At 71.4% G+C, this 56936-nt stretch carries 53 protein-coding genes and 1 riboswitch (2 of these 54 cut by a window edge); of the genes, 31 read left to right on the top strand and 22 right to left on the bottom strand.

Features of this window, described 5'->3' with window-relative positions; translation table 11 throughout:
- Positions 1 to 227, top strand: the 3' end of a protein-coding gene (locus tag ACIO3R_RS28785; protein WP_363026040.1) for a LacI family DNA-binding transcriptional regulator. 793 nt of this gene lie to the left of the window's left edge; 227 of the gene's 1020 nt are visible here — the last part of the coding sequence; the start codon falls outside the window, past its left edge; the stop codon is at positions 225 to 227.
- 6 nt (positions 228 to 233) lie between these two features.
- On the opposite strand, the gene ACIO3R_RS28780 is transcribed toward ACIO3R_RS28785, so the two are convergent.
- Positions 234 to 1604, bottom strand: a complete 1371-nt coding sequence (locus ACIO3R_RS28780; RefSeq protein WP_402109873.1) for a citrate/2-methylcitrate synthase — start codon at positions 1602 to 1604, stop codon at positions 234 to 236.
- Between the two features lie 112 nt (positions 1605 to 1716).
- Here ACIO3R_RS28780 and ACIO3R_RS28775 point away from each other — a divergent pair, with 112 nt between their 5' ends.
- On the top strand, positions 1717 to 2877 hold the full coding sequence (locus ACIO3R_RS28775) for a citrate synthase/methylcitrate synthase (protein WP_402109870.1): 1161 nt from the start codon (positions 1717 to 1719) through the stop codon (positions 2875 to 2877).
- 20 nt (positions 2878 to 2897) lie between these two features.
- On the top strand, positions 2898 to 4016 hold the full coding sequence (locus ACIO3R_RS28770) for a CobW family GTP-binding protein (protein ID WP_402109868.1): 1119 nt from the start codon (positions 2898 to 2900) through the stop codon (positions 4014 to 4016).
- 18 nt (positions 4017 to 4034) lie between these two features.
- On the opposite strand, the gene ACIO3R_RS28765 is transcribed toward ACIO3R_RS28770, so the two are convergent.
- Positions 4035 to 6485: a DNA topoisomerase (ATP-hydrolyzing) subunit A gene (locus ACIO3R_RS28765; protein WP_402109865.1), complete on the bottom strand. Its 2451-nt coding sequence runs from the start codon at positions 6483 to 6485 to the stop codon at positions 4035 to 4037.
- A gap of 246 nt (positions 6486 to 6731) precedes the next feature.
- Here ACIO3R_RS28765 and ACIO3R_RS28760 point away from each other — a divergent pair, with 246 nt between their 5' ends.
- From ACIO3R_RS28760 to ACIO3R_RS28745, 4 genes are all read left to right on the top strand, one after another.
- The gene (locus ACIO3R_RS28760; RefSeq protein WP_402109863.1) at positions 6732 to 8102 is read left to right on the top strand and encodes a M16 family metallopeptidase; all 1371 of its coding nucleotides are present in this window, start codon (positions 6732 to 6734) and stop codon (positions 8100 to 8102) included.
- Between the two features lie 26 nt (positions 8103 to 8128).
- Complete coding sequence (locus ACIO3R_RS28755; RefSeq protein WP_402109982.1) at positions 8129 to 9511, top strand: M16 family metallopeptidase; 1383 nt, start codon at positions 8129 to 8131, stop codon at positions 9509 to 9511.
- 213 nt (positions 9512 to 9724) lie between these two features.
- Positions 9725 to 9892: riboswitch (cyclic di-AMP (ydaO/yuaA leader) on the top strand.
- A 12-nt stretch (positions 9893 to 9904) separates the two neighbouring features.
- Positions 9905 to 10747, top strand: a complete 843-nt coding sequence (locus ACIO3R_RS28750) for a M23 family metallopeptidase (RefSeq protein ID WP_402109860.1) — start codon at positions 9905 to 9907, stop codon at positions 10745 to 10747.
- Between the two features lie 174 nt (positions 10748 to 10921).
- Positions 10922 to 11632 (top strand): GntR family transcriptional regulator, encoded by a 711-nt coding sequence (locus ACIO3R_RS28745; RefSeq protein WP_385038289.1) that lies wholly within the window; start codon positions 10922 to 10924, stop codon positions 11630 to 11632.
- Positions 11633 to 11810: 178 nt separating this feature from the next.
- Here ACIO3R_RS28745 and ACIO3R_RS28740 read toward each other — a convergent pair whose 3' ends face one another.
- Positions 11811 to 12092, bottom strand: a complete 282-nt coding sequence (locus tag ACIO3R_RS28740; RefSeq protein WP_385030297.1) for an HPr family phosphocarrier protein — start codon at positions 12090 to 12092, stop codon at positions 11811 to 11813.
- Between the two features lie 183 nt (positions 12093 to 12275).
- Here ACIO3R_RS28740 and ACIO3R_RS28735 point away from each other — a divergent pair, with 183 nt between their 5' ends.
- From ACIO3R_RS28735 to ACIO3R_RS28715, 5 genes are all read left to right on the top strand, one after another.
- Positions 12276 to 15149 carry a GNAT family N-acetyltransferase gene (locus ACIO3R_RS28735; protein WP_402109857.1) on the top strand — a complete coding sequence of 958 codons (2874 nt, stop codon included), beginning with the start codon at positions 12276 to 12278 and terminating at the stop codon, positions 15147 to 15149.
- Between the two features lie 81 nt (positions 15150 to 15230).
- Positions 15231 to 15827 carry a DUF5998 family protein gene (locus ACIO3R_RS28730; RefSeq protein WP_385030291.1) on the top strand — a complete coding sequence of 199 codons (597 nt, stop codon included), beginning with the start codon at positions 15231 to 15233 and terminating at the stop codon, positions 15825 to 15827.
- Positions 15827 to 17014: an alkaline phosphatase family protein gene (locus tag ACIO3R_RS28725; protein WP_385030288.1), complete on the top strand. Its 1188-nt coding sequence runs from the start codon at positions 15827 to 15829 to the stop codon at positions 17012 to 17014. Before ACIO3R_RS28730 ends, ACIO3R_RS28725 begins: the two co-directional genes overlap by 1 nt.
- 91 nt (positions 17015 to 17105) lie before the next feature.
- Positions 17106 to 17756 carry a thymidine kinase gene (locus tag ACIO3R_RS28720; RefSeq protein ID WP_385030285.1) on the top strand — a complete coding sequence of 217 codons (651 nt, stop codon included), beginning with the start codon at positions 17106 to 17108 and terminating at the stop codon, positions 17754 to 17756.
- Positions 17757 to 17775: 19 nt separating this feature from the next.
- Positions 17776 to 17988, top strand: coding sequence for a hypothetical protein (locus ACIO3R_RS28715; protein ID WP_402109853.1), 213 nt, complete (start codon positions 17776 to 17778; stop codon positions 17986 to 17988).
- Here ACIO3R_RS28715 and ACIO3R_RS28710 read toward each other — a convergent pair.
- The 13 genes from ACIO3R_RS28710 to ACIO3R_RS28650 all read right to left on the bottom strand — a co-directional run bounded on the left by ACIO3R_RS28710 (position 17975) and on the right by ACIO3R_RS28650 (position 31242).
- Complete coding sequence (locus ACIO3R_RS28710) at positions 17975 to 18727, bottom strand: DUF6390 family protein (protein WP_402109850.1); 753 nt, start codon at positions 18725 to 18727, stop codon at positions 17975 to 17977. The genes ACIO3R_RS28715 and ACIO3R_RS28710 overlap by 14 nt on opposite strands.
- 97 nt (positions 18728 to 18824) lie before the next feature.
- Positions 18825 to 19817: a hydrogenase expression/formation protein HypE gene (hypE, locus tag ACIO3R_RS28705; RefSeq protein ID WP_385030347.1), complete on the bottom strand. Its 993-nt coding sequence runs from the start codon at positions 19815 to 19817 to the stop codon at positions 18825 to 18827.
- Between the two features lie 167 nt (positions 19818 to 19984).
- A complete protein-coding gene (gene hypD / locus ACIO3R_RS28700; RefSeq protein WP_385030276.1) occupies positions 19985 to 21088 on the bottom strand; it encodes a hydrogenase formation protein HypD in 1104 nt (367 codons plus the stop codon).
- Positions 21085 to 21381, bottom strand: a complete 297-nt coding sequence (locus ACIO3R_RS28695; RefSeq protein ID WP_385030273.1) for a HypC/HybG/HupF family hydrogenase formation chaperone — start codon at positions 21379 to 21381, stop codon at positions 21085 to 21087. Before ACIO3R_RS28695 ends, hypD begins: the two co-directional genes overlap by 4 nt.
- 47 nt (positions 21382 to 21428) lie before the next feature.
- A complete protein-coding gene (gene hypF, locus ACIO3R_RS28690) occupies positions 21429 to 23972 on the bottom strand; it encodes a carbamoyltransferase HypF (RefSeq protein ID WP_402109846.1) in 2544 nt (847 codons plus the stop codon).
- Positions 23973 to 23974: 2 nt separating this feature from the next.
- Positions 23975 to 24541 (bottom strand): hydrogenase maturation protease, encoded by a 567-nt coding sequence (locus tag ACIO3R_RS28685; protein ID WP_385030268.1) that lies wholly within the window; start codon positions 24539 to 24541, stop codon positions 23975 to 23977.
- 13 nt (positions 24542 to 24554) lie between these two features.
- Positions 24555 to 24674: a DUF6893 family small protein gene (locus ACIO3R_RS28680; protein ID WP_385030265.1), complete on the bottom strand. Its 120-nt coding sequence runs from the start codon at positions 24672 to 24674 to the stop codon at positions 24555 to 24557.
- Positions 24671 to 26074 (bottom strand): hypothetical protein, encoded by a 1404-nt coding sequence (locus ACIO3R_RS28675; RefSeq protein ID WP_385030261.1) that lies wholly within the window; start codon positions 26072 to 26074, stop codon positions 24671 to 24673. The genes ACIO3R_RS28680 and ACIO3R_RS28675 overlap by 4 nt, the downstream gene beginning before the upstream one ends.
- Before the next feature lie 34 nt (positions 26075 to 26108).
- On the bottom strand, positions 26109 to 26753 hold the full coding sequence (locus ACIO3R_RS28670; protein ID WP_385030258.1) for a DUF6084 family protein: 645 nt from the start codon (positions 26751 to 26753) through the stop codon (positions 26109 to 26111).
- Positions 26750 to 27403: a DUF5947 family protein gene (locus ACIO3R_RS28665; RefSeq protein WP_385030255.1), complete on the bottom strand. Its 654-nt coding sequence runs from the start codon at positions 27401 to 27403 to the stop codon at positions 26750 to 26752. The genes ACIO3R_RS28670 and ACIO3R_RS28665 overlap by 4 nt, the downstream gene beginning before the upstream one ends.
- A complete protein-coding gene (locus ACIO3R_RS28660; RefSeq protein WP_385030252.1) occupies positions 27400 to 28350 on the bottom strand; it encodes a NifU family protein in 951 nt (316 codons plus the stop codon). The genes ACIO3R_RS28665 and ACIO3R_RS28660 overlap by 4 nt, the downstream gene beginning before the upstream one ends.
- On the bottom strand, positions 28347 to 30140 hold the full coding sequence (locus ACIO3R_RS28655; RefSeq protein WP_385030249.1) for a nickel-dependent hydrogenase large subunit: 1794 nt from the start codon (positions 30138 to 30140) through the stop codon (positions 28347 to 28349). Before ACIO3R_RS28655 ends, ACIO3R_RS28660 begins: the two co-directional genes overlap by 4 nt.
- Before the next feature lie 46 nt (positions 30141 to 30186).
- Positions 30187 to 31242, bottom strand: a complete 1056-nt coding sequence (locus ACIO3R_RS28650) for a hydrogenase expression protein HypE (RefSeq protein WP_385030246.1) — start codon at positions 31240 to 31242, stop codon at positions 30187 to 30189.
- A 256-nt stretch (positions 31243 to 31498) separates the two neighbouring features.
- On the opposite strand from ACIO3R_RS28650, the gene ACIO3R_RS28645 reads away from it, so the two are divergent.
- Together ACIO3R_RS28645 and hypB are read left to right on the top strand one after the other, a co-directional pair.
- Complete coding sequence (locus tag ACIO3R_RS28645; protein ID WP_385030243.1) at positions 31499 to 31828, top strand: hydrogenase maturation nickel metallochaperone HypA; 330 nt, start codon at positions 31499 to 31501, stop codon at positions 31826 to 31828.
- A gap of 54 nt (positions 31829 to 31882) precedes the next feature.
- Positions 31883 to 32611 carry a hydrogenase nickel incorporation protein HypB gene (gene hypB / locus ACIO3R_RS28640; RefSeq protein WP_402109841.1) on the top strand — a complete coding sequence of 243 codons (729 nt, stop codon included), beginning with the start codon at positions 31883 to 31885 and terminating at the stop codon, positions 32609 to 32611.
- Between the two features lie 49 nt (positions 32612 to 32660).
- Here hypB and ACIO3R_RS28635 read toward each other — a convergent pair whose 3' ends face one another.
- The gene (locus ACIO3R_RS28635; RefSeq protein ID WP_402109839.1) at positions 32661 to 33437 is read right to left on the bottom strand and encodes a VOC family protein; all 777 of its coding nucleotides are present in this window, start codon (positions 33435 to 33437) and stop codon (positions 32661 to 32663) included.
- Positions 33438 to 33670: 233 nt separating this feature from the next.
- Between ACIO3R_RS28635 and ACIO3R_RS28630 the strand changes: the two genes are divergently transcribed.
- A complete protein-coding gene (locus ACIO3R_RS28630) occupies positions 33671 to 34501 on the top strand; it encodes a sulfurtransferase (protein WP_402109836.1) in 831 nt (276 codons plus the stop codon).
- A gap of 163 nt (positions 34502 to 34664) precedes the next feature.
- Here ACIO3R_RS28630 and sepH read toward each other — a convergent pair whose 3' ends face one another.
- Entirely contained in the window at positions 34665 to 35729 is a 1065-nt protein-coding gene (gene sepH, locus ACIO3R_RS28625) for a septation protein SepH (RefSeq protein WP_385351656.1), read from the bottom strand.
- Between the two features lie 496 nt (positions 35730 to 36225).
- Here sepH and ACIO3R_RS28620 point away from each other — a divergent pair, with 496 nt between their 5' ends.
- Complete coding sequence (locus ACIO3R_RS28620) at positions 36226 to 37311, top strand: hypothetical protein (RefSeq protein ID WP_402109834.1); 1086 nt, start codon at positions 36226 to 36228, stop codon at positions 37309 to 37311.
- A gap of 13 nt (positions 37312 to 37324) precedes the next feature.
- On the opposite strand, the gene ACIO3R_RS28615 is transcribed toward ACIO3R_RS28620, so the two are convergent.
- Both ACIO3R_RS28615 and ACIO3R_RS28610 read right to left on the bottom strand, forming a co-directional pair.
- Positions 37325 to 38647 (bottom strand): D-arabinono-1,4-lactone oxidase, encoded by a 1323-nt coding sequence (locus tag ACIO3R_RS28615; RefSeq protein WP_385036535.1) that lies wholly within the window; start codon positions 38645 to 38647, stop codon positions 37325 to 37327.
- On the bottom strand, positions 38604 to 39851 hold the full coding sequence (locus tag ACIO3R_RS28610) for an MFS transporter (protein ID WP_402109831.1): 1248 nt from the start codon (positions 39849 to 39851) through the stop codon (positions 38604 to 38606). The genes ACIO3R_RS28615 and ACIO3R_RS28610 overlap by 44 nt, the downstream gene beginning before the upstream one ends.
- Positions 39852 to 40010: 159 nt before the next feature.
- On the opposite strand from ACIO3R_RS28610, the gene ACIO3R_RS28605 reads away from it, so the two are divergent.
- Positions 40011 to 41138: a ferrochelatase gene (locus ACIO3R_RS28605; RefSeq protein WP_402109828.1), complete on the top strand. Its 1128-nt coding sequence runs from the start codon at positions 40011 to 40013 to the stop codon at positions 41136 to 41138.
- Positions 41139 to 41184: 46 nt separating this feature from the next.
- Positions 41185 to 42006: an inositol monophosphatase family protein gene (locus tag ACIO3R_RS28600; protein WP_402109825.1), complete on the top strand. Its 822-nt coding sequence runs from the start codon at positions 41185 to 41187 to the stop codon at positions 42004 to 42006.
- An 85-nt stretch (positions 42007 to 42091) separates the two neighbouring features.
- Here the strand turns inward: ACIO3R_RS28600 and ACIO3R_RS28595 are convergent, their stop codons facing one another.
- Complete coding sequence (locus ACIO3R_RS28595) at positions 42092 to 42265, bottom strand: hypothetical protein (protein ID WP_362966737.1); 174 nt, start codon at positions 42263 to 42265, stop codon at positions 42092 to 42094.
- A 395-nt stretch (positions 42266 to 42660) separates the two neighbouring features.
- Here ACIO3R_RS28595 and ACIO3R_RS28590 point away from each other — a divergent pair, with 395 nt between their 5' ends.
- From ACIO3R_RS28590 to ACIO3R_RS28575, 4 genes are all read left to right on the top strand, one after another.
- Positions 42661 to 43314 (top strand): response regulator transcription factor, encoded by a 654-nt coding sequence (locus ACIO3R_RS28590; protein ID WP_024490544.1) that lies wholly within the window; start codon positions 42661 to 42663, stop codon positions 43312 to 43314.
- Positions 43314 to 44555 carry a sensor histidine kinase gene (locus ACIO3R_RS28585; RefSeq protein WP_385036539.1) on the top strand — a complete coding sequence of 414 codons (1242 nt, stop codon included), beginning with the start codon at positions 43314 to 43316 and terminating at the stop codon, positions 44553 to 44555. Before ACIO3R_RS28590 ends, ACIO3R_RS28585 begins: the two co-directional genes overlap by 1 nt.
- Positions 44556 to 44959: 404 nt before the next feature.
- Entirely contained in the window at positions 44960 to 45256 is a 297-nt protein-coding gene (locus ACIO3R_RS28580) for a DUF4193 domain-containing protein (RefSeq protein ID WP_003965732.1), read from the top strand.
- Between the two features lie 13 nt (positions 45257 to 45269).
- Positions 45270 to 46235: a hypothetical protein gene (locus ACIO3R_RS28575; RefSeq protein ID WP_385036540.1), complete on the top strand. Its 966-nt coding sequence runs from the start codon at positions 45270 to 45272 to the stop codon at positions 46233 to 46235.
- 22 nt (positions 46236 to 46257) lie between these two features.
- On the opposite strand, the gene ACIO3R_RS28570 is transcribed toward ACIO3R_RS28575, so the two are convergent.
- A complete protein-coding gene (locus ACIO3R_RS28570; protein WP_385036541.1) occupies positions 46258 to 46716 on the bottom strand; it encodes a DUF3093 domain-containing protein in 459 nt (152 codons plus the stop codon).
- Positions 46717 to 46774: 58 nt separating this feature from the next.
- Here ACIO3R_RS28570 and ACIO3R_RS28565 point away from each other — a divergent pair, with 58 nt between their 5' ends.
- From ACIO3R_RS28565 to ACIO3R_RS28525, 9 genes are all read left to right on the top strand, one after another.
- A complete protein-coding gene (locus tag ACIO3R_RS28565) occupies positions 46775 to 47359 on the top strand; it encodes a PaaI family thioesterase (RefSeq protein WP_385036542.1) in 585 nt (194 codons plus the stop codon).
- Positions 47359 to 47892, top strand: a complete 534-nt coding sequence (dut, locus tag ACIO3R_RS28560; protein WP_363025978.1) for a dUTP diphosphatase — start codon at positions 47359 to 47361, stop codon at positions 47890 to 47892. Before ACIO3R_RS28565 ends, dut begins: the two co-directional genes overlap by 1 nt.
- Position 47893: 1 nt before the next feature.
- Entirely contained in the window at positions 47894 to 48667 is a 774-nt protein-coding gene (locus ACIO3R_RS28555) for a DUF3710 domain-containing protein (protein WP_385036543.1), read from the top strand.
- A gap of 339 nt (positions 48668 to 49006) precedes the next feature.
- Positions 49007 to 49096 carry a K(+)-transporting ATPase subunit F gene (gene kdpF / locus ACIO3R_RS28550; protein WP_037777601.1) on the top strand — a complete coding sequence of 30 codons (90 nt, stop codon included), beginning with the start codon at positions 49007 to 49009 and terminating at the stop codon, positions 49094 to 49096.
- Positions 49097 to 49103: 7 nt separating this feature from the next.
- Positions 49104 to 50768, top strand: coding sequence for a potassium-transporting ATPase subunit KdpA (gene kdpA, locus ACIO3R_RS28545; RefSeq protein ID WP_385036544.1), 1665 nt, complete (start codon positions 49104 to 49106; stop codon positions 50766 to 50768).
- 26 nt (positions 50769 to 50794) lie between these two features.
- Positions 50795 to 52891 carry a potassium-transporting ATPase subunit KdpB gene (gene kdpB / locus ACIO3R_RS28540; RefSeq protein ID WP_402109819.1) on the top strand — a complete coding sequence of 699 codons (2097 nt, stop codon included), beginning with the start codon at positions 50795 to 50797 and terminating at the stop codon, positions 52889 to 52891.
- A gap of 6 nt (positions 52892 to 52897) precedes the next feature.
- On the top strand, positions 52898 to 53575 hold the full coding sequence (locus ACIO3R_RS28535; RefSeq protein ID WP_385351682.1) for a potassium-transporting ATPase subunit C: 678 nt from the start codon (positions 52898 to 52900) through the stop codon (positions 53573 to 53575).
- A 107-nt stretch (positions 53576 to 53682) separates the two neighbouring features.
- Positions 53683 to 54420, top strand: coding sequence for an ABC transporter ATP-binding protein (locus ACIO3R_RS28530; protein WP_402109816.1), 738 nt, complete (start codon positions 53683 to 53685; stop codon positions 54418 to 54420).
- A gap of 171 nt (positions 54421 to 54591) precedes the next feature.
- Positions 54592 to 56936, top strand: partial view of an ATP-binding protein gene (locus ACIO3R_RS28525; RefSeq protein ID WP_385036548.1) — the 5' portion only. Its footprint extends 199 nt past the window's final position; the window shows 2345 of its 2544 coding nt (coding positions 1-2345); the start codon lies at positions 54592 to 54594; its stop codon lies off the right edge, out of view.

The following is a 56936-nucleotide window of genomic DNA, read 5'->3' as shown; positions in this document are numbered from 1 at the left end:
CCGCGGACGTCTCGGTCGTCGGGTACGACGACTCGGCGTTCATGAACTGCACCGAGCCGCCGCTGACCACGGTCCGCCAGCCGATCGAGGCCATGGGGCGGGCCGCGGTCGAGCTGCTCTCCGTGCAGATCGGCGGGCGCGCCGTGCCCTCCGACGAGCTGCTCTTCGAGCCCGAGCTGGTGGTGCGCGGCTCGACTGCCCAGCCCCCGCGCAACACTTCCCGCTGACCGTCGCTATTTTGCGCCTGGTGAGCCGTCTATTGCGACGGTGTTTCCGATGGCGTCGGGCAGCGGTCGGGGCGGCCGCGGTCCGGTGTACTGGCCGATGGGGCGCATCCGCAGCGGGCGCTCCCCGTACTCCTCCAGGGCATGGGCGATCCACCCCGCGGTGCGGGAGATCGCGAACACGGTCTCACCCGCCTCCGCCGCCATGCCCGAGGAGACGGACAGCACCGCGAGCGCCAGATCGACGTTCGCGTGCAGCGGGGTGTGGCGCGCGGCCGTGGTGACCACGTCGCGGGCCGCGGCCAGCGCGGGCGCTGCTCGCGGGACCTCCGCGAGCAGCGCGAACAGCGCCGTGGCCCGTGGGTCCTCGCCGGTGTAGAGCCGGTGGCCCAGCCCCGGTACCCGGCGCCCGGTGCGGAGGTGGTCCGCGACCACCGGGGCCGCGCCGCCCCGCTCCAGGGCCTCGGCCAGCATCCGGTGCGCCAGTCCGCTGGCCGCGCCGTGCAGCGGCCCCTCCAGCACCCCCAGCCCCGCCGACACCACCGCGTACGGGTGGGCCCGAGCGGAGGCCGCGACCCGGGCCGCCAGGGTGGAGGCGGCCAGATCGTGGTCGATCAGCAGTCCCAGGGCGGTGTCCAGCACGTCGAGTGACGCCTCGTCGGCCGGGCGTGCGGTGAGTTTCGGCCACAGTTGACGCGCCAGACCGGCGCCGGTGGACGCGTCCGCGCCGCCGTCCCCGGCTCCGTCCGCGTCCGTGCCGCCCTTCCTGCCCCAGGCCCCCGCCTCATCCGCGCCCACTGTCGGCAGTGCGGCCACCAGGGTCGGGATCAGACTCCGGGCGCCCCCCAGCACCGCCTCGCGCGACAGGTCGAAGCGCAGCGGATCGGCGGCGGCCGCGGCGACGACCGCCACCCGCAGCCGGTCCGTCGAACCGCTGTGCGCCGGCAGGGCGCCGACCGTCCGGCGGGCCGCGGCCAGCGCCTCGGGAGGCGCCGTGAAGTGCGTGCCCGTCCGCAGCTCGCCGGTCCAGAGCCACTCGGCGACCTCCTCGTAGGTGTGGCGCCGGGCCAGCTCCGTGGCGTCCACGCCCCGGAAGTAGTAGCGGTCGCTCTCGATGAGCGTGATGCCGGTCCGGAAGGCGAGCTCGCCTGCGGGGGGCGCGGGCTCCCTGCGTCCCGTACGCCGTGCCAGGGCGTCGACCTCCGCCGCGTCGAACGTGCTGCCCCGCCCGCCGGGCGCGCGGTTGCTGGTCAGCTGCCCCCGGCTCACGTACGCGTACACCGTCTCGGGCTTCACGCCCAGGCGCTCGGCCGTCTCCCGGGTGGTGAGCCGATGCGCCGTGGCCCCCGAACTGTCGCCCGCACCTGCTTGATCCGTCATGCTGCTCACGGTATCCATATTGATTCAATCAACATTGACAGATCTAAAGTCAAGCATGGACAGTCGAATCAATGTAAAGAGTCGCACCACCGGAATGTCCATGGAGGAAGCAATGACGACCATGACCGGCTCAGCCCCGCTCGACGTCCCCCGAGGCCTCGCGGGTGTCGTCGTCACCGACACGGCCCTCGGCGATGTCCGCGGCCGCGAGGGCTTCTACCACTACCGGCAGTACTCGGCGGTCGAGCTGGCCCGGACCCGCGGCTTCGAGGACGTCTGGTACCTGATGACCGAGGGCGAGCTGCCCGGTCCGGCCGCCCGCGCCGACTTCGCGGCCCGCACCGCCGCACTGCGCCGGCTGCCCGCGGAGGTACGTGACGCCCTGCCCGCCATAGCCCGCGCGGGCGCCGTCTCAGGTCCGCTGGCGGGGCTGCGCACGGCGCTCTCGCTGCTCGGTGCGTCGGCGGGCTTGCGCCCCGTGTACGACATCGACGCGGACCAGCGCCGTGCCGACGCGCTGACCGCCTGCGCCGCGGTCCCCACCGTGCTCACCGCCCTGCACCGGCTCGGCCGGGGCCTCGAACCGGTGGAGCCGCGCGACGACCTGCCGTACGCGGCCAACTACCTCTACATGCTGACCGGTTCCGTGCCGGACGCCGCCCGGGTCAGGGCCGTCGAGCAGTATCTGATCTCCACCGTCGACCACGGCTTCAACGCCTCGACCTTCACCGGCCGGGTCGTCGCCTCCACCGGCGCGGACGTCGCCGCATGCCTGGTGGCGGCCGTCGGCGCGCTCTCCGGACCGCTGCACGGCGGTGCGCCCAGCCGGGCCCTCGACACCCTGGACGCCATCGGGACCCCCGACCGCATCGACGGATGGATCCGGGAACGAGTCCTCGCCGGTGACCGGATCATGGGCTTCGGACACCCGGTCTACCGCACGGAGGACCCGCGCTCACGCATGCTCCGCGGCATCGCCCAGAGCTTCGGCGGACCGCTCGTCGACTTCGCCGTCGAGGTGGAACGGCAGGTCGAGGCGATCCTCGCCGAGCTCAAGCCGGGGCGCGAACTGCACACCAACGTGGAGTTCTACGCCGGAGTGGTCATGGAGCTGTGCGGGCTGCCGCGCGAGATGTTCACGCCGACGTTCTGCGCGGCGCGCGTGGTCGGCTGGAGCGCCAATATCCTGGAGCAGGCGGAGGACTCCAAGATCATCCGCCCGGCGGCCCGTTACGTCGGCCCGCCTCCGCCGCAGCCGGTCCCGGCCGCCTGACGTTCCCCGAAGGGCCCCCGTTGAACCCGTCGTCCCCGCCCCGCGGCCGGCAGATCCCGGTCATCGTCCTCGCAGGATTCCTGGGATCCGGCAAGACGACGCTGCTCAACCACCTGCTGCGCCACCGCGCGGGAAACCGGATCGGCGTGATCGTCAACGACTTCGGGTCCATCGAGATCGACGCCATGACCGTGTCCGGGCAGGTCGGCTCGACGGTCTCGCTCGGCGGTGGCTGTCTGTGCTGCGCGGTCGACGTGAGCGAGCTGGACACCTACCTGGAGACCCTCACCCGGCCCGCCGCCCGGCTCGACGTGATCGTCATCGAGGCCAGCGGGCTCGCCGAACCCCAGGAACTCGTACGGATGCTGCTGGCCAGCGACAACCCGCACATCGTGTACGGGGGGCTGGTCGAGGTGGTCGACGCCGCCGAGTTCGCCGCCACCCGGGAGCGCCACCCGGAGATCGACCGCCATCTCGCCGTCGCCGACCTGGTCGTGCTGAACAAGACGGACCGGGCCGGGGACGCAGGACTGCCGCGCATCCGGGAGGCCGTCGCGGCCACCGGCAGTACGGCGGCCGTCGTCCCCGCCACGTACGGGCGCATCGACCCCGAGCTGCTCTTCGATCCGGCGCTGCGGCCCGACAGCGAGGAGAGGGCCCGACAGCTGACCTTCGAGGACCTGTACCTGGAGGAGCGGGCCGCGGACGCCGGTGAGGAGCACCGGGACCATCTGCACGCGGCGTACGAGAGCATCGAGTTCACCTCCGACGTGCCCATGAGCCCCCGTCGGCTGATGGGATTCCTGGACTCCCGGCCGGAAGGCCTCTACCGGATCAAGGGGTTCGTCGACTTCGGCGCGGGGGACACGGACAACCGCTACGCGCTGCACGCCGTCGGCAGGTTCCTCCGATTCGCCCCGCAGCCCTGGAGCCGCGCCGAACCGCGGCTGACCAGCCTCGTGCTGATCGGTTCCGGCATCGACGCGGAGGCCCTGCGCAAGGAGCTGGCCGACTGCCGCGAGACCGCCCGGGAGCAGCGGGAAACGGCGCCGGACACAGCGCAGGACGCCGCACATGAGCGAAGCATGTGGGGCGTCCTGCGCTACGTGCAGCAGCCCGGCGACGACGCATGGCGCTGACGCACCGGGCCGGGCCGGCTACACCGGACCGGCGATCACCGCGACCGGGGACTCCAGGGGCGTCCCCGAACCGTCGCGCCTCGGGTCGGGCGCGGGCAGCGTGGCCGGTGCACCGTTCTTCTGCGCGGCGCGGGCGGGCGTCGGGCCCGCCCAGGCGAACGTCAGGACGTCCTCGCCCTTGAGGAACCGCTGACAGCGCACCCCACCCGTGGCCCGGCCCTTGCGCGGGTACTGGTCGAACGGGGTGTACTTGCACGTCAGCACGGAGTCGTCCAGCGTGCCGTGCGAACCGGCGACCGTGAACACCATGGCGTTCGCGGCCGGATCCACCGCGGCGAAGGAGAGCACCTCCGCGCCCTCCGTGAGCTTGACGCCCGCCATACCGCCGGCCGCACGGCCCTGCGGGCGCACCTGCGCCGCCGGGTAGCGCAGCAACTGCGCGTCCGAGGTGATGAAGACCAGGTCCTCCTCGCCGGTGCGCAACTCCACCGCGCCGACGACCCGGTCACCGTCCTTGAGGCCGATGACCTCCAGCTCGTCCTTGTTGGCCGGATAGTCCGGCACCACGCGCTTCACGACGCCCTGCAGGGTGCCGATCGCCAGCCCCGGTGAGGACTCGTCGAGCGTGGTGAGGCAGATGACCTCCTCGTCCGCCTCCAGGGTGAGGAACTCCGCGACCATCGCGCCGCCCGAGAGGTTGGGCGCCGCATGGGTGTCAGGCAGCTGCGGCAGATCGATCACCGCGAGCCGCAGCATCCGCCCCGTCGTGGTCACCACGCCGACGTCGCCCCGTGCCGTGGCGGGCACGGCCGACACGATCACATCGTGCTTGGCGCGCTTGGCGTCCTCGGCGAAGACGATCGGGTCGCCGTTGGCGGTACGGGCCAGCAGACCGGTCGAGGACAGCAGCACCCGGCACGGGTCGTCCGCGACCTCCAGCGGTACGGCCGCGACCTGCGAACCGGCCGACTCCAGCAGCACCGTACGCCGGTCGGTGCCGAACTTCTTGGCGACCGCGGCCAGTTCCGTGGAGACGAGCTTGCGCAGCTCGGCGTCCGAGTCGAGGATCGCGGTCAGCTCGGCGATCTCGGCGTTGAGCCGCTCCTGCTCGCTCTCCAGCTCGACCCGGTCGAACCGGGTGAGCCGGCGCAGCGGGGTGTCCAGGATGTACTGCGTCTGGACCTCGCTCAGCGAGAAGTGCTCGATGAGCCGGTCCTTCGCCTGCGCCGAGTTGTCGCTGGAGCGGATGAGCCGGATGACCTCGTCGATGTCGATCAGCGCGACGAGGAGGCCCTCGACCAGGTGCAGCCGGTTGCGGCGCTTGGTCCGGCGGAACTCGCTGCGCCGGCGCACCACGTCGAAGCGGTGGTCGAGATAGACCTCCAGGAGCTCCTTGAGGCCCAGGGTGAGCGGCTGCCCGTCGACCAGCGCCACATTGTTGATGCCGAAGGACTCCTCCATCGGCGTCAGCTTGTAGAGCTGTTCCAGGACGGCCTCCGGCACGAAGCCGTTCTTGACCTCGATGACCAGGCGCAGTCCGTGCGAGCGGTCGGTGAGGTCCTTGACGTCCGCGATGCCCTGGAGCTTCTTCGCCGAGACCAGGTCCTTGATCTTGGCGATCACCTTCTCCGGGCCGACGCTGAAGGGCAGTTCGGTGACGACCAGACCCTTGCGGCGTGCCGTGACGCTCTCCACGGCGACGGTGGCGCGGATCTTGAACGAGCCGCGGCCTCCCGCATAGGCGTCCTTGATGCCGCCGAGGCCCACGATCCGGCCGCCGGTCGGCAGGTCGGGACCGGGGACGAACCGCATCAGGGTCTCCAGGTCCGCGCCCGGATGCTTGATCAGGTGGCGGGCGGCGGCGATGACCTCGCCCAGGTTGTGCGGGGGCATGTTCGTCGCCATGCCGACGGCGATCCCGGTCGTGCCGTTGACCAGGAGGTTCGGATAGGCGGCCGGGAGGACGACCGGCTCCTGCTCCTGGCCGTCGTAATTCGACTGGAAAGCGACGGTGTCCTCGTCGATCGACTCCGTCATCAACGACGTCGCGTCGGCCATCCGGCACTCGGTGTACCGCATGGCGGCCGGCGGGTCGTCGTTGCCGAGCGAGCCGAAGTTTCCGTGTCCGTCGACGAGGGGGAGCCGCATGGAGAACGGCTGTGCCATCCGCACCAGGGCGTCGTAGATCGACGCGTCCCCGTGCGGGTGCAGCTTACCCATGACCTCGCCGACGACGCGGGCGCACTTCACGTAGCCGCGGTCCGGGCGCAGGCCCATCTCGTTCATCTGGTACACGATGCGGCGGTGCACCGGCTTCAAGCCGTCACGGGCGTCCGGCAGGGCCCGTGAGTAGATCACCGAGTACGCGTACTCGAGGAAGGAGCCCTGCATTTCGTCGACGACGTCGATGTCGAGGATCTTCTCCTCGAAGTCGTCCGGCGGCGGGGTCTTCGTGCTGCGGCGGGCCATCGCTGCTGCGACTCCTTCACGGATTCTGTTCGGGCAACCTCAGGTTCTGACGCGGACCATTGTGGACCGCCGCACTGACAACTCCGACCTCGACCCGTCCCAAAGGGGGTTCTCCACCCGTCCCGAGGGGTCCGGACACCGCTTTCCGGTGACGTGCGCGGCACGGGAACTTCGCCAGGCGTCGGTGCGCTTGCTTACAGTGGCAGGTCTCGCATCACATCCAGTATCGCGATCGAAGGGACGTACATGCCCATGGGTCACACGGCCACAGCCCAGGCCGGCTCCGGCGGCTTGACAGCGACCGAGCACCGTCTGGCCAACGGCCTGCGCGTGGTGCTCTCCGAGGACCATCTGACCCCGGTCGCCGCGGTGTGCCTCTGGTACGACGTCGGCTCGCGCCACGAGGTCAAGGGGCGCACCGGTCTGGCTCACCTCTTCGAGCACCTGATGTTCCAGGGCTCGGGCCAGGTCAAGGGGAACGGACACTTCGAGCTGGTGCAGGGCGCCGGCGGCTCCCTCAACGGCACCACCAGCTTCGAGCGGACCAACTACTTCGAGACGATGCCCACGCATCAGCTGGAACTGGCCCTGTGGCTCGAGGCCGACCGGATGGGCTCGCTGCTCGCCGCGCTCGACGAGGAGTCCATGGAGAACCAGCGCGACGTCGTCAAGAACGAGCGCCGCCAGCGCTACGACAACGTCCCGTACGGCACCGCGTTCGAGAAGCTGACCGCCCTCGCCTACCCGGAGGGCCACCCGTACCACCACACCCCGATCGGCTCGATGGCCGACCTGGACGCGGCGACGCTCGAGGACGCGCGGACCTTCTTCCGTACGTACTACGCGCCCAACAACGCGGTGCTCTCGGTCGTCGGCGACATCGACCCCGAGCAGACGCTCGCCTGGATCGAGAAGTACTTCGGCACCATCCCGTCGCACGACGGCAAGCAGCCGCCGCGGGACGGCTCACTGCCCGAGGTCATGGGCGGTGAGCTGCGCGAGGAGGTCCGCGAGGAGGTCCCGGCGCGTGCGCTGATGGCCGCCTACCGGCTGCCGCAGGACGGCACCCGCGCGTGCGACGCCGCGGATCTCGCGCTGACCGTCCTGGGCGGCGGCGAGTCGTCCCGGCTGCACAACCGCCTCGTCCGCCGCGACCGGACGGCCGTCGCGGCCGGATTCGGACTGCTGCGGCTGGCCGGCGCGCCCTCGCTCGGCTGGCTGGACGTCAAGACGTCCGGCGGCGTCGAGGTGGCGCAGATCGAGTCCGCGGTCGACGAGGAGCTCGCCCGGTTCGCCGAGGAGGGCCCCTCGCCCGAGGAGATGGAGCGCGCCCAGGCACAGTTGGAGCGCGAGTGGCTGGACCGGCTCGGTACGGTCGCGGGCCGGGCCGACGAACTGTGCCGGTTCGCCGTGCTGTTCGGTGACCCGCAGCTTGCCCTGACCGCCGTGCACCGGGTGCTCGACGTCACCGCGGAGGAGGTCCGGGCGGCCGCCAGGGCCCAGCTGCGGCCCGACAACCGGGCGGTGCTGGTCTACGAGCCGGTCGAGTCCGCGGAGCCCGCGGAAGACGCCGACGCCGCCAACGACACCGACGCGCACGAAGGAGCGGACAAGTGACCGACGCTGCCGCGACTGGAGTTTCGATGCAGTACCACCCGCAGCCCGCCCCCGGAGAGGCCAGGCCCTGGGCCTTTCCCGCACCCGAGCGCGGCGCCCTGCCCAACGGCCTCACGGTGCTGCGCTGCCACCGCCCCGGCCAGCAGGTCGTGGCCGTCGAGATCTTCCTCGAAGCCCCGCTGGACGCCGAGCCCGAGGGCCTGGACGGGGTGGCCACGATCATGTCGCGCGCCCTGTCGGAGGGCACCGACAAGCGCAGCGCCGAGGAGTTCGCCGCCGAGCTGGAGCGGTGCGGTGCCACCCTGGACGCCCACGCCGACCACCCCGGCGTCCGGGTCTCCCTGGAGGTTCCCGCCTCCCGGCTGGCCAAGGCGCTCGGCCTGGTCGCGGAGGCCCTGCGGGCACCGGCCTTCGCCGACAGCGAGATCGAGCGGCTGGTGAACAACCGGCTCGACGAGATCCCCCACGAGCAGGCGAACCCCGCCCGGCGCGCCGCCAAGCAGCTCTCCAAGGAGCTCTTCCCGGCCACGGCCCGCATGTCGCGCCCGCGCCAGGGCACCGAGAAGACCGTGGAGCGGATCGACTCCGCCGCCGTGCGCGCCTTCTACGACGCCCACGTCCGGCCGTCCACCGCGACCGCCGTGGTCGTCGGCGACCTCACCGGCATCGACCTGGACGCCCTGCTCGCCGACACCATCGGCGACTGGTCGGGCGACACGGCCGAGCCCCGCCCGGTCCCGCCGATCACCGCCGACGACACCGGCCGGGTGGTGATCGTGGACCGCCCCGGAGCGGTCCAGACCCAGCTGCTCCTCGGCCGGATCGGCGCCGACCGGCACGACAGCGTCTGGCCCGCCCAGGTGCTCGGCACGTACTGCCTGGGCGGCACGCTGACCTCCCGCCTGGACCGGGTGCTGCGCGAGGAGAAGGGGTACACCTACGGCGTGCGCGCCTTCGGCCAGGTGCTGCGCTCCTCCGCCGGGGACGCCGCCTCCGGGCCGACGGGCGCCGCGATGCTCGCCATCAGCGGCTCGGTGGACACGGAGTCCACCGGGCCGGCGCTGGAGGACCTGTGGAAGGTGCTGCGGACACTGGCCGCGGAGGGCCTCACGGACGCCGAGCGCGAGACGGCCGTGCAGAACCTCGTGGGCGTCGCACCGCTGAAGTTCGAGACGGCGGCCTCCGTCGCCGCGACCCTCGCGGACCAGGTCGAGCAGCACCTCCCGGACGACTACCAGGCGCAGCTGTACGCGCGCCTCGCGGACACCGGCACGGTGGAGGCGACGGCGGCCGTGGTCAACGCCTTTCCGGGCGACCGGCTGGTCACGGTCCTCGTCGGGGACGCCGCGCAGATCGAGGAGCCCGTGAGGGCTCTCGGCATCGGAGAGGTCTCGGTCGTCACCGGCTGACCGGACGCTCTCCCCGGTAACGGGACAAAAGGAAGGTCCTGGTGGATCGCTGACCGCCGGGGCCTTCCTCTTTTGTCCAGTTTTGCGGGAGAGGTTGCCTGTCTGCCCTGTGGGATGCGCTACAAATCCGCCTGTCCGTTTGGTGTGGGGAAGTGCCCCCGTTTAACGTCGGCCCGGCTGTCCGTCACTCGTATGCCGCATCCGTGACGTACCGGGCAGCCATCGCCGAGTCCCCGTCAGGCGCGAGCCGGGGGAGCCGGGGACCCACGCAGTCCCTGGGGTGAATCGGATGCCCATGCCTCGGTGAGGCCGGGGGATCCGTAGGAGACCTTCCTGCTCCGAACCCGTCAGCTAACCCGGTAGGCGAGAGGGAAGGAAAGGACCAGCCACTTCATGGCGTTCACCCGTGCCACCGGGAAGCACCGTGCCCCGAGCCGTCTGACGCGCTGCGGCGCGAAGGCCGTCGGCATCGCGACCCTGGCCACCACCGGCGTCATCGGCTCCCTGGCCTCCCCGGCCCTCGCCGCCGGCACCGAGACCCCCGACGCCGACGAGACAGGGCTCTCCCAGGTCATCGCCATCGAGGGCGACCTGGCCGACCGGATCGACGCGCAGGCGGACGCGCAGCAGCGCCAGGCCGACGCCGCCGCGAAGGCGAAGGCGAAGGCGGACGCCAGGGCGAAGGCCGAGGCGAAGAAGAAGGCGGACGCCAAGAAGAAGGCCGACGCCAGGGCCAGGGCTGCCGCGAAGGCCGAGGCCGCCGCCAGGGCCGAGGAGGCCCGCGCGAGCGAGGCGCGTGCCGCCCGCTCCGCCGAGCGCGCCCGGCTGGGCACCTTCCAGCTCCCCGTCGCGGGTTCCCACGTGAGCACCGGCTACCAGGCCGGCGGCTCCCTCTGGTCCTCCGGCAGCCACTCCGGCATCGACTTCCACGCCGCGTCCGGCAGCTCCGTCGTCGCCGTCGGCGCCGGTACGGTCGTCGAGGCCGGCTGGGGCGGCGCGTACGGCAACAACATCGTGCTCCGGATGACGGACGGCACGTACACCCAGTACGGCCACCTCTCCTCGATCGGCGTCTCCGTCGGCCAGGGCGTCGGCCAGGGCCAGCGGATCGGCCTCTCCGGCTCCACCGGCAACTCCACCGGACCGCACCTCCACTTCGAGGCCCGGACCACGCCGTCGTACGGCTCCGACATGGACCCGGTCGCCTATCTGCGCGCCCACGGCGTCACCGTCTGACCGACGGCGAAGCACCTCGGTGAAAGGCCCCGGCAGCCCGCCGGGGCCTTCGTCGTACCCAAAAGATATTCATGAATTTCCACCCGGCATCGGAAATGCGAGCGCATTGCAATAGAGTCACAGGACAGGCGTCGATCGGCCGCGTTCCGCGGGGATTAAGACGGAGGTTCGGACATGCGCATTCCGGCGCATTCGGTATGCACGGCAATCCGTGACGACATCGTCTCCGGTGTCTTCGAGCGCGGCAGCCGACTCACCGAGGAGGTGCTCGCACGCCGTTACGGGGTCTCCCGCGTCCCGGTGCGCGAAGCGCTGCGCACCCTGGAGTCCGAGGGCTTCGTGGTCACCCGCAGGCATGCCGGGGCCTGCGTCGCCGAGCCCGACGAGCAGGAGGCCGCCGATCTCCTGGAGGTCCGGATGCTGCTGGAGCCGCTCGGCGCGGCCCGTGCCGCCCAGCGCCGCACCGACGCCCACCTCAAGGTGCTGCGCGGCCTGGTCAGGCTGGGGCAGGAGCGGACCCGCCGGGGCGAGGGCGAGGACCTGCGGTCACTGGGCGGCTGGTTCCACGAGACCCTGGCCCAGGCCTCCGGCAGCCCCGGCCTGATCGCACTGCTCACCCAGCTCCGGCACAAGATCGCCTGGATGTACGCGGTCGACCAGCCGGCCCGCCCCGCCGACTCCTGGGCCGAGCACGGGGCCATCGTGGACGCCGTGGCGCGCGGCGACGCGGAACGCGCGCGGGCGCTGGCCGCCCAGCATGCCGAGCGGGCCACCGCCGCGCACCGGCTGCGCCGTCCCGACCGGCCGGGCGCCGCCGCCATCCCCCGCGCCGGCCGGGTGAGGACTTCGCAACATGTCGTAAACACCCCGAGCGGCCGGCATTAACAAGGGGGCCGTATACAAAGAGCAGGCATTCATTGGGGCTTTGTTCTTGCTGCCCTGAATTCCGATGCGCGGGTCTTTATCGGTGATCCGTCATTCCCGCGCACACGAAAGAGCCGCGACTCCCGGTCGGGGGTGTCGCGGCTCTTTCGCAAGAATTCCGGCGGTCGTGACCGCTGGGTCAGACGGTCTCCGGAAGCTCGTCGAGCCCCTCGGCGACCAGCTTGGACAGACGGTCCAGAGCGGCTTCGGCGTCGTCGGCGTCGGACGCGAGAACGATCTCCTCGCCGCCCTGGGCGCCGAGCCCGAGCACCGCGAGCATGGACGCGGCGTTCACCGCGTTGCCGTCGGCCTTGGCGATCGTCACGGGTATGCCGGAGGCCGTGGCGGCACGGACGAAGATGGATGCGGGGCGGGCGTGCAGGCCCTCGGCCCAACCGACGTTGACGCGGCGCTCAGCCATGGTTCTGCCCTTCACGAATCAATGGTTGTCTAGACCAGTCTCTCATGCAGTGCCCGATGCTCCGGCCGACCCGCGGCCCGGTCGAGTGGGTGCCGGGGCCCGGCCGTACCGTCGATCGGCCACCCCCAGACTGCCCCGGCCCCGCCCCCCACGCGACCGCTGACAGAGCCGTAGGCTTTGCCCATGGAGCCCTCTCCGGAGCAGAGTCCGCATCACGTCTACCCCGATCACTGGGAGGCGGACGTGGTGCTCCGCGACGGCGGCACCGCGCGGATCAGGCCGATCACCACGGACGATGCCGAACGGCTGGTCAGCTTCTACGAGCAGGTGTCCCCGGAGTCGAAGTACTACCGCTTCTTCGCTCCCTACCCCCGGCTCTCCGCCAAGGACGTCCACCGCTTCACCCACCACGACTACGTCGACCGGGTGGGACTCGCCGTCACGGTGGGCGGAGAGTTCATCGCCACGGTCCGCTTCGACCGGATCGACGCCACGGGCAGGCCCGCGTCGGCCCCGGCGGACGAGGCCGAGGTCGCCTTCCTCGTCCAGGACGCGCATCAGGGCCGCGGCGTCGCCTCCACGCTGCTCGAACACATCGCGGCCGTCGCCCGCGAGCGCGGCATCCGGCGCTTCGCCGCCGAGGTGCTGCCCGCCAACAACAAGATGATCAAGGTGTTCCGGGATGCCGGGTACACCCAGCAGCGCAGCTTCGAGGACGGCTCCGTCCACCTCACCCTGGACCTCGAACCGACCGCGGAGTCGCTCGCCGTCCAGCGCGCCCGGGAACAGCGCGCGGAGGCACGCTCCGTGCAGCGGCTGCTCGCACCCGGCTCCGTCGCCGTCATCGGCGTGGGGCGCACCCCCGGCGGCGTCGGCCGCACCGTCCTGCGCAACCTCCTGGGCGCGGGCTTCACCGGCCGCACGTACGCCGTGAACAGCGCCTTCGCCGCCGGCCAGGACACCATCGACGGGGTGCCCGCCCACCGCTCCCTCGGCGAGATCGGCGAACCCGTCGACCTCGCCGTCGTCGCCGTACCCGCGGAGCGGGTCCCGGAGGCCGTCGCGGACTGCGGCGAGCACGGCGTCCAGGGCCTGGTGGTCCTCTCCGCCGGATACGCCGAGTGGGGTGCGGAGGGCCGCGAACGGCAGCGCGAACTGGTGCGCCAGGCCCGCTCGTACGGTATGAGGATCATCGGTCCGAACGCCTTCGGCATCATCAACAACTCCGAGGCGGTCCGGCTGAACGCCTCCCTGGCACCGGAACGGCCCGCCTCCGGGCGCATCGGCCTGTTCACCCAGTCCGGCGCGATCGGCATCGCCCTGCTCTCCGGGCTCTACCGGCGCGGCGCCGGACTCTCCACCTTCATCTCGGCCGGCAACCGCGCCGACATCTCCGGCAACGACTTCCTCCAGTACTGGTACGAGGACCCGGACACCGATGTCGCCCTGCTGTACCTCGAATCGCTCGGCAACCCGCGCAAGTTCACCCGCCTCGCCCGGCGTACCGCCGCCGTGAAGCCGGTCGTCGTCGTGAAGGGCGCCCGGCACAGCGGCTCCACCCCGCCGGGCCACGCCGTACCCGTCAGCCGGATCCCGGACGCCACGGTCTCCGCGCTGATGCGCCAGGCGGGCGTGATCCGCGTCGACACGGTGACGGAGATGGTCGACGCGGGCCTGCTCCTCGCCGGCCAGCCGCTCCCGGCGGGCGGCCGTGTCGCGATCCTCGGCAACTCCGAGTCCCTCGGCCTCCTCACGTACGACGCCTGCCTGGCCGAGGGCCTGCGCCCGCGTCCGCCGCGCGACCTCACCACCGCCGCCACCCCGCAGGACTTCCGGGACGCGCTGGCCGAGGCGCTGGCCGACGAGGGCTGTGACGCGGTGATCGTGACGGCGATCCCGTGGGTGGGCGAGGACGGCGAGGCGGAGCCGGGCGACGGCGAGGTGCTGGCCACCGCCCTGCACACGGCCGCCGCCGCCGGGCCGGCCAAGCCGGTGGCCGTCGTCCACGTGGAGATCGGCGGCCTCGCGGAGGCCCTGGCCGCCGCCACCGGCACGGTGGCCCAGCAGCGCCCGGCCCCGGCGCCGGGACGGCCCTCGGCCACCCCCGCCGCCAGACCGGCCCCGCCCGGCGGAACGGACACCGCGCCGACGCCGACCGGCCCCGGGGAAGCACGCGCCGCCGGCCGGATCCCCGCCTACCCCGCCGCGGAACGGGCCGTCCGGGCGCTCGCGGAAGCCGTGAAGTACGCCCAGTGGCGACGCCAGGCCGCGGTCCCCGGCAAAGTCCCCGAGTTCCTCGACGACACCATCGACGAGCCGGGCGCGGCCGCCCGCATCGAGGCGCTGCTCGGCGAGGACCCCGATCCGCGCGGCAGGCCCCTGGCGCACGACGAGGCCCGCGAGCTGCTGGCCTGCTACGGCATCACCGTCCGGCCGACGCTCCCGGCACCCGACGCGGAGGCGGCCGTCGACGCCGCCGCACGGCTCGGCTACCCGGTCGCGCTGAAGACCACCGCACCCCATCTGCGCCACCGCGCCGACCTCGGCGGTGTCCGGCTGGACCTCGCCACCGAGTCCGCGGTGCGCCGCGCGTACGGCGAACTGACCGACCTCCTCGGCAAGCCCGCCGAGCTCCGGCCCGTCGTGCAGGCCATGGCCCCGCGCGGTGTCGACACCGTCGTACGGGCCACGATCGACCCGGCCGCGGGCGCCGTCCTCTCCTTCGGCCTGGCGGGTGCGCCCTCCGAGCTCCTCGGCGACACCGCCCACCGGCTCGTTCCGGCCACCGACCGGGACGCCGCCGAGCTGATCCGCTCGATCCGGGCCGCCCCGGTCCTCTTCGGCTGGCGCGGCTCGGCGCCCGTGGACACCGCGGCACTGGAAGAACTGCTGCTCAGGGTCTCCCTGCTGGTCGACGACCACCCCGAGGTGGTCTCCATCGCCCTGGAACCCGTCGTGGTCGCCACCCAGGGGCTGACCGTCCTCGGAGCGAGCGTCCGGCTGTCGCCGCCCCCGGCCCGCACCGACCTCGGCCCCCGCCGCCTCTCCAACTACTGAACCGCCCCGCTCCGCGCCTACCGGCAGGGAGGGCGGACAGGACGTCCCCGGCAGCCATCCGCCCCCCGTAGGATGGTCCGTATGGCTAAGACCGGTACGACGACCCAGGGGCTGCGCGCGGCGATCGAGCGCAGCGGCTACTACCCGGCCCTCGTGGCCGAGGCGGTGGAGGCCGCCGTGGGCGGTGAGCCGGTCGCTTCGTACCTGGTGCACCAGGAGACCACCTTCGACTCCAACGAGGTGCGCAGGCACGTCACGGTCCTGGTGCTCACGGACCATCGTTTCGTCGTCAGCCACACCGACGAGCAGAACGCCGACACCAGCTCCCCGACGCCCTACGCCACCACCTCCACCGAATCGGTCAAGCTCGACCGGATCTCCTCGGTCGTGGTCAGCCGTGTCGTGGCCAACCCGGAGAAGTACGTTCCCGGCACGCTGCCCCGCGAGGTCGTCCTGACGATCGGCTGGGGCGCGGTCTCCCGGATCGACCTGGAGCCCGCCGCCTGCGGCGACCCCAACTGCGAGGCCGACCACGGCTACACCGGCAGCTCCACCGCCGACGACCTGAGCCTGCGGGTCAGCGAGGCCGGCGACGGCCCCGACACCGTGCGCCAGACCCTCGCCTTCGCCCAGGCGCTCTCCGAGGCCACGGCCGCGACTGCGGCGGCCGGCCGCTGATGGTCCAGCCGGCCTGGCAGGACCCCGTCCTGCTGTCCGTCGACACCGCCCCGGTGCCCGAGTACGGCAGCGGCTCGCTCGCCGATCTGCTGCCCACGCTCGTCGCGGGACAGGGCGTGCCCGGTTTCAGCGCGGCGATCACCGAGCTGACCCCCGCCGACCGGAACTGCGTCTTCCTGATCGACGGCCTCGGCTGGGAGCAGATCCGGGCGCACCCGGACGAGGCCCCCTTCCTGCACTCCCTGCTGCCCACCTCGCGCGGCGGCACGGGCCGCCCGATAACGGCGGGCTTCCCGGCCACCACCGCGACCTCGCTGGCCTCGGTCGGTACCGGGCTGCCCCCGGGCGAGCACGGCCTCCTCGGGTACACGGTGCGCAATCCGGAGACCGGCGCGCTGATGAACCAGCTCCGCTGGAGGCCGTGGACGCAGCCCAAGGTCTGGCAGCCCCACCCCACCGTCTTCACCCGCGCCGACGCGGCCGGAGTGCGTACCGCACAGGTCTCCGCGCCCACCTTCGAGCAGACCCCGCTCACCAAGGTCGCGCTGAGCGGCGGCTCGTTCCTCGGCCGGCTGACCGGCGAGGACCGGATGGACGTCGCCGCCGAGCGGCTGGCCGCCGGTGACCGCTCGCTCGTCTACACGTACTACAGCGAGGTCGACGGCATGGGGCACCGCTTCGGCGTCGACTCCGACGCCTGGCGCGGTCAGTTGATGCATGTCGACGGACTGGCCCGGCGCCTCGCCGAGCAGCTCCCGCCGCGCTCGGCGCTGTACATCACCGCCGACCACGGCATGATCGACATCCCGTTCGACGAGCAGTCCAGGATCGACTTCGACGCGGACTGGGAGCTGCGCGCGGGCGTCGCGCTGCTCGGCGGCGAGGGCCGCGCCCGCCATGTGTACGCCGTCCCGGGCGCCGAGGCCGATGTGCTGACCGTCTGGCGCGAGGTGCTCGGCGAGCAGTTCTGGGTGGCGAGCCGGGACGAGGCCGTCGCGGCGGGCTGGTTCGGCCCCCGGATCGACGAACGGGTCCTCGGCCGGATCGGCGACGTCGTCGCGGCGGCCCACGACGACGTGGTGATCACCGCCTCCGACAACGAGCCGCACGAGTCGGCGATGGTGGGCATGCACGGCTCGATGACCCCCGTCGAGCAGTTGGTCCCGCTCCTCGAAGTACGCTCCTAGGCGTGTTTCGAAAGTCCCGTACGCGCCCTCCTGGCCGTACGGGCCCGTTCCACGGCCCCCTCCGCCCGTCCCGAAAGGTGCTCGACCCCTCATGCCCGAGCTGGTGTTCTTCTCCGGAACCATGGATTGCGGGAAGAGCACTCTGGCGCTCCAGATCGGGCACAACCGGTCGGCGCGGGGCCTCCAGGGCGTGATCTTCACCCGGGACGACCGGGCGGGGGAGGGCAAGCTGTCGTCACGGCTGGGTCTGGTGACGGACGCGGTCGAGGCGGACCGGGGGATGGACCTGTACGCGTACCTGGTCGCTCAGCTGTCGAAGGGCGGCAGGGTCGACTACGTGATCGTGGACGAGGCGCAGTTCCTGGCTCCTGAGCAGATCGACCAGCTGGCCCGCGTCGTGGACGACCTGGAGATGGACGTCTTCGCCTTCGGTATCACCACGGATTTCCGTACGAAGCTGTTCCCCGGATCGCAGCGGCTGATCGAGCTGGCGGACCGGGTCGAGCAGCTGCAGGTCGAGGCCCTGTGCTGGTGCGGGGCCCGTGCGACGCACAACGCGCGGACGATAGAGGGTGAGATGGTCGTCGCGGGAGCCCAGGTCGTGGTCGGCGATGTGAACCGCCCTGCGGGCGAGGTCGGTTACGAGGTTCTCTGCCGCCGCCACCACTCGCGCCGCATGACCGCCGCGTCCGCCCGCGTGGGCGCGCTGTCCCCGGACGTTCTGCCGGTCTCGTCTGCCTGACAACACCGCAGGCGTCGCCGTGGACAGCGCCCAGGTGGCCACCGCGGACGCGGCGCTGCCCGAGGACACCGTCCTGTGGAACTCCGTGACGGGGCGGGACGACAACGGCGACTCGAAGGCGTGGCAGGGCAGCCTCGCGGACGTCGGGCTGTGGGACCGGGCCGTCGTCCCCGCCGACGAGGTGTGCGCCTGGGCCCGGGTGCCGGCCCGCGAGGAGATCAACGCGCTCTGACCCGAGCCGGGGTGGTGTCGGGCCGAGGAACGAGCAGGCCAAGCCCGGTGCGGGTGCGCGCCTCGAAGGACTCGATGCGCAGGGCCTGTTCATCGGTGAGCACGTCGCACACCCAGTCCCAGTGCAGCGCCACCCGGTCACCGGGGGAGACGCCGTCGAGCAGCGTCCGGCCGCCCGCCGAGAGGCGCACGGTCTCCTCCTGCCAGTCGCCGGTGGCGGTCGCGGTCCCGTCCCAGACCAGCGGACGGGACCGTACGGTCGCCACCTCGCTGCCGGCCGTGAGCACCACGCCCGTCCGGATGCGGCAGCGGTCCAGCACGGACAGGGCGGTCGGATTCCCGTCGGGCCGGAGCATCGGCGCCCACGGATACACCTCGAACACCTGAAAGCTGTGGTGGGCCAGGGCCCGCCGCGCCGCCTCGCGCCAGGTACCGCCCGACTGGCCGCGGAAACGGTCCGTCAGGCGCTCCACCAGGGCGGCGGGATCGGCCAGCTCCAGCAACTCGTTGCCGATCCAGTAGGCCTCGACCACCCGGACATCGAGCGGGTCCGTGAGCCCGGCCGTCTCCGCGAGGAACTGGAGATAGCACCAGGCCCCCTCGAACTGCCGGGCCCGCCGCCCGATGTCGGCGGTCGCCTCCCGGCGCAGCAGGGCCGCCGCGTCGGCGGGGCCGCAGTAGCCGAGCTCGTTGGGCGGGTAGGCGTATCGCGCGAACAGCAGCGCGCCCTCAGCACTCACTCAGCAGATCCTCGGTCGTAGTCGTTCGCCACGCAGCGGATCCTCGGTCGTAGTCGTTCGCCACGGCGCAGGCCTTCGGCAGCCGTCCGCCACGCACTCAGCAGATCCGCGGCAGTTGTTCGCCGATCGGCAGCCCGATCACCCGGCTCCCGCCCAGGCCCGTCCTCGCGACCACCATCCCGGCGTGATCCGGCACGCACCTGCCGATCCTGCACGCGGACCGGCCCAGCGGGTGCGCCCGCATCGCTGCCAGCACCCGGTCCGCGTCCGCGCCGGGAACGATGGCGATCAGCTTGCCCTCGTTGGCCACCTGGAGCGGGTCGAGCCCGAGCAGACTGCACGCGTCCCGTACCGCGGGCGGCACCGGCAGCAGCCGCTCGACCAGCTCGATGCCCACCTCCGCGGCACGGGCGATCTCGTTCAGCGACGCGGAGACACCCCCGCGCGTGGGGTCCCGGAGCACATGGACGTCCACGCCGGTGCCGATCATGGAGGCGACCAGACCGTGCAGCGGAGCGGTGTCGCTCTCGACGGTCGTACCGAACTCCAGGCCCTCCCGGCAGCTCATCACGGCCACGCCGTGCACCCCGATGTCGCCGCTGACGAGCACGGCGTCGCCGGGTCGCGCCCGGCGCGGGCCGATGTCGACACCGGACGGCACGACACCGATGCCCGAGGTGTTGAGGTAGACGCCGTCGCCGCTGGCGCGCTCCACGACCTTGGTGTCCCCGGTGACCAGGCGTACGCCGGCGGCCTCGGCCGCCCGGCCCACCGCCCGTGCGATCCGGCCGAGGACGCTCAGTTCGGTGCCCTCCGCGAGGATGAAGGCGGTCGACAGGAACAGCGGCGTCGCCCCCGACATGGCCAGGTCGTTGACCGTCCCGTTCACCGCCAGGTCACCGATCGACCCGCCGGGGAAGAACATCGGCTTCACCACGAACGAGTCCGTGGAGAAGGCGAGACGGGTGTCGGTGCCGACGCTCAGGACGGCCGAGTCACCGAGCTCTGCGGCCGCTGCGGCCCCGTACGCGGGCAGGAACAGGTGCTCGATCAGCTCGCCGGACATCGCGCCGCCGCCACCGTGGCCCATCACGACGGTCGGGACGTCCCGCAGCGGTACGGGGCAGGCCCACCCCTCGAAGTCCGGTCCGGCCGGCCCCGGCGCCGCGTCGGAGACGTCGCGCACCGTGCCGGTCAAGTCCCGCACGGGATCAGCCGAGTCCCGCACAGGGGCAGTCACGTCCTGCATCGCGTCAGTCACTTCGCATCGACCAGTTCCAGACGGCGGTGGGTGTAGTACGCGGCGCACGCGCCCTCGGACGACACCATGGTCGCGCCGAGCGGGTTCCTCGGTGTGCACTCCTTGCCGAACGCCTCGCACCGGTGCGGTTTGATCAGCCCCTGGAGTACCTCGCCCGAGCGGCAGAGCGAGGACTCGGCGGTGTGGATGTCCGCCACGTCGAACCGCTGCTCCGCGTCGAACTCCCGGTACTTCCCGGAGAGCCGCCAGCCGCTGCGGGGGATCGCCCCGATGCCGCGCCAGGTGCGGTCCGTCACCTCGAAGACATCGGCGAGCATCTTCATCGCGGGCGCGTTGCCCTCGTCGCGAACGGCCCTGGGGTAGGCGTTCTCCACCTCGTGGCGGCCCGCTTCCAGTTGGAGGACGGTCCGGCGGACGCCTTCGAGGATGTCCAGGGGCTCGAAGCCGGTGACCACGATCGGCACCTTGTACTTCTGCGCCAGCGGAGGGTACTCGGCGGTCCCCATCACACTGCACACATGACCGGCGGCGAGGAACGCCTGCACCCGGCAGGCCGGGGACTCCATGATCGCGGCGATCGCGGGCGGCACCAGGACGTGGGACACCAGCAGTGAGAAGTTGCGCACCCCGAGCTGCTTGGCCTGGTACACCGTCATCGCGTTGGCGGGGGCGGTGGTCTCGAAGCCGATGCCGAAGAAGACGACCTCACGGTCCGGGTTCTCGCGGGCCAGTCTCAGCGCGTCCAGAGGTGAGTACACCACCCGTACGTCGCCGCCGGCGCTCTTGACGGAGAACAGGTCCTGGCTGCTCCCGGGCACGCGCAGCATGTCGCCGAACGAGCAGAAGATGACACCGGGGCGGGCGGCGATCGCCAGGGCGCGGTCGATGATCTCCAGCGGGGTCACACAGACGGGACATCCCGGGCCGTGGATCATCTCCACGCTCTCGGGGAGGAGCTGGTCGATGCCGTGCCGGATGATCGAGTGGGTCTGGCCGCCGCAGACCTCCATCATCGCCCACCTCCGGGTGGTGGCCGCATGGATCTGGTCGATCAGCTTCTTCGCGAGATCGGGGTCGCTGAACTCTTCGAGGTACTTCACCGGCCGGCTCCTTCGGGTGACGTGCGCTGCTGTGCGGCGAGCTCGAAGCCGTCCCCGAACTCCTCGGCGAGGATGCCGAGCCGTTCGAAGTTGGCCAGGGTGTCCTGGGCGGAGGCCTCGTCGAGGCGCTGAATGGCGAATCCGACGTGCACGATGACGTACTCACCGACGGCCGCGTCGGGGATGTACTGGAGGCACACCTCTTTGCGCACTCCGCCGAAGTCGACCTCGGCCATCACGGTGCCGTCGACTTCTGCGGTACTGAGGACACGCCCCGGAACAGCGAGACACATGGCTTCTCTCCTCTGTGGATCCCTTGGGGTACGGGAGCGCGGCGCGGTCAGCCCGCCGCGGCGATCATGAGCTGGCCGAGGGCGATCCCGCCGTCGTTCGGCGGGAGCAACCGGGGCCGCAGCACCGTGAAGCCCCGCTCCACCAGGCCCCGTTGTGCCGCTTCGAGCAGGACGGCGTTCTGGAAGACACCGCCGCCCAGAGCCACGGTGGTGAGACCGGTGTGCTTGCGGCAGCGGTCCGCGAGGTCGGTGACCAGCGCGGCGACGGACGCGTGGAAGCGTGCGGCGACCAGCCCGGCGGGAACGCCCGCCCGTACGTCGGACACGACGGCCCGCACGACCGGGGCCGGATCGGCGATCGCGGTCCCCTCGTCCGTTCCGGGCCGGACACCGAAGCGGTAGCCACTCCCGGGAGCGCCGGGCACACCGTGTGCGCCCCGGGCCATTCCCTCCAGCTCCATGGCGGCCTCCGCCTCGTACGCCACCTCGTGCCGGACGCCGGCCAGGGACGCGACGGCGTCGAAGAGCCGGCCCATGCTCGACGTCGGCACGCAGCCGAACCCGGTGGCGAACTGGTGCGCCAGTACGTCGCGTTCCGCGGCCGGGCACGCGCGGACCGCGGGCATGTCCGCGTCCCAGGCGATGCCCGCCGCGTACAGGTGCGCGAGAGCCATCCGGTACGGACGCAGCACACTCGCGTCACCCCCGGCCAGCGGTACGTAAGCCAGGTGGGCGGCCCTGCGGAAGGACGCGTACCCGGCGACCAGGACCTCGCCGCCCCAGGCCGCCCCGTCGTCGCCGTGACCGGTGCCGTCGAAGGCGATGCCGATCACGCGCTCGTCGGCGCCCAGACCGTGCTCGGCCATCACGGACGCGATGTGCGCGTGATGGTGCTGCACGGTACGGACCGGCCGCCCGGCCGCGTGCGCGCGGGCCCAGGCGGCGGAGTGATAGCCGGGATGGCGGTCGGCCACCAGCCGGGCGGGCGCCACCCCGGTGAGGCTCTCCAGGTGCTTCTCGGTCCGGGTCAGCGCGTCCACCGTGGACAGGTCGTCCATGTCGCCGATGTGCTGGCTCAGCCAGGCGTAGCGGCCCTCGGCCAGCGCGCAGGTGTTCTTGAGGTCGGCGCCCACGGCGAGCGTCGGCGCCACGTCGAAGGGCAGGGCGAGCGGCAGCGGGGCGTATCCGCGCGACCGGCGGACCGGCAGCTCGGCACCGGCCACCCAGCGGCTGACCGAGTCGTCGCACGGCACCTGGATGCGCCGGTCGTGCCGCAGCCAGCCGTCGACGAGCGGGGCCAGCACGGTCAGCGCGGCCTCGTCATCGGTGACGATCGGCTCGCCCGACAGATTGGCCGACGTCATCACCAGCGCGTCCGGACCCGGCCGGTCGGCACCGATACCGAAGAGCAGGACGTGCAACGGGGTGTACGGGAGCAGCAGCCCGAGGTCGGGGCTCCCGGGAGCCACGGCATCGGACACACCGGCCCCGCCCCGTCGGGGCAGGAGAACGATCGGGCGGCGGCCGCCGGTCAGGAGTTCCTCCTCCCCGGCCGTGACGGTCACCAGCTCCCGCGCCACGTCGAGCCCCGACACCATCACCGCGAACGGCTTGCCGCCGCGCCGCTTGCGCCGGCGCAGCTCGGCCACGGCCGCGTCGTCGCGGGCGTCGCACACCAGGTGGTAGCCGCCGAGCCCCTTGACCGCGATGATCCCGCCACCGGCGAGCAGCTCCCGGGCGGCCCGCAGCGCGTCCTCGTCACGGGAGCGGGGCACCCCGTCCCCGCCGACCAGTTCGAGCCGGGGTCCGCAGTCGGGGCAGGCGATCGGCTGGGCGTGGAAGCGCCGGTCGCGCGGGTCCTCGTACTCCGTCCGGCAGGCCCCGCACATCTCGAAGTCCGCCATCGTGGTGGCGGCCCGGTCGTACGGGAGGCCGGTGACGATCGTGAACCGGGGGCCGCAGTGCGTACAGGTGATGAAGGGGTGGCGGTGGCGGCGGTCCGCCGGGTCGGCCAGCTCGTCGAGGCAGTCCCGGCAGGTCGCCGTGTCCGGCGCGACGAGCGTCCTGGCCCGGCCGCCCCCGCTGGACTCCTCGATCGTGAAGCCGGTACCGCCCCGGACCGGCTGTTCGCCGGTGCGCACGTCCTCGACGACCGCGAGCGGCGGGGCGTCGGTACGGAGCCGCCGGCCGAACTCCTCCACCGCGTCGGAGGCTCCCTCGACCTCGGCGAGCACCCCGTCGCCGGTGTTCGTCACCGTGCCCGTGAGCATCAGCTCGGTGGCGGTGACGTAGACGAAGGGCCGGAAGCCCACGCCCTGCACGACCCCGCGCACCTCGAAGCTGCGCCGGACGCGCTCCGCCCGGCCGCGGCCCATCATCTCCAGGCCCGACAGGGCCTCGCGGGCCTTCGCCCGGTCGATGAGCTCGACGGCGAAGCCCATGTGAAGAAGCACCCAGTCGTCGCAGCCGGGTGCCTCGTCGAGCATGCCGATGTTGACGCGGCGTCTGGCGCCCTCCACATCGACCAGGGCCAGTTGGCCCGCATACCCGTCCACGATCTCCACGACGCGGCCAGGAATGCCTAGACACATGATCAGGATCTCCGGGGTTCGGCGCTCTTCACGGATGTGTTCGGTAGGGCTGGTCCGGCCGGCACGAGCTGCCGGACCAGGGTGTGCACGGTCTGGACGGCCTCGGGCACCGCGCTCTCGACGGCTTCGCTGAGCCCGATGCCCTCCTCGACTCCGGCGGGTGTGCAGCCGACGAGGTAAGTGAGCGGAAGAGTACCGCCCAATTGATCCAGGTTTGCAAGGACAGCGACCGGATTCATCCCATGGGCATCGAATTCACCCGTACCGAGGTCCTCCGCGCCGATGCGCAGCACCGTCAGCTCCCCGGGCGCTCCGCCACCCGGGTAGGCGTCGACCAGCACCAGCGCGTCGTACCCGTCCAGCAGGTCGTAGGCGAGGTGCATGCCGCGGATGCCGTAGTCCACCACCCGTACCCCTGGCGGCAGTCCGCCGTCGCGGGCCAGTCGGCGGACCGCCTCCGGACCGAAGCCGTCGTCACCGAGGAACAGATTGCCGATGCCGGCCACCAGGACCCGCGCGGCCGTGCCCGTCTCCTCGACCGCCCCCGTCTCCCTCGCCGTTCTCGTCATCGGGACCGGCGGCTCACATCGAGCGGATGCGCAGATAGCGGCGGACGTCCGGAATCGACTTGATGCCGACGCCCACGGCGACCAGCGCCACGGCCGCCGCCACGCCGGCGGTGATGATGCCCAGGATCTTCACGATCGGTTCTCCTCTCGGTGCCGCGCCGTCTCCTCGACGGTCAGCGGTGTCAGCTCGTCGGGTGCGAAGTAGAAGTAACGGCCGTACCAGTCGTGCAGGTCCGATGCCGGGTCGTCGACGAGGACCAGGGCGACGTGCGTGCCGCCGTCCACGTCCGAGAGCACCGCGGTCACCCGGGCCACCTGGCCGGCGAAGAACAGGTCCTGCGCGTCGGCGCGCCGGGACGGATGGACGCGGACCAGGCTGTCCTTGGCCACCCGGACCCCGTCGATCACCACCGCGTCGCTCCCCGGCCGCACCGACGCATCGGCCGCCGGATCCCACCAGGGGGCGCCCGCGGTGTCGAAGGCGGCGGGCTCCACGTCCCGCACGTCCGGCGCCGGCTCCACGGGAGCCGCGGGCCGCGGCCGGTGCGGGTCGCGCAGCAAGCCGTGCAACTGCTGGAGGCCGGCGGGCGACATCCCGTCGCAGCGGTCGATGATCTCCCTGGCCCGAGGGTCGGTGGCCCGCGCCTCCGCCTTCTCCGCCTCCGTCATGGTCATCACCCGGAGGGTCAGGATCTCGTCGATCTCGGTCGAGTCGAACAGGGCGCCAGGGCTCTGCTCGGCGACCTCCGGGTAGTCGTACAGGATGATCGGCGCACCGAGCAGGATGTCCGTCGTCCCCTTCGGACCGGCGAGCACGGGCCAGCACCTGCTCTGCCGGCAGCGCCCGGCTGCGCCCACCGCCCCGGCGGGCGGTTCGAGCAGCGAGACGAACCCGGCGTCATGCGCCCGCAGCAGCAGATGCGCACCGATCAGCGAGGCCCGGATCGCGGCGTCCTTGGTGTCCGCCGGCTCCGGGTGCTCGTTGCGCACCGCCACCGAGAGGCGTACGTAACCGTCGTCCACGACGGCCTCCGTACGGATACGGACCGCCAACGGCAGCCGCCGCCGCACGATCCGGCCCACCACCGCGCCCCGCGCGTCGGTGACCGGCTCGCTGTCCTCACCGCCGGGGACCGCGTGGACGGTCTCCGTCGGCTCACCCAACGGCAGCGCGGCCAGCACGACTTCCCGCTCGACCGCCTCGTCCCAGGACAGCACCGGGACCCCGTCGACGGTGAGCTGGTCGACCGGGGTCTCCACCCCGTCCGCGCCCCGGCTCCGCACCTCGCGGACCTGGAGCTGGAGGAAACGCAGATGCACGGTGACCGCCGCCGGGCCGTCGTGCGGTGCCAGCAGGCACTGCGTCTCCATCCCCGGCTGCTCGCCGAAACTCGCCGCCGTGGCGTTCGGCGGGCCGAGGACCCCGAACTGCCAGCGCGAGCGGTTCTTGTGCGAGCTCGCGCGGTACGGGTAGAGCAGGTACCCCTCGTACAGGACGGCGTCGGCGATCGAACGCACCTGGTCAAGGCTCACAGGACCACCTCTCGCGCACACATCGGGTCGGGGCTCATCGCGGGACCACCTCGTCGTGCTCGGCCAGCAGGGCCTGGACCGTCTCGTCCCAGCTGATCAGCCCGCGCCGGGCCCGGAAGTCCGCGAAGCGCGCCAGCACCTCGTGGTCCAGCCTGATCCAGCCGGTGCTCGGGAAGTGCGCCGCCACCATGTCCCGCCACACCTGGACCGGCATGGCGTGGCGGGCCTCGCAGTCCCACGGCACCTGCTCGACCCCGAAGCCCTTGCTGCCCCGGGTGAAGACCGTGCCGGAGAACATCAGGGCGAGCGGGACCGACCCCTCTCCCAGGGCGTGCAGATAGCGGGAGCCGATCACGTCGAAGTCGTACGTACAGGGCAGCGCGAGGTCCACCTCGGTGGCCCCGCTGAACCCCTGCACCGTGGTGTCGCAGCTCATCCACTGGAACGGCTTCAGCGTGTCGGTCCAGCGCTCCCGCCCGCCGAACAGGGCGTGCAGGCCGCTCTGTTCGGCGTCGTCGTAGTGGCGTCGCTGCGGCTCGATGCGGACCTGGCAGTGCAGCGCGACGGCGTGGATCCGCCGGCCCGTCCGCTCCTCGATCCGCAGCCGCGCCGTCAGCTGCGGCGCTGCCGCGTACGGCTCGGCGAAGACGTCGAGCACGGAGAACGCGAAGTCGTTCACGGCGCCCCGATCCCCGCGGCCGGCCGGCTGCGCTCCGTGACCCGGGCGAAGAAGGCGTCCGTCGCGGCGCGTGCCTCGGAGCCGCCGTCGAAGCCGCGCCACAGCGTGCGCAGTTGCCCCACCAGCTCGTAACAGGCGTCGATCGGCACCAGATGGCACGAACCGCCGCTCTCCGGAGTGCGCCGGATCAGCAGGGCCTCGACATCGGGGCGCAGCCCGGCCAGCTCCGGGCTCGACTCGACGACCGCCTCCCAGGCGTCCAGCGGCAGTTCCGACTCGGTGGCCCCGGCCGGACCCGGATAGAACGCGACCATGCGGTCCTGGACCGAATTGCGGAACAGGAAGGCGAGCCCGACCGGAATCTGCAACTCGTCCCAGGCACGCCCGTCCACGGTCAGCCCGGCGAAGTGCAGATAGCGCTCGGGAACCGCCCGGTAGCGCAGCTGCGCCCCCTCGTCGGTGAACAGCAGATAACAGGCCCGGCAGCCGCACATCAGGGCCCGGCTGTCGAGGTTCACCACATGGGAGTGGCTCTCGCCGATCGGCTCCGCACACATCTCGCAGCGCTCCCCGGCGGCCGGCGTCGGCCGGTCGCGGCTGAGGCGCAGCAGCGTGGACGCCGGGGACGCGGAACGGCCGGCCGCGATCACGGCGCCACCGCCGCGGGCACCGACACGCAGACCTCGCCGCCGTCCGACAGCAGCGGCAGCGGGGCCAGGTGCGCACCGTCCTCGTCGAGGCAGACACCCGCCCGCCGCACGTCGTAGTGGGCCTTGCAGCCGGCGCAGCGCAGGATCGCGTCCCCCGCGCCACCGCCCAGCCGCCGAGCCAGTGCGGCGCCCTCGAACGGCCGCTCGCAGCGTGCGCACCGGTCCTCGAAGGCGAAGAGATCCGCACCCACCCGGCAGACCACCACCGGGATCCGGCCGGCCTCCACCCGGGCCACGGCGCCGGACTCAAGTTCCGACAGCTCGGGGACGGCCTCCCAGGAGGCGCCGTCGACCGGGGCCGCTCCGGCATCCGTGTGCAGCCGGGAGAAGAGCGAGTCCACCGGAACCAGCGGCCCCGGCGCCCCGGACTCCTGCTCGGCCGCGGTCTCGACCTCGATCGAGGTGATCTCCGGAGCCGCCGCCTCCACCGCACCCTGCACGGCCAGCTTGAGCGTGACCGAGGACGACGGGCAGCCGTCGCAGCTGCCCAGCAACCGCAGCCGGACGGTGCCCTCTTCGGTGACGGCGAGCAGCTCCACATCACCGCCGTGCGAACCCAGGTACGGCCGCACACTCTCCAGCGCCCGCTCGACCCGGGTCTCCACGCCGTACGGGTGCAGCCCGTGCACCAGCAGGACACTGGCCACCAGATCGTCGCCGGCCAGGGCCGCCAGGACGCCGTCGTCCAGCCGCCCCTGCTCGTGCACGAGGTCGAGCAGCCGCTCGAGACCGGCCCCGTAGAAGTCGACGACCAGCCGGACCAGTTCCTCGCTGCGCTCACGGGCGACCGCGCCGCCCGAGCCGCTGGCGGCGATCAGGGTGTCGATGCGGTCACCGGTCGTCCGCCAGTCCGGCGCCGGCGGGGGCTCCTCCTCCCGCGCCCTCACTCGCTGCCCGCGGACTGGGTGGGGGAGTGCAGCAGTTCCAGCTTCTTGCCCTCGCCGAGATACATGTGCACACCGCAGGGCAGACAGGGGTCGAAGCTGCGCACCGTGCGCATGATGTCGATGCCCTTGAAGTTCTCCCGGTCGTTCTCCTCGAAGATCGGCTGGCCCTGCACGGCGTCCTCGTAGGGACCCGGCGTGCCGTACGTGTCACGAGGACTCGCGTTCCACGGAGTCGGCGGATACGGATGGTAGTTGGCGATCTTGCCGTCCCGGATCACCATGTGGTGGGAGAGCACACCGCGCACCGCCTCGGTGAACCCGCAGCCCACACCCTCCTCCGGCACCTCGAACTTCTCCCAGGTCTTGGTGTTCCCCGACCTGATCTCCGCGAGCGCCTTCTCCGCGAAGTGGAGGGCACAGGCGGCCGCGTAGGCCTGGAAGTAGCTGCGCGCCCGGTTGCGCTCGATGGTGTTGCTCCACTTGGGGACGTGCCACTCCAGCTCCACCGGCCCCTTGAGCGCGGTCTTGGGGAGGTTGATCCTGACGCTGTGGCCGGTGGCCTGGATGTAGCCGATGTCGACCAGGCCGGCCAGCGCGGTGGTCCACAGCCGCGCGAGCGGTCCGCCGCCGGTGTCGAGCGCCAGGTAGTCCTTGCCGTCGAACCACCGCGGCGACATGACCCAGCTGTACTTGTCGTCCAGGTCCCGCTTCTGCGGCTGCGGGTTGGTGTGCTGGTTCCACGGATGGCGCCGGTCGACCGGGTTGCCGAGCGGGTCGTGGGAGACGAAGGTCTCCTGCTCGTCCCAGTCGTTGTAGTACGACGAACCGAGCAGGATGCGGATGCCGAGATTGATCTTCACCAGGTCGGTGGTGACGAGCTTCCCGTCGACGACGACACCGGGGGTGACGTACATCTTCCGTCCCCAGTCGGTCATGTCCTTGTACTCGAAGTTGCAGTGGTCCGGGTCCTGGAAGGAGCCCCAGCAGCCCAGCAGGATGCGCCGGTTGCCGACCTGCTCGTACCCCGGCAGGGCTTCGTAGAAGAAGTCGAAGAGGTCGTCGTGCATCGGCACGACCTTCTTCATGAACTCGACGTACCGCTGGAGCCGGGTGATGTAGTCCGTCATCAGCTGGATGGTCGCCACGGTGCCGACGCCGCCGGGATACAGCGTGGAGGGGTGGACGTGCCGCCCCTCCATCAGGCAGAACATCTCCCGGGTCATCCGGCTGACCTGGAGCGCCTCGCGGTAGAACTCGCCGGTGAACGGGTTCAGCGACCGCATGATGTCGCCGATCGTCCTGTACCCGTGGTCGTCGGCGTGCGGGGAGGGGGTGCGGTTGGCCTGCTCCAGCACCCCGGGGTTGGTCTCCGCGACCATCTTCTCGCAGTAGTCGACCCCGACCAGGTTCTCCTGGAAGATGTTGTGGTCGAACATGTACTCCGCGGCCTCGCCGAGATTCACGATCCATTCACCGAGGTGCGGCGGCTTCACCCCGTACGCCATGTTCTGCGCGTAACAGGAACACGTGGCGTGGTTGTCACCGCAGATTCCGCAGATGCGGCTCGTGATGAAGTGCGCGTCCCGCGGGTCCTTTCCCTTCATGAAGACCGAATAGCCGCGGAAGATGGAGCTGGTGCTGTGGCACTCGGCGACCACCTTCTGCTTGAAGTCGATCTTCGTGTAGATGCCCAGGCTGCCGACGATCCGGGTGATGGGGTCCCACGCCATTTCGACCAGGTCGTTCTTTCCCCGGCCTCCCCGGGCACCCTTGTGCTGCGTCGCGGTCATGTACGCCGCCTCATCTTTCTGTCCGTTGCGTGATGTGCGCGGTCACTTACCAGGTGCGTGCGGCGCCGGTCGTGAGTTCCGTGCCGGGCTTACGCCATTTCGGTTCGCGGTCCAGGGTGTGCGTGGTGATGCGGCGCAGCCGCCGCATCGTCGACCCGTACAGCCCGACCGCGTTGGTCGAGAGCTTGCCGCCCGGAGGCTCGTCCATGAACGGCATGAACTTGTCCGGGAACCCCGGCATGGTGCAGCCGATGCAGATGCCCCCGACGTTGGGGCAGCCGCCGATGCCGTTCATCCAGCCCCGCTTGGGCACGTTGCACTTGACCGTCGGGCCCCAGCAGCCCAGCTTGACGATGCACTTGGGTGAGCCGTACTCCGTCGCGAAGTCGGCCTGCTCGTAGTACCCGGCCCGGTCACAGCCCTCGTGGACCGTCGAACCGAACAGCCACGTCGGCCGCAGCGCGTCGTCGAGCGGGATCATCGGCGCCTGGTCGGTGGCCATGTAGAGCAGGTAGGTGAGCGTCTCCGACAGGTTGTCCGGCTGGATCGGACACCCCGGGACGCACACGATCGGGATCCCGGCCTTGGACTTCCAGTCCCAGCCCAGGTAGTCGGGCACCCCCATCGCGCCGGTCGGGTTGCCCGCCATCGCGTGGATGCCGCCGTACGTCGCACAGGTGCCGACCGCGACGACCGCGGTGGCCTTCGGGGTCAGCCGGTCGAGCCACTCGCTGGTGGTCATCGGCTGACCGGTGGCGGGATCGTTGCCGAATCCGCACCAGTACCCCTCGTCGTGCAACTGCTCGTTCGGAATGGACCCCTCGACGACCAGGACGAACGGTTCCAGCTCTCCGCGGTCGGCCTTGAAGAACCACTCGAGGAAGTCATCGGCGCCGCCGTTGGGGCCGCACTCGAAATCGATGAGCGGCCAGTGGACGGCGATCCTCGGAAGTCCTGGCAGGGCGCCGAGCGCGATTTCCTCGATGCTCGGCTGAGTGGCGGCGGTCAGCGAAACGGAATCGCCGTCGCAGCTCAGTCCCGCGTTGATCCACAGAACGTGGATCAGGGTGTCCTCAGCTTTTACCGCTTCCTCTGTCGGCATGGAAGTGCCGCCTTTCAGGATGACGGCCCACGGCCATCTGCCCCCACGGACGGGTACGCGCACATTGCTACCATCACGCCTCGATTCGGGCGGACCGGCAACACGGCGAACGCACGGCACGCCCCATTCCCGGGGGCCGAATGACCGCACGCCGTGGACCGCTCGGGTGATCCGGCCGGGCACCGGTCCGGTCGGGCGCCGGCCGGGGCCGCCGCGGTCCTACGGTCGGAGCCACCCCAGGGAGGACGAGGCACCGGTGCACGAGCTGGCCATCACACAGAGCGTCGTCGACTCGGTGTGCGAACGCGCCGAGGGGCGCCCCGTCCGCACGGTCCGCGTCCGCGTCGGTGCGCTCACCGCCGTGGTGCCCGAATCGATGCGGTTCTGCTTCGGCCTGGTCACCGAGGGGACGGCCGCAGAGGGGGCCGAGCTGGAGATCGAGCAGCCGCCCGGTGCCGGCCGCTGCCGTACCTGCGCTGTCGAATTCACCCTGACCGACCTGATTCTGCTGTGTCCCTGCGGCAGCGCGGATGTGGAGATCACATCGGGACAGGAACTGCAGATCGTTTCCATGAGAGTGGGCTGAACCATGTGCGGCACCTGCGGTTGCTCCGAGGAGTCCGGCGGGACCAGGATCACGATGCTGCGGGAGGACGACGAACCCGGCCACGCACATCCGCATCCGCACCCTCGTCCGCACGGAGGACATCGGCCGGACGACGCGGGCGAGACCGTCACCATCGAGCAGAAGGTGCTCGCCAAGAACGACCTCCTCGCGGACCGCAACCGCACCTGGATGACGCAGCGCGGCATCGCCGCCGTGAACGTGATGAGCTCACCGGGCGCGGGCAAGACCACCCTGCTCGAACGCACCATCACCGCTCTCGGCGGCCGTCGGCCGCTGGCCGTCATCGAGGGCGACCAGGAGACCAGGCTCGACGCCGACCGGATCGGCCGCACCGGCTGCGCCGTGGTGCAGGTGAACACCGGGGCGGGCTGCCACCTCGACGCGGAGATGATGCGGGACGCGCTCACGGCGCTGACCCCGGCCGAGGGCGCGCTGCTCATGGTGGAGAACGTCGGCAACCTGGTGTGCCCGGCCCTGTTCGATCTGGGAGAGCGCGCCAAGGTCGTGATCATCTCGGTCACCGAGGGCACGGACAAGCCGCTGAAGTATCCGTACATGTTCGCCGCCGCCGACCTGATCCTGATCAACAAGGCCGATCTGCTGCCCCATGTCGACTTCGACGTCGAGCAGTGCGCGCGGCACGCACGCTCGGTGAACCCGGACGTGCGCGTGCTGACGGTCTCCGCGACCACCGGCGAGGGCCTGGACCACTGGTACGACTGGCTCGCGGCACAACGGTGAGCGGGGCCGGACGGGGGCTGCCGTAGCCCCCGTCCGGCCCCCTCTCGCGTCAGCGCCTCGCGGACCGCACGATCGTGAAGGCCGCGCCCTCCGGATCGGCGACCGTCGCCATCCGGCCGTTGGACCCCTCCCTGGGGGGCTGGAGGATGTGCCCGCCGAGCTCCACCACGTGCTGCGCCGCCTCGTCCGTGTCGGCGACCTCGAAGTACGTCATCCAGTGCGGGCCGCGGTCCCGCGGCAGACCGTGGCCGACGCCGTGCAGCGACGCCACCGGGCGGCCGTCCAGATGCAGGGTCTGGTAGTCGAAGTCGGCCGAGACCACGGCCTGTGTCTCGTAGCCGAAGACCGCCTGGTAGAACTTGGCGACCGTCGCCGTCTCCCGGGTCACCAGCTCGTTCCAGACGGGTGTGCCGGGTGCTCCGGCCAGCGCGGTGCCGCCGTGCCGGGCCGCCTGCCAGATCCCGAAGACGGCCCCGCCAGGGTCGGAGGCGATGGCCATCCGGCCCGCCTCGCCCGCGTCGAGCGGTCCGACGCCGACCGTGCCGCCACAGGCACGGATCGTCTCCGCGGTGACATCGGCGTCGTCGGTGGCCAGATAGGTCGTCCAGGCGATCGGGAGGTGCCGGTCGGGGGCCAGCTGTCCGATGCCCGCGACCTCCTTCCCGTCGATCAGTGCCCGGACGTACGGGCCCAACTGCTCCGGGCCCGGTCCGAACTCCCAGCCGAACAGGTCGGCGTAGAAGTTCTGGGTCGTGTCCAGGCCGTGCACGATCAGGCTCACCCAGCAAGGTGTTCCGGGTGTACGCCGAGCGGCAGCCTCGGTCATCGTCAACTATCTCCTCGGACCATCGTGGTGGCCTTACGGGGGAACGGGGCCTGCGCGCCGTTGTGCGGTACGGGATGTGTACGCCCCGTGCAGATGTTTGCACCACCCGGCGCCCGATGCGCCCCGGCCGCGCCGCACTTTCCGCGATCTCGACGGACGAGATCCCGTTTGGTGCGGTACGACCATTTCGTCGTTGTTACGGGTGGGCAGGCACCTGCGCGAGGATGGCTCCCATGAAGCCCATCATCTCCGCATCCGAATGTGTGAGCGAGTCGGCGGGGCCACGTCCGCCGGTGCTCCTGGACGTACGTTGGCAACTGGGCGGTCCCCACGGCCTGCCCGACTACGAGGCCGGACACATCCCCGGGGCGGTCTTCGTCGATCTGGACGCGGAACTCGCCGGACCGGCGGGCGGCGGCGGCCGTCATCCGCTTCCCGACCCCGCGGAGTTCGGGGCGGTGATGCGCCGCGCCGGCGTCGGCCGGGACCGTTCGGTGATCGTGTACGACGGCGGCCAGGGCTGGGCGGCGGCCCGCGCCTGGTGGCTGCTGCGCTGGACGGGGCACCAGGACGTCCGGGTGCTGGACGGCGGTCTCGCCGCCTGGACCGGCGAACTGTCGAAGGAGACCCCGGTCCCCGCAGAGGGCGACTTCGTCCCCGAGCCGGGAGCGCTGCCCCTGCTGGACGCGGACGGCGCGGCGGCCCTGGCGCGTTCGGGCCTGCTGCTCGACGCGCGGGCCGCCGAGCGCTACCGGGGCGATGTGGAGCCGATCGACCGGGTGGGCGGGCACATCCCCGGCGCGGTCTCGGCCCCCACGGGGGAGAACGTCGGCGCGGACGGGCGCTTCCTGCCCGCCGGCGCGCTGGCCACCCGCTTCGCCGGGCTGGGCGCCGACGGGGAGACCGCGGGCGTCGGCGTCTACTGCGGCTCGGGCGTCTCCGGCGCCCATGAGGTGCTGGCGCTGGAGATCGCCGGACACCGGGCGGCTCTCTATGCGGGCTCCTGGTCCGAGTGGTCGGCCGACGAGTCCCGTCCGGTCGCCACGGGGCCCGACCCCCTGTAACGGGACAGCCAGGCGGTATCTGATCCATAACGGGACAGTCGAACCGAACCTGTCCCATAAGGGGACAGTCGGCCGGAACCGGGGCGACGGGTTCCGCCCGGACAGCACACAAGGGCCCGTACGCAAGCGCGTGCGGGCCCCCGTCATGCGGCGATCACCCGGTTCAGTCCTGTTTCTTACGGCGTGTGCCGAAGACGATCTCGTCCCAGCTCGGCACCGCGGCCCGGCGGCCCGGCCGGACGCCGTCCGCCTCGGCCTGGCGGTCCGTCGTCCCGGTCAGCCGGTCACGGTGGCCGGCCACCGCGCGGGGCATCAGCACATCCGCGTAAGCGGAACCGGCGCCCGCGGAGGCCGCCGGGGCGGGCGGGTCGTCGGCCTCCGGCTCCTGCGCGGCCGGTTCGATGGCCGGGGGCTCCGGCGGTGCGGGGCGCTCCGGCACGACCATGTCGCCGCGGAAGCTCGGTACCGCCTCCAGGAGGCTGGTGAGCGAATCGCGTTCGCTCGCCGTGACCCCGCCGATGCGCTCCTCCGGCTCCGGGGCCGGAGGCGGGGCGGGGCGCTCCATCTGACGGTCCAGGGCGCGGTCCAGCGGCCGGTCGCGCGGCAGCCGGGCGATCCGCGGGACGAACGGGAAGCTGGGTTCGGGCGCGGCGACGTCGTCGGTCTCGCCGATCAGCGAGCGCGCCTCGTCGTCGACGGCCTGGACCAGCCGGCGCGGGGCGTCGTACGTCCAGCTCGCCGAGTGCGGCTCACCGGCGACCCGGTACACCAGGAGGACCTCCCAGGTGCCGTCGTCGCGGCGCCAGGAGTCCCACTGGACGGTCTCCCTGTCGGCGCCGCGCAGCAGGAGGCGCTCCTGCACCGCCTCGCCGAGCTGGGGGCCGGTGTTCTCGCCCGGACGGCGCACGGGAGTCTTCCGGGCGCGCTCGGCCATGAAGGCGCGCTCCGCGAGCACGGGGCCCTCGAAGCGGCGGACACGGTCGACCGGGATCCCGGCGAACTGTGCGACTTCCTCCGCCGAGGCACCGGCTCGTATCCGGGCCTGGATGTCGCGGGGCCGGAGGTGGCTCTCCACCTCGATCTCGATCTGGCCGAGCCGCGCGCGGTCGTTGCGCACGGCGGCTCGCAGCCGCTCGTCGATCGGAAGTGTGTACTCCGTGCTGTCTGCAGCCTTGAGCACCAGTCGTGTGCCGTCGTTGGAGACGGCCACGACACGCAGTTCGGGCATGGGGACCTCCCGGGTGGTGCCTGCCGACGTCACGTGCGTCGCTGCTTCCGCTAGTCGAGTGTGGCCTGCCCGGCTGCAGCCTGCCACAACATTGCCGTGTTGCCCGGCGTGTCGGGCGTGAGCCCTTGATCGCCGGTGTGGCACGGTGACCTCTTGCGCAACACAAAGTGACCTTAGGTCACTCCGCGCAGCCGGCCCCCGTGCGATGCCGTGGCGCCGCCGGATCGAGTGCCTCCTTCGGCCCCCTCCCGAAGGTTGCGGACTTCCACGCGGGAGTCCGGCCCCAGGGCTCGCCACAGTACTCCATTAGGACCATGTGGGTGGACCGCCGCGCCGCCGAAGTTCTCGCGAGCCACGGGAGTTGAGTCACCCAGTTGGAGGCGGATGTTCCCCTCGCGTGTCCTGCTTCACAGAATCACCGTAAGCGGAACTATCGGCTTCGCTCAAATGTCCCTTCTTGTTGCATGGTGGGAGCGATGTCAATCAAGGGCTGGAAATGGTGCAGAAGCCGGAAAGTGACATAGAACCCAGAGAAAGGCGGATCGATCTCAGCCTGCCCCAGGTCGCGGGCAGTGCGGTCGCGGCGGTCGCGGCGGCGGTGGCGGCCTCGCAACTGGGCGTGTACGGAACGATTCTCGGCGCCGGGGTGATGAGCATCGTGGCCACCTGCGGCGGCTCGGTCTTCCAGCACTTCTTCCGCCGTACGGGTGAGCAGATCCGCGAGGTCACGGTCCAGGTGAAGCACCCGGGCCGCGAGGTGACCGTGCACACGCGCCAGACGCGTGACGCCGGGGACGCGGACGGCACGTGGGGGACCCCCGAGACACGGGTCGCCCTCCGGGAGGCCGAGGGGTCCGCCGACGCGGCCGCGGTGCCGCCCGCGCTGGACGCCACGACGGTCCTGCGCCGGGTGGACGGCGTGCCCGAGGGCGCGGACGCCACCACCGTCCTGCGCACCGTGGACGCCACCACCGTCCTGCGCAAGGCGGCCGGCGACCCCGGCCGTACGCAGCTGATCAAGGCGCTCGACGGAACCCGGCCGCTCACGACCGCCCCCGGGGCCGGCGACGACGCGTTCTCGCAGGCGACCACGCACGGGACCCGGATCCGCGGCTGGAAGCGCTCGGCGCTCGGGGCCGCGGTGGTGTTCGCCGTCTCGATGGCCGGGATCACCACGTTCGAACTGGTCTCGGGCAACGACCTGAGCGGCGGCCGGGGAACGACCGTGGGCTCCGTCGTACGCGGCGAGCGCGGATCTGCTCCGGCCGACCCCGCGCCGTCCGGCAGCACCGACCCGGGCCAGGACCAGCCGACCCCGGGCCAGGACGACAGCTCGGCTCCCGGCACCGGCCCGGGAACGGACGGGCAGAGCCGGAGCCCGGAAACGGACCGGGGTGACAAGTCCACGGTGGATCCGACGCCCACTCCCACCCCGTCGGACTCCGCGGGCGACGGCTCCGTCGCCCCGGCCCCGTCTCCGTCCGCCCCCGGAGACGGCGGCAGCACCACCCCCGGCCCGACGGGCACGGGCAGCGCGCCGGCGCAGGAGGACGCACCGGCCGGCACGGACAGCGGTCAGTGAGCGAGCGCGGTGATCAGTCGCCCAGGACCCGGCGCAGGTAGTCGTTGGCGAAGAGGCGGTCCGGGTCCAGCCGGTCCCGGACCGCGGTGAACTCGCCGAACCGCGGGTACACCCCGGCCAGGTACCCGGAGTCGCGGGTGTTGACCTTGCCCCAGTGGGGGCGGCCGCCGTGGGCGGTCATGATCCGCTCGACCGCCGTGAAGTACGCCTGGTAGGGCGTGCCCCGGTACAGGTGGACGGCGATGTACGCGCTCTCCCGGCCCGAGGCCGTGGAGAGCGCGATGTCGTCGGCGGGGGCGGTGCGCACCTCCACCGGGAAGCTGATCCGCAGCGGAGAGCGCTCGACCATCGCCCTGACCTCGCGCAGCGCCTCCACGGCCGCCTCGCGCGGCAGGGCGTACTCCATCTCCACGAACCGCACCCGGCGCGGGCTGGTGAAGACCTTGTACGGGATGTCGGTGTACGTGCGCGCCGACAGGGCGCGGCTGGAGAGCTTGGCGATCGAGGGGATCGTGGCGGGTACCGCCCGGCCGAGCGAGCAGGCCGCCTGGAACATCCCGTTGGAGAGGAGCTCGTCCTCGATCCAGCCGCTGACCTTTCCGGGCGGAGCGGCGGGGCCGGCACTGCGGTTGTTGCGCTTGGTGTTGCAGTTGCCGGTGTGCGGGAACCAGTAGAACTCGAAGTGTTCGTTCTCGGCCACCAGCTGATCGAAGTCGGTCGTGACCTTGTCGAAGGTCATCGGCTCCTCGCGGGCGGTCAGCAGGAAGACCGGCTCCACGGCGAAGGTGATCGCCGTGATGACGCCCAGGGCGCCGAGCCCGATCCGGGCGACGGCGAAGACGTCCGGGTTCTCGGTCTGCGAACAGGTCAGCACCGTGCCGTCCGCCGTGACCAGCTCCAGGGCGCGGATCTGCGCGGATATCGACGCCGAGTCGCGGCCGGTGCCGTGGGTGCCGGTGGAGGTGGCCCCGGCGACCGTCTGATCCATGATGTCGCCCATGTTGGTGAGCGAGAGGCCCTCGCGGGCCAGGGCGGTGTTGAGCCTCTTCAGCGGGGTGCCGGCCTCGACGGTCACCGTCATCGCCGCACGGTCGATCTCCCGGATGCCGGTGAGCAGATCGGGGCGTATCAGCAGCCCGTCGGTGGCCGCGGTCGCGGTGAAGGAGTGGCCGGTGCCCACCGCCTTCACCTTCAGGCCGTCGTCGGACGCCCTGCGCAACTCCTCGGCCAGCTCGTCCACGGAGGCGGGTGACACGGTCCGTACCGGACGGGCGGTGACGTTCCCCGCCCAGTTACGCCACGCGCTCGTCGTCGTCCGTGCGTAGGTGTCGGTCATCTTCCCCGCGCCCTTCCGTAGGAACCGGCCCACTGAGCCGGCGGTACCCCAGGAACGCCACCGCGGCCGCGAGCGCTCCCGCCACGGCGGGCACCGCGTACCCCGCCTTCGCCCCGGACGCGTCGACCACCCAGCCGGCGGCCGAGGAGCCGAGCGCCACACCGACGGCGAGCCCGGTGCTGGTCCAGGTCATGCCCTCGGTCAGTCTCGTGCGCGGTACGTGCTGTTCGACGAGAGCCATCGTGGTGACCATCGTCGGTGCGATGGCGAGGCCCGCGACAAAGAGCGCCACGGCCAGGAACGGCAGGCTCCCGGCCAGTTGGAGGGGGATCATACTCACGGCCATCGCACACACTCCCACCAGCCACCGGCTGGACGGCCTGCCCTTCAGGTGCAACAGGCCGAAGACCGCCCCGGCGAGGCAGGACCCCAGCGCGTACACGGCCAGCACGAGACTCGCCGCGGCCTTGTGGCCCCGCTCCTCCGCGAAGGCCACCGTCACCACGTCGACCGCCCCGAAGATCGCCCCGGTCGCCACGAAGGTCACCACGAGCACCTGGAGGCCGCGTGAGCTCAGCGCCGAACCCGTGGTGTGCCGCGCGTGCAGATGCGGCACCGGCTCGGTGGCCCGCTGCGCGGTCAGCCAGAAGACGCCGACCAGGAGGAAGCCCGCGGCCAGCAGCGGGCCCGCCTCGGGGAACCAGGCGGTGGAGAGCCCGATCGAGATGATCGGGCCGAAGATGAAGCACACCTCGTCGACGATCGACTCCCACGCGTACGCGGTGTGGAGCTGCCGCGCGGAGCCCCGGTAGATCTCCGCCCAGCGGGCCCGGACCATCGAACCGACGCTGGGGACGCAGCCGGCTCCGGCCGCGAACACGAACAGCGTCCAGTCCGGCAGCCCCTGCTGCGCACAGACCAGCAGACCGGCCACGGCCGCCAGGGCGACGAGGGTCACCGGGCGCAGCACCCGGCGCTGCCCGTGCCGGTCGACCAGCCTGGAAATCTGCGGCCCCACCACCGCCGCGGCCATCGCCAGCGTCGCCGAGAGGGCGCCCGCCAGCCCGTACCGGCCGGTCAGCTGGGAGACCATGGTCACCACGCCGATGCCCATCATGGACAGCGGCATCCGGCCGAAGAAGCCGGCGGAGGAGAACCCCTTGGAGCCGGGGGCGGCGAAGATCGCGCGATAGGGACTGGGCATGGGGAACTCCGGTACGGCGCGGTCACACGCGGTGTCAGGGGTGAAGGTGGCCGACACAGCTTACGGGGGAGTGCCGTGCCGTGGCCGCGGGAGTCCGGCCGCCGTCCGGGGCGGATGTCGGTGGGAGCGGCGCCGGGGGCGGGTGGCAGGATCGATGCCATGTCCGATCTGCGCGAGCCCGCCCCCTACGACGCCCTGCTGCTGCTCTCCTTCGGAGGCCCCGAAGGCCCGGACGACGTGGTTCCGTTCCTGGCGAACGTGACCCGCGGCCGGGGTATCCCCGAGGAGCGGCTCAAGGAGGTCGGCAAGCACTACTTCCTGTTCGGCGGCGTCAGCCCGATCAACGGCCAGAACAGGGCCCTGCTCGACGCCCTGCGCAAGGACTTCGCGGATCACGGACTCGATCTGCCGGTGTACTGGGGCAACCGCAACTGGGCGCCCTACCTGACCGACACCCTGCGCGAGATGGCCGAGGCAGGACACCGTCGCATCGCCGTCCTGGCGACCAGCGCCTACGCCTCCTACTCCGGCTGCCGGCAGTACCGCGAGAACCTCGCCGAGTCACTGGCCGTCCTGGAGGCCGAAGGGCTGCCGGTGCCGCGCGTCGACAAGCTGCGGCACTACTTCAACCACCCCGGCTTCGTCGAGCCGATGGTGGACGGCGTGCTCGCCTCCCTGGCCGGCCTTCCCGAGGACGTGCGGGCCGGGGCGCACCTCGCCTTCACCACGCACTCCATCCCCACCTCTGCGGCCGATGTGTCCGGCCCGCCGGAGGCACACGGCGACGGCGGCGCGTACGTCGCCGAGCACCTCGACGTGGCACGGGTGATCGTCGAGGCCGTCCGCGAGCGGACCGGCGTCGAGTACCCCTGGCAGCTCGTCTACCAGTCACGCAGCGGCGCCCCGCACGTTCCGTGGCTCGAACCCGACATCTGCGATCACCTGGAGCTGCTGCACAGCGACGGCGTCCCCGCCGTGGTGATGGCGCCCATCGGCTTCGTCTCCGACCACATGGAGGTCCTGTACGACCTCGACACCGAGGCCACCGCGAAGGCCGCCGAGCTCGGCCTGCCGGTCCGCCGGTCCGCGACCGTCGGCGCCGACCCGCGGTTCGCCGCGGCGGTGCGCGACCTCGTGCTGGAGCGCGCCGCCGTCGAACAGGGCCGCGACCCGGAGAGGTGCGCCCTCGGGGCCCTCGGGGCGAGCCACGACCTCTGCCCGGCCGGCTGCTGCCCGGCCCGTGCCGCCCGGCCGGCCGCCGCGGGCGCCGACAGCCCGTACGCGTGACGCCCCACCGACCCGACCCGCACCTCCTCATCCCCCTGGGAGCGCCGTGACCGACCCCCTGCTGTCCGAACTGCTCGACCTCGCCCTGGACGCCGCCCACCGGGCCGGCGCGCTGCTGCGCGACGGCCGGCCCGCCGACCTGGGGGTGGCCGCGACCAAGTCCAGCCCGGTGGACGTCGTCACCGAGATGGACATCGCCGCCGAGAAGCTGATCACCGGCTTCCTCTCCGAACGCCGCCCCCAGGACGGCTTCCTCGGGGAGGAGGGCGCCAGTTCCGAGGGCAGCAGCGGCATCCGCTGGGTGATCGACCCGCTCGACGGCACCGTGAACTATCTGTACGGGCTGCCTACCTGGGCCGTGTCCATCGCCGCGGAACGGGACGGTGAGCGGGTCGTGGGCGTGGTGGAGGCCCCGATGCGCCGCGAGACGTACCACGCGGTCCTCGGCGGCGGTGCCTACGCACGGGGCGGTGCCTTCGGCGACGGCGGGGCAGCCCTGCGCTGCCGTCCCGCCCCGCCGCTCGACCAGGCGCTCGTGTCGACCGGCTTCAACTACGTCGCCGACGTCCGCGCGCACCAGGCCGACGTGGTGCGCGTGCTGGTCCCGCGGCTGCGGGACATCCGGCGCGGCGGCTCCGCCGCGATCGACCTCTGCGACGTCGCCGCGGGCCGCCTCGACGGCTACTACGAGCGCGGCCTCCACCCGTGGGACCTGGCGGCCGGTGACCTCATCGCGCGGGAGGCCGGTGCGCTCACCGGCGGGCGGCCGGGGGCGCCCGCCGACGGAGGCCTGACGGTCGCCGCGTCACCGGGCGTCTTCGAGCCGCTGAGCTCCTTGCTGGAGGAACTGGGCGCCTGGCACGACTGAGCCGCTGTGCGGGCCGTGGACGGCACCGCGACGAAGAAGGCCCCGCGTGTGCCCACAGGGCACCGCGGGGCCTTCTCGTGGCGGCTCAGACGCTTGTGGCGCCGATGTGGACTCCGTGCTCGGCCGCGAGGCGGTGCAGATCCTCCAGCTCGCTCTGCTCGACGTCCGCGAGGAAGTCGTCGCCCGTCTCGCGGGCCTTCGTGAGGTCGGACTCTGTGGTCTTGATGCGTTGCAGCAGACCTGCGGTGAAAGCGTCCATGAGGCGCCCCCTCATCGTGGGTCGGTGGCACGGGGGTGTGCCCGGGTTTCCCTCCGCCGAGGCGGTAGGGCGGGTGATCACGCATCCTCCGGGGGAACGGAGGGGGCCAGTGGCACGCCACTTACGAGCCGTGATCGCGGGTGTGAATTCGTCCTCCCCAGCCCAACCCTCAGAGAAACCTCAACTGGCCCGGGAAACCGCCGCCTTCCGGGAAGCCGCAGGTAGGACCGCGCCGTCTTACCGCCGGTTTATACGCGTTGCGGGCAGGATGGAGGCGCACGGACCGTGCCCGGACACGGTCCGGATCATCGGCCACCGGCCTGATCCGGACGTTGTGCCGGTCCGTTCCGGACGTTGTGCAGCTCTGTTGTGGAAGTTCTAGGGAAGGAAGCGCCGTGCGCGTACTCGTCGTGGAGGACGAGCAGCTGCTCGCCGATGCGGTGGCCACCGGATTGCGCCGGGAGGCCATGGCCGTCGATGTCGTGTACGACGGTGCGGCGGCACTGGAGCGCATCGAGGTCAACGACTACGACGTCGTGGTGCTGGACCGGGACCTCCCCCTGGTGCACGGCGACGACGTCTGCCGCAGGATCGTCGAGCTCGGCATGCCGACCCGGGTGCTCATGCTCACCGCCTCCGGAGACGTCAGTGACCGGGTGGAGGGACTGGAGCTCGGTGCCGACGACTATCTCCCCAAACCCTTCGCCTTCAGCGAGCTGACCGCGCGGGTACGGGCCCTCGGGCGCCGTACGACCGTGGCCCTGCCGCCGGTCCTGGAGCGTGCCGGGATCAAGCTCGACCCGAACCGCCGGGAGGTCTTCCGGGGCGAGCAGGAGGTCCAGCTCGCGCCCAAGGAGTTCGCGGTGCTGGAGGTCCTGATGCGCAGCGAGGGCGCCGTGGTCTCGGCCGAGCAGCTCCTGGAGAAGGCCTGGGACGAGAACACCGACCCGTTCACCAACGTCGTCCGGGTGACCGTCATGACCCTGCGGCGCAAGCTCGGTGAGCCGCCGGTGATCGTCACCGTGCCCGGCTCGGGCTACCGGATCTGATGCCGGTGCCCACGGTCCAGCCGCCCGCGACGGCGCCACCCAAACCCACGTGGGAGCCCAAGCAGCAGGAGCCCCCGTACCCCTGGCTGCGCCCGACGATCCGGATACGTCTCACGCTGCTGTACGGCGGCATGTTCCTGATCGCCGGCATCCTGCTGCTGTCGATCATCTACATGCTGGCCGCACAGGCCCTGCACGTGGGCAGTGAGCTGCCGTTCAAGATCGTCGACGGTCATGTGTCCAGCAACGTCTGCAACCTGCTGGGGGAGGGGACCTCACCGAACTCCGTCAACGCGGCGATGAACTCCTGCGTCAACCACCAGCGCCAGCAGGCGCTCGACACGCTCCTCAACCGGTCCCTGCTGGCCCTCGTGGGCCTGAGCATCATCGCCTTCGCCTTCGGTTACGCGATGGCGGGACGGGTGCTCTCGCCGCTGGGCCGGATCACCCGCATCGCCCGCCGGGTGGCCGGTACGGACCTCTCCAGGCGCATCGAGCTGGACGGCCCGGACGACGAGTTCAAGGAGCTCGCCGACACCTTCGACGACATGCTGGACCGGCTGGAGCGGGCCTTCACCGCGCAGCAGCGGTTCGTCGGGAACGCGTCGCACGAGCTGCGCACGCCCCTGGCGATCAACCGCACGCTGCTGGAGGTCCACCTCGCCGACCCGCAGGCACCCGCGGAGCTCCAGCAGCTCGGCAAGACGCTGCTGGCCACCAACGAGCGCAGTGAGCAGCTGGTCGAGGGCCTGCTGCTGCTCGCCCGCAGCGACAACCAGATCGTCGAGCGCAAACCCGTCGACCTCGCCGAGGTCGCCTCGCGCGCCCTCGACCAGACGCGGGGCGAGGCCGAGGCCAAGGGCGTGGAGATGCGCGCCGAGCTGGCCCCTGCCGTGGTCCAGGGCAACGGTGTCCTGCTGGAGCGGATCGCGCTGAACCTCGTACAGAACGCGGTGCGCTACAACGTCCCCGAGAGCGGCTGGGTCGAGGTCACCACCGAGCTCCTGCCGGGCCAGGCCCTGCTCGTCGTCTCGAACACGGGTCCAGTGGTGCCCGCCTACGAGATCGACAACCTCTTCGAGCCCTTCAGACGGCTGCGTACGGAGCGGACGGGCAGCGACAAGGGGGTGGGGCTCGGCCTGTCGATCGCGCGGTCCGTCGCGCGCGCTCACGGAGGCCGTATCATCGCGGAGCCCCGCGAGGGCGGTGGTCTTGTGATGCGCGTCTCACTGCCTGTCTGACAGGCCGGACGAAGCGATTCGCACGCGGATTATTTTGTTCGCTTTGAGCGGAATTTTCGGGACCCGATCCCGGGGGGTCCGTGTGTGATCGATCACAAGAGCGAATTTACGCCCGTCCACGCTCCGTGATCAGGGCCCCCACCGGAAATCCGGCAAAAGTCGGGGTTTTCGGGGGCCATTATCACGGGAAGTACACGGGGTGGCGCCTGTGAAGGGCGCCGCCGGGACCGTGTACGGTCCCCATCGCCACCCAAGCCGATCACTCTCGAGCGGTCCTTTTGGGTGTCGATTGAGTAACAGACCTTGATGTGAGGCAAAATCTCCGCCTCGGGTCGGGCACAAGTCCGGCCTCTCACGCGTTACGTGCGCTGAGACACCGCAGACACCCAGAGGGGGAGAGCGACATGGCAACGGATTACGACACCCCACGAAAGACCGACGACGACGTCGATCAGGACAGCCTTGAAGAGCTCAAGGCTCGTCGGAGCGACAAGACGGCCTCGGCCGTCGATGTCGACGAGTTCGACGCGGCCGAAGGACTGGAGCTGCCCGGCGCAGACCTGTCCAACGAAGAACTGGCCGTAAGGGTCCTGCCCAAGCAGGCCGACGAATTCACGTGCATGAGCTGCTTCCTCGTGCACCACCGCAGTCAGCTGGCCCGCGAGAAGAACGGCCAGCCGATCTGCCGCGACTGCGACTGAGGTCCGGTCGGCCGTGGCAGGGGACACACCGTTCCGGAAGCGGCGCCCCCGGCGCAATAAGGCGTCGGAGGCGCATCAGGGCGGGACAGGCCCGGCAGAAGGCGTAGCAGCGCCTGCCGAGCCGTCCGCCCTGCCACCCTCGCCGGGCGGACAGGACGAGCGGGGCCGGCCGGCCTCGCTCGAAGCAGCCGGAGCAGCTGCAGAAGTCGACACGGCCGACAGGGCCGAACAGGTCGACAGGACGGAGCCCGTGACCGGGGCAGGCCGTCTGAACTCAGTGAAACGGGGCGTACGCAAGGGCGGGGAGAGCGCCAGGGCAGCGATCGGTCATATCGCCGACCTGATCATCGATATCGCTCCCCGCGTCCCTGTGCGCGATCTCGCCACCCTGCGCAAGCAGTTCCCGGACCTCGGGCCCGAGGAGCTGGCCGACCGGCTCATCGCGGGCGCCGGGAAGGCCACCGCCACCGTCGGCGCCGGAATCGGCGCTGCGGCCATGATGCCCGTACCGCCCGCCATGCTCGCCGAGCTGGCCGCGGAGATCACCGGTGTGGCCGCGATCGAGATGAAGCTCGTCGCCGAGCTGCACGAGGTGTACGGACTCCGTCCGCCCGGCGGCATCGGTCAGCGCTCCACCGCCTACCTCACCTCCTGGACCGAGGAGCGAGGCATCGACGTCATGCACCCCGTGACGGTCAACGCCGCGCTCGGCGGCCAGATGAAGCGCGAGCTGCGCCAGCAGATCATGAAGCGCACCGTGCGCGATCTGCCGAACCTGATTCCGTTCATGATCGGCGCCACGGTCGGCGCGATGATGAACCGCCGCGATACCAGAAGACTTGCCGAACGGGTCAGGAAGGATCTGCGGAAACGGCAGATCCCCTGGGACCGGCTGCCGGAGCTGCCGCCGCTGGAACGGCCCGCGCACCCGTACGAAGCCTTCCCCGGGCCCCCGGAGGACCAGCCCCCGAAGGACTAGAGCCCTTCCCCCCGGACTCCCGCTAGGCCCGCACAGCCGCCTTCAGCGCCGCCACCAGGGCCTTCGGCTCGCGCGTCGACAGATAGAGGTACGGAGTCGGGTCCTGCGGATCGGTGACCTTCACCCGCACCGCCGTCGGGATGTAGCTGCGCAGCAGCATGAAGGCCCGGGTGTCCGCCTTGTACGAGCGCCAGGCGCGCGCCTCCTCGGCCTCCAGCACCTCGGCCTCACCGAGCGCGGAGACCGGGATCCGCGCGTCACCCGCCACGAGGGCGTCACCCACCACCCGGATCCGGACGGAGCCGTACGAGCTCACGACCACCGCCGACGCGGCGGTGCCGCCCACCAGCCCGGCGAGCAGCGGCAGGGTGCCCAGCGGCAGCAGCATCAGCGCGCACGCGATGCCGAAGAGGAAGCAGATCACCCACCATGAACGGGGTGCGGTGAGGCGTTCGTCGAAGGGCGGGGCGGAAGGCTGCATGAGCCCAAGCTTGGCACGGCGCGACCTGCGGGTACCCGCGCGGGTAAGGTCTGCGGCTGTGAGTGGAACATCTGCGGCTCTGAAGCCCCCGGCCGATGCGGTGAAACCGGTCCGGCATCCCGACGCGCCGCCCCCCGGCGAACTCCTCGGCGCGCACTACGAACACTGTTTCGGCTGCGGCGGGGGACAGCCGCACGGGCTGCACCTCCAGGCGCGGGCCGGCGAGGGCGTCGAGGTCACCGCCGAGTTCACCGTGCAGGCCGCTCACCAGGGCGCCCCCGGCCTGGCGCACGGCGGGGTGCTGGCCACCGCGCTCGACGAGACGCTCGGCTCACTGAACTGGCTGCTGCGGGTGATCGCGGTGACCGGACGGCTGGAGACCGACTTCGTCCGCCCCGTACCGGTCGACACGGTGCTGTTCCTCGACGCCGAGATCACCGCCGTGCACGGCCGGAAGATCTACTCCAGGGCCACCGGCCGGATCGGCGGCCCGGACGGACCCGTGGCGGTCCGGGCCGAGGCCCTCTTCATCGAGGTCAAGGTCGACCACTTCATCGAGAACGGCCGCCCGGCCGAGATCCGGGCGGCGATGGCCGACCCCGACCAGGCCAAGCGCGCCCGCGCCTTCGAGGTGAACCCCTGATGCGCCATCCCGTGGACGTACTGATCCGCAGGACCGACCCCGGCGTGCCGATCCCGGCGTACGGGCACCCCGGCGACGCCGGGGCCGATCTGGTGACCACCGAGGCCGCCGAGCTGGCACCCGGCGAGCGGGCCGTGCTGCCCACAGGGGTTTCGATCGCACTGCCGGACGGGTACGCCGCGTTCGTGCACCCCCGATCCGGCATCGCCGCGCGCTGTGGAGTCGCACTGGTGAATGCCCCGGGGACGGTTGATGCCGGGTACCGTGGAGAGATCAAGGTGATCGTCATCAATCTCGACCCGCGCGAGTCCGTGCGGTTCGAGCGGTTCGACCGGATTGCCCAACTGGTCGTGCAGCAGGTCGAGAAGGTGCGCTTCCACGAAGTGTCGGAGCTTCCCGGTTCGGCGCGGGCCGAAGGGGGCTTCGGGTCCACCGGCGGTCATGCCGCCGTTGATGTTGATGGCGTCCGGGGCGGGGTTCCCCAGGACGGGAACAGCTACGCTTCGGTCGAATCCGACCGGGAAGGACAGTGACGTGTTCGGACGTCGCAAGAACAGTGGTTCCGCCGAGGACACGGCGGACGAAGCGCGCGAGGCCGAGCAGGTCGTCGACGAGCTCGATGACGCCGATGCCGCCAAGGGCGGCTCGCGTCGGACGAACCTTCCGCCGGCGCCGCGACCGGACGGGCCGTGGGACATCGAAGAGGTCTCCCAGCCCGGCGAGGGCCGCGTCGACCTGGGCGGCATCTTCGTGCCCGGAGTCGAGGGCATGGAGCTGCGCGTCGAGGTCGCCGGTGACGCGATCGTCGCCGCCACCGTCGTGCTGCGCGACAGCGCGATCCAGTTGCAGGCCTTCGCCGCCCCCAAGAAGGAGGGCATCTGGGGCGAGGTCCGCGACGAGATCGCCTCCGGCATCACCCAGCAGGGCGGGATCATCGACGAGGTCGAGGGCCCGCTGGGCTGGGAGCTGCGCGCGCAGGTCCCCGTACAGCTTCCCGACGGTGCGAACGGCGTGCAGCTGGTCCGCTTCGTCGGCATCGACGGCCCGCGCTGGTTCCTGCGCGGTGTGATCTCCGGCCAGGGCGCCGTGCAGCCGGAGGCCGCCGGTCTGCTGGAGACGGTCTTCCGGGACACCGTGGTGGTCCGTGGTGACGGCCCGATGGCCCCGCGCGACCCGATCGTCCTCAAGCTCCCCAACGACGCCCAGATGGTGCCCGAGGGCGTTCAGCAGGAGGAGCAGGAGGGCTCGAAGTTCTCCGGTGGCATGGCCGGCCTCCAGCGCGGCCCCGAGATCACCGAGGTGCGCTGACCCCGCACCCGTAAGCACCGGCCGGTGGGCCGTACCCCCTTTCGCGGGGGTGCGGCCCACCGGCTTTTCCGTGTCCGCGGGGGGCGTCGCCCCGGCCCGTGGGCACAGTGGCCCGTATGGGGCGCGTATCGGGCACGTAGGGGCGCCGTCAAGGGCGGGCCCATCTCCGTATGGAAGCCATCAACGCAGGTCAAAGCGGTGTCTGCGGCAGGTTTGCTCATGAGGTCCGAGAAATCCGCACCTCATCCAGGAGCACCCGATGGCCGATATGGCCTTCGTCGTCACCACGATCGCGGTCTTCGCGCTGGTGGCACTCATCGCCAAGGGGGTGACGAAGCTGTGACCGCAGAAAACGTGGTGGGCCTCGTCGTGGCCGTCGCCCTGCTGGGCTATCTCGTCCTCGCCCTTCTCTACCCGGAGAGGTTCTGAGCCCGAAATGAGCCCCGTCCTCGCAGGTGTGCTCCAGCTGCTCGCGCTCGTCGTGGCACTGGGTCTGGCGTACCGCCCGCTCGGCGACCACATGGCCCGTGTCTACACCTCCCCCCGGCACCTGCGGGTCGAGAAGTGGATATACCGGGCCATCGGCGCCGATCCGAACACGCAGATGCGCTGGCCCGCCTATCTCCGCGGTGTCCTGGCCTTCTCCGCCGTGAGCGTCCTCTTCCTGTATCTGCTGCAGCGGCTCCAGGGCTCGCTGCCCGGCTCCCTCGGCTTCGCCTCGATCGACCCCGACCAGGCGTTCAACACGGCGGCGTCGTTCGTCGCCAACACCAACTGGCAGTCGTACTCCGGCGAACAGGCCATGGGCCACGTCGTGCAGACCGGCGGCCTCGCGGTGCAGAACTTCGTCTCGGCCGCCGTCGGCATCGCCGTCGCGGTGGCGCTGGTACGGGGCCTCGCCGCCACCCGTACCGGTGAACTCGGCAACTTCTGGACCGACCTGGTGCGCGGCACGGTGCGGATCCTCCTTCCGATCTCGGTGATCGGCGCGCTCGTGCTGGTCGCCTGCGGCGCGATCCAGAACTTCTCCGGCATCCACTCCGTCGGCCAGTTCCTGGGCGGTTCGCAGGAGTGGAACGGCGGCGCGGTTGCCTCCCAGGAGGTCATCAAGGAGCTGGGCACCAACGGCGGCGGGTACTTCAACGCCAACTCGGCCCACCCCTTCGAGAACCCCAACGGGCTCTCCAACCTCTTCGAGATCTTCCTGATCCTCGTCATCCCGTTCGCGCTGACCCGCACCTTCGGCCGGATGGTCGGCTCGCTCAGGCAGGGTTACGCGATCCTCGCCACCATGGGCGTCATCTGGCTCGGCTTCACCGCGCTGATGATGTGGACCGAATTCGCCCACCACGGGCCCGCGTTCGACATCGCGGGCGGGGCCATGGAAGGCAAGGAGAATCGTTTCGGCGTGGGTGGCTCGTCCCTCTTCGCCGTCGCCACCACGCTCACCTCGACCGGCGCGGTGAACTCCTTCCACTCCTCGTTCACCGGCTTCGGCGGCGGCATCACGATGCTCGGCATGCAGCTCGGCGAGATCGCGCCCGGCGGTACCGGCTCCGGCCTCTACGGGATGCTGATCATGGCGGTCATCGCCGTGTTCATCGCCGGCCTGATGGTCGGCCGCACGCCCGAGTACCTCGGCAAGAAGATCGGCACCCGGGAGATCAAGCTCGCGGCCTGCTACATCCTGATCACCCCGGCGCTGGTGCTCTGCTTCACCGGCGTCTCGATGGCCCTGCCCACCCCGGGCAACTCGATGACCAACTCCGGTGCGCACGGCTTCTCCGAGATCCTCTACGCCTACACCTCCGGCGCCAACAACAACGGTTCCGCGTTCGCCGGACTGGCCGCGGACACCCAGTGGTTCAACACCACGATCGGACTGGCGATGCTACTGGGCCGGTTCCTGCCCATGGTGTTCGTCCTCGCCCTGGCGGGCTCGTTCGCCGCGCAGCGGCCCGTACCGGCGACCGTCGGCACTCTCGGCACGCACAAACCGCTCTTCAGCGGACTGCTGGTAGCCACCGTCATGATCGTCGCCGGTCTGACCTACTTCCCGGCCCTGGCTCTGGGGCCGCTGGCCGAGGGGCTGGCGTCATGACCCTCCGTACGAAGCAAGAGGACGCGATGTCCACAGTCACACCGGCCCGCGCACCGCACCGGGACACCCCGGCCGGGCACGGCCCCGAAGGGCGCGTCGGCGCGGGTCTGTTCGACCCCAGGATGCTGATCGCCGCGTTCCCCGACGCGATACGCAAACTCGATCCCCGGGTGATGATCAAGTCCCCGGTGATGTTCGTGGTACTGACCGGCTCGGTGTTCACCACCGTGCTGGCGGCGCTCGACCCGGGGGACTGGTTCGGCTGGGCGATCACGGTCTGGCTCTGGCTGACCACCGTCTTCGCCAACCTGGCGGAGGCGGTCGCCGAGGGCCGCGGCAAGGCCCAGGCCGACACCCTGCGCCGGGCCAAGACGGACACCGTCGCGCGCCGGCTGACGGGGACCCGCGAGGAGCGCGTCCCGGGCACCGAACTGCGCATCGGGGATCTGGTGGTCTGCGAGGCCGGCGACATCATCCCGGGCGACGGAGACGTCGTCGAGGGAGTGGCGAGCGTCGACGAATCCGCGATCACCGGCGAATCGGCACCGGTCATCCGGGAATCCGGCGGCGACCGCAGCGCCGTGACCGGAGGCACGAAGGTGCTCTCCGACCGCATCGTCATCAAGATCACCACCAAGCCCGGCGAGACCTTCATCGACCGGATGATCGCCCTCGTCGAGGGTGCGTCCCGGCAGAAGACGCCCAACGAGATCGCGCTGAACATCCTGCTCGCCTCGCTGACCGTCGTGTTCCTGCTGGCCGTGGTCACCCTCCAGCCGTTCGCCGTCTACGCGGGCAGCGAGCAGTCCATGATCGTGCTGGCCGCGCTGCTGGTCTGTCTGATCCCGACCACCATCGGCGCCCTGCTGTCCGCGATCGGCATCGCCGGCATGGACCGGCTGGTGCAGCGCAACGTGCTCGCCATGTCGGGGCGCGCCGTCGAGGCGGCGGGCGACGTGTCGACCCTGCTGCTCGACAAGACCGGCACGATCACCCTCGGCAACCGGCAGGCCGCGGCGCTCCTCCCGGTCGCGGGCGTGACGGAGGCCGAGCTGGCGGACGCCGCCCAGCTCTCCTCGCTGGCCGACGAGACGCCCGAGGGCCGCTCCGTCGTCGTCCTGGCGAAGGAGGCGTACGGGCTCCGCGAGCGGCACCAGGGGGAACTGGCCACCGCGCAGTGGGTGGGCTTCACCGCCCAGACCCGGATGTCCGGGGTGGACGTCGGCGGACGCCGGATCCGCAAGGGGGCCACCGGTTCGGTCGTCGCCTGGGTCCGGGAGCACGACGGCACCGTCCACCCCGACGTCGCCACGCTCACCGACCGGATCTCCCGCGAGGGCGGTACGCCGCTGCCGGTCGCGGTCGACGACGGGGACGGCGCCCGGGTCCTGGGTGTCATCCACCTCAAGGACGTCGTCAAGGAGGGGATGCGCGAGCGGTTCGGCGAACTGCGCCGGATGGGCATCCGTACGGTCATGATCACCGGGGACAACCCGCTGACCGCGAAGGCCATCGCCGAGGAGGCGGGGGTCGACGACTTCCTCGCCGAGGCCACGCCCGAGGACAAGATGGCCCTCATCAAGCGGGAGCAGGCCGGCGGCAAGCTCGTCGCGATGACCGGCGACGGGACGAACGACGCCCCGGCGCTGGCCCAGGCCGACGTCGGCGTGGCCATGAACACCGGAACCTCGGCCGCCAAGGAGGCCGGGAACATGGTGGACCTGGACTCCGACCCGACCAAGCTGATCGAGATCGTCGAGATCGGCAAACAGCTGCTGATCACCCGCGGCGCGCTCACGACGTTCTCCATCGCCAACGACGTCGCGAAGTACTTCGCGATCATCCCCGCGATGTTCGCCGTGGTCTATCCGGGCCTGGACAAGCTCAACATCATGGACCTGTCCTCACCCGAGTCAGCGATCCTGTCCGCCGTGATCTTCAACGCGCTGATCATCGTCGCGCTGGTGCCACTCGCGCTGAAGGGCGTGCGCTACCGGCCCGCGGGCGCCGATTCGATGCTCCGGCGCAACCTAGGGATCTACGGGCTGGGCGGCCTGATCGCCCCGTTCATCGGCATCAAGATCATCGACCTGATCATCTCCCTCATCCCCGGAATCGGCTGACCTGCCATGAACAACTCCGTAGGAAACTCCGCCCGGCTCCTCTGGGCCGGACTGCGCGCCCTGCTCGTCCTCACCGCGGTCTGCGGCGTCCTCTACCCGCTCGCCGTCACCGGGATCGCCCAGGGCCTCATGCCGGGCCGGGCCAACGGCTCCGAGATCACGGCGGACGGCAGGACCGTCGGCTCCGAACTCATCGGCCAGCGCTACGACCTGCCGCTCAAGAAGGGCCAGGAGACCCCGGACCCCGATCTCAAGTGGTTCCAGCCCCGCCCGTCCAACGGCCTCGGCACCAACAGCGTCAACACCCAGTACTCGCTCCTCGTCTCCGGCGCGACCAACCGCTCCGGCGACAACAAGGACCTGATCGACTGGGTCACCGCCGCCAAGGCCGCGGTGGTGAAGGACAACTCCGTCCCCGGCCACCCCGTGCGCCCCGCGCAGGTGCCGGCCGACGCAGTCACCTCCTCCGGCTCCGGTCTCGACCCGCACATCTCCCCGGCGTACGCACAGCTCCAGGTCCGCCGGGTCGCCGAGCGCAACCACCTGGACGCGGGGCAGGTGGCGAAGCTGGTGGAGCGGCACACCGACGGCCGGATCCTCGGTTTCGCGGGTGAGCCGCGGGTCAACGTCCTCCAGCTGAACGTCGCGCTGCACCGGCTCGTGAGCGACACCGCGGGACGCTGACCGCACGCGATGCCCGGGACCGGCCACCACGGCCGGGCCCGGGCATTGCCCGTCCCCCGGCCTGATGGACATACTGGCGGCCGGACCGAGGACGTACGGGGAGCGACATGACCGACAGCACCACCGCGGCGGGCACCGGCGGGGAGAGCGCCACCACCCTCGCCGAGAGGCCCATGGTCCGGATCGAGGACCTGCACCGCTCCTACGGCTCCGGCGCCGCGGCCGTGCACGCGCTGCGCGGGGTGTCCTTCGAGGTACCGCGCGGCGAGCTCGTCGCGCTCAAGGGGCGCTCCGGCTCCGGCAAGACCACCCTGCTGAACCTCGTCGGGGGACTCGACAGCCCCGACAGCGGCCGGATCACCGTGGACGGCACCGACCTCTCCACGCTCGGCGAGAACGGACTGCTGGAACTGCGCCGCGACCGGATCGGCTTCATCTTCCAGTCGTTCGGCCTGATCCCGATCCTGACCGCGGCGGAGAACGTCGGCGTACCCATGCGACTGCGCAAGGCCGACCCTCGCGAGCGCGAGGAGCGGGTGTCGCTGCTGCTCTCCCTGGTCGGCCTCGCCGACCACGCCGCCCAGCGCCCCGGCGAGCTCTCCGGCGGCCAGCAGCAGCGGGTGGCCATCGCCCGCGCGCTCGCCAACCGGCCCGCCCTGCTGATCGCCGACGAGCCGACCGGACAGCTAGACGCGGAGACCGGCCTCGCGGTGATGGAACTGATGCGCGCGGTCGTGCACAGCGAGGGCGTCACCGCGCTCGTCGCCACGCACGACGTCCAGCTGCTCGGCCTCGCCGACCGGGTCCTCGAACTCAGTGACGGGCACATCGTCGAGCACGTGTAGGCGGGCCTACCAGGTGCGTCTCCGGCCACGGGAGGCCCGGCCCCGGCATCAGAATTACGTCAATACGCTCCGCTCCAGCACCCCCCCGCCCGATATGCCGGAAATTCACGGGGTAGCTTCGACAGTGGCTGCCGCATCGGCCGCAGTCCGTTTCGGGAAGACAATGGGGCCATGGCGCGCGGCAAACTTCGGATCTACCTCGGTGCGGCACCCGGCGTCGGCAAGACGTACGCCATGCTCTCCGAGGCGCACCGCCGTGTGGAGCGGGGCACCGACTGCGTCGTCGGCTTCGTCGAGCACCACGACCGCCCGCGCACCGAGGTCATGCTGCACGGCCTCGAACAGATCCGGCGCCGCGAGATCGAGTACCGCTCCGCGGTCTTCACCGAGATGGACGTCGACGCCGTCCTGGAGCGCGCCCCGGCCGTCGCCCTGGTGGACGAACTGGCACACACCAATGTGCCCGGCTCCCGCAACGCCAAGCGCTGGCAGGACGTCGAGGAGCTCCTCCAGGCCGGCATCGACGTGGTCTCCACCGTCAACATCCAGCACCTGGAGTCACTCGGCGACGTCGTCGAGTCGATAACCGGCGTACGCCAGCGCGAGACCGTGCCCGACGAGGTGGTCCGCCGCGCCGACCAGCTCGAACTCGTCGATATGTCGCCCCAGGCGCTGCGCCGGCGGATGGCCCACGGCAACATCTACAAGCCGGACCGGATCGACGCCTCGCTCTCCAACTACTTCCGCCCCGGCAACCTCACCGCCCTGCGCGAGCTGGCCCTCCTCTGGGTGGCCGACCGGGTCGACGAATACCTCCAGCAGTACCGCGGCGAGCACAACATCCGCACCACCTGGCAGGCCCGCGAACGCATAGTCGTCGGACTCACCGGCGGCCCCGAGGGGCGCACCCTCATCCGCCGTGCCTCCCGGATGGCGGCCAAGGGCTCCGGCAGCGAGATCCTCGCCGTCTACATCGCCCGCAGCGACGGACTGACCTCGGCCTCACCCAAGGAACTGACCGTCCAGCGCACCCTCGTCGAGGACCTCGGCGGCACCTTCCACCACGTCATCGGCGACGACATACCCTCGGCGCTCCTCGAATTCGCCCGCGGCGTCAACGCCACCCAGATCGTCCTCGGCTCCAGCCGCCGCAAGGCCTGGCAGTACATCTACGGCCCCGGCGTCGGCGCCACCGTCGCCCGTGAGTCCGGCACCGACCTCGACGTCCACATCGTCACCCACGACGAGGTCGCCAAGGGCAGGGGCCTGCCCATCGCCCGCGGCGCCCGGCTCGGCCGGGCCCGCATCATCTGGGGCTGGATCGTCGGCGTGGGCGGCCCGGTCCTCCTCTCGCTGCTCCTCAAGGGCCTGGAGAACGGTCCCGGGCTCGCCAACGACGTCCTGCTGTTCCTCTTCATGACCGTCGCCGCCGCCCTGCTCGGCGGGCTGCGGCCCGCCCTCGCCTCGGCCGCGGCGGGCTCGCTGCTGCTGAACTACTGGTTCACCCCGCCCACCCACACCCTGACCGTCCAGGACCCCGAGAACTTCGTCGCCATCGTGATCTTCTTCGCGGTGGCCGTCTCGGTCGCCTCCGTCGTCGACCTCGCGGCCCGCCGCACCCACCAGGCCGCCAGACTGCGCGCCGAGTCCGAGATCCTGTCCTTCCTGGCCGGCAGCGTGCTGCGCGGCGAGACCACCCTGGCCGCGCTGCTCGACCGGGTCCGCGAGACCTTCGGCATGGAGTCCGTCGCGCTGCTGGAGCGGCAGAGCGACGTCGACCCGTGGACGTGCGCCGGGAGCGTCGGACCGGCGCCGGTCGTCCGCCCCGAGGACGCCGATGTGGACATGCCCGTCGGCGACCACATGGCCCTCGCGCTCTCCGGCCGGGTGCTGCCCGCGGAGGACCGCCGGGTGCTCGGCGCGTTCGCCGCCCAGGCCGCCGTCGTACTGGACCGCCAGCGCCTCGTCGGCGAGGCTGAGGAGGCCCGCAGGCTCGCCGAGGGCAACCGGATCAGGACCGCGCTGCTGGCCGCCGTCAGCCACGACCTGCGGACCCCGCTCGCCGCCATCAAGGCCGCGGTCAGTTCCCTGCGCTCCGACGACGTCGCCTGGTCGGAGGACGACGAGGCCGAACTCCTGGAAGGCATCGAGAACGGCGCGGACCGCCTCGATCACCTGGTGGGCAACCTCCTCGACATGTCCCGCCTCCAGACCGGCACCGTCACCCCGCTGATCCGCGAGATCGACCTCGACGAGGTCGTGCCCATGGCCCTGGGCGGCGTGCCCGAGGACAGCGTCGACCTGGACATCCCCGAGACGCTGCCGATGGTCGCCGTCGACCCCGGACTGCTGGAGCGGGCCGTCGCCAACATCGTCGAGAACGCGGTCAAGTACAGCCCCGACGGAGACCGCGTCACGGTCGCCGCCAGCGCGCTCGGCGCCCGCGTCGAGCTACGGGTCGCCGACCGCGGCCGCGGCGTCCCCGACGACGGCAAGGAACGCATCTTCGAACCCTT

Source organism: Streptomyces sp. NPDC087428 (assembly GCF_044744085.1).
Lineage (GTDB): Bacteria > Actinomycetota > Actinomycetes > Streptomycetales > Streptomycetaceae > Streptomyces.
The sequence above is the reverse complement of the archived record's forward strand: the minus strand, read 5'-3'. Positions and strand labels throughout refer to the sequence as shown.

Bases quoted from the DNA above. Each gene is read 5' to 3' on its own strand.
- ACIO3R_RS28780 (WP_402109873.1), bottom strand. From the start codon at position 1,604: ATGACGGATCAAGCAGGTGCGGGCGACAGTTCGGGGGCCACGGCGCAT.
- ACIO3R_RS28775 (WP_402109870.1), top strand. From the start codon at position 1,717: ATGACGACCATGACCGGCTCAGCCCCGCTCGACGTCCCCCGAGGCCTC.
- ACIO3R_RS28765 (WP_402109865.1), bottom strand. From the start codon at position 6,485: ATGGCCCGCCGCAGCACGAAGACCCCGCCGCCGGACGACTTCGAGGAG.
- ACIO3R_RS28760 (WP_402109863.1), top strand. From the start codon at position 6,732: ATGCCCATGGGTCACACGGCCACAGCCCAGGCCGGCTCCGGCGGCTTG.
- ACIO3R_RS28755 (WP_402109982.1), top strand. From the start codon at position 8,129: ATGCAGTACCACCCGCAGCCCGCCCCCGGAGAGGCCAGGCCCTGGGCC.
- ACIO3R_RS28750 (WP_402109860.1), top strand. From the start codon at position 9,905: ATGGCGTTCACCCGTGCCACCGGGAAGCACCGTGCCCCGAGCCGTCTG.
- ACIO3R_RS28745 (WP_385038289.1), top strand. From the start codon at position 10,922: ATGCGCATTCCGGCGCATTCGGTATGCACGGCAATCCGTGACGACATC.
- ACIO3R_RS28740 (WP_385030297.1), bottom strand. From the start codon at position 12,092: ATGGCTGAGCGCCGCGTCAACGTCGGTTGGGCCGAGGGCCTGCACGCC.
- ACIO3R_RS28735 (WP_402109857.1), top strand. From the start codon at position 12,276: ATGGAGCCCTCTCCGGAGCAGAGTCCGCATCACGTCTACCCCGATCAC.
- ACIO3R_RS28730 (WP_385030291.1), top strand. From the start codon at position 15,231: ATGGCTAAGACCGGTACGACGACCCAGGGGCTGCGCGCGGCGATCGAG.
- ACIO3R_RS28725 (WP_385030288.1), top strand. From the start codon at position 15,827: ATGGTCCAGCCGGCCTGGCAGGACCCCGTCCTGCTGTCCGTCGACACC.
- ACIO3R_RS28720 (WP_385030285.1), top strand. From the start codon at position 17,106: ATGCCCGAGCTGGTGTTCTTCTCCGGAACCATGGATTGCGGGAAGAGC.
- hypE (WP_385030347.1), bottom strand. From the start codon at position 19,817: ATGGGCCACGGTGGCGGCGGCGCGATGTCCGGCGAGCTGATCGAGCAC.
- ACIO3R_RS28695 (WP_385030273.1), bottom strand. From the start codon at position 21,381: ATGTGTCTCGCTGTTCCGGGGCGTGTCCTCAGTACCGCAGAAGTCGAC.
- hypF (WP_402109846.1), bottom strand. From the start codon at position 23,972: ATGTGTCTAGGCATTCCTGGCCGCGTCGTGGAGATCGTGGACGGGTAT.
- ACIO3R_RS28685 (WP_385030268.1), bottom strand. From the start codon at position 24,541: ATGACGAGAACGGCGAGGGAGACGGGGGCGGTCGAGGAGACGGGCACG.
- ACIO3R_RS28655 (WP_385030249.1), bottom strand. From the start codon at position 30,140: ATGACCGCGACGCAGCACAAGGGTGCCCGGGGAGGCCGGGGAAAGAAC.
- ACIO3R_RS28650 (WP_385030246.1), bottom strand. From the start codon at position 31,242: ATGCCGACAGAGGAAGCGGTAAAAGCTGAGGACACCCTGATCCACGTT.
- hypB (WP_402109841.1), top strand. From the start codon at position 31,883: ATGCTGCGGGAGGACGACGAACCCGGCCACGCACATCCGCATCCGCAC.
- ACIO3R_RS28635 (WP_402109839.1), bottom strand. From the start codon at position 33,437: ATGACCGAGGCTGCCGCTCGGCGTACACCCGGAACACCTTGCTGGGTG.
- ACIO3R_RS28630 (WP_402109836.1), top strand. From the start codon at position 33,671: ATGAAGCCCATCATCTCCGCATCCGAATGTGTGAGCGAGTCGGCGGGG.
- sepH (WP_385351656.1), bottom strand. From the start codon at position 35,729: ATGCCCGAACTGCGTGTCGTGGCCGTCTCCAACGACGGCACACGACTG.
- ACIO3R_RS28620 (WP_402109834.1), top strand. From the start codon at position 36,226: ATGGTGCAGAAGCCGGAAAGTGACATAGAACCCAGAGAAAGGCGGATC.
- ACIO3R_RS28615 (WP_385036535.1), bottom strand. From the start codon at position 38,647: ATGACCGACACCTACGCACGGACGACGACGAGCGCGTGGCGTAACTGG.
- ACIO3R_RS28610 (WP_402109831.1), bottom strand. From the start codon at position 39,851: ATGCCCAGTCCCTATCGCGCGATCTTCGCCGCCCCCGGCTCCAAGGGG.
- ACIO3R_RS28605 (WP_402109828.1), top strand. From the start codon at position 40,011: ATGTCCGATCTGCGCGAGCCCGCCCCCTACGACGCCCTGCTGCTGCTC.
- ACIO3R_RS28595 (WP_362966737.1), bottom strand. From the start codon at position 42,265: ATGGACGCTTTCACCGCAGGTCTGCTGCAACGCATCAAGACCACAGAG.
- ACIO3R_RS28585 (WP_385036539.1), top strand. From the start codon at position 43,314: ATGCCGGTGCCCACGGTCCAGCCGCCCGCGACGGCGCCACCCAAACCC.
- ACIO3R_RS28580 (WP_003965732.1), top strand. From the start codon at position 44,960: ATGGCAACGGATTACGACACCCCACGAAAGACCGACGACGACGTCGAT.
- ACIO3R_RS28570 (WP_385036541.1), bottom strand. From the start codon at position 46,716: ATGCAGCCTTCCGCCCCGCCCTTCGACGAACGCCTCACCGCACCCCGT.
- dut (WP_363025978.1), top strand. From the start codon at position 47,359: ATGCGCCATCCCGTGGACGTACTGATCCGCAGGACCGACCCCGGCGTG.
- kdpA (WP_385036544.1), top strand. From the start codon at position 49,104: ATGAGCCCCGTCCTCGCAGGTGTGCTCCAGCTGCTCGCGCTCGTCGTG.
- kdpB (WP_402109819.1), top strand. From the start codon at position 50,795: ATGTCCACAGTCACACCGGCCCGCGCACCGCACCGGGACACCCCGGCC.
- ACIO3R_RS28535 (WP_385351682.1), top strand. From the start codon at position 52,898: ATGAACAACTCCGTAGGAAACTCCGCCCGGCTCCTCTGGGCCGGACTG.
- ACIO3R_RS28530 (WP_402109816.1), top strand. From the start codon at position 53,683: ATGACCGACAGCACCACCGCGGCGGGCACCGGCGGGGAGAGCGCCACC.